Raw genomic sequence first — 56,933 nt, forward strand, 5'->3', positions numbered from 1 at the left:
TTACGTGAAGACCGGCGAGTACGTGCGGGATCCGAATGAATCCCTGCTGCAGACCCGGCCGGTGGCCAGCGACCTGAAGATCACCGAGCGCCAGGTGGTGCAGGGTGATACCGAGTACACCGAGCTGCAGGCCAGCTTCGCCATCACCGGCCCGGTGGGCGACACCGTGGTGCTTTCCGACCTGGACGGCAACGCGGCGCTCGAGGAAGTGGCCAGGACCGTGACCCGCACCGCGACGTGGCGGATTCCGGGCGCTGGCACCTACCCGGTCACCGTGCGTCCCTACAGCCCGGATGGCAATGCGGGTGTGGCTGCCTCGGTCATCTATACGACCCGGGGCGCCGACGCCCCGCCGGTGCTCGTGGACATCTTCGACGTGGAGCAGCTGAGCGGCGGCGTGCGCCGCTACACCTGGGGCTTCCTCGCTGACACCATCCAGTCCGCCAACTTCGCCGGCGTCGAGATCCGCTACATCGCTGGCACCGTGTCCGCCCCTGACTGGGATGCCATGACGCCGGTCGGCGACGACGGCTACCACGCTTCGGCCTTTGAAGCCGTGCTGCCTCCGGCAGGCGAGTGGACCTTTGCATGCCGGTCGCGCAACACCGCCGGCACGCTTTCCGCCGGCATGCGGGTGCTGGCCAAGACCCTGCAGGCCAACTTGGGCGAGGTGATCGGCGGGATCGAGGGCTCGCTCGAGGAGCAGATCCAGAGGCAGGTCGAGCAGCAGCAGCAGATCGACCGCGATCGCGCCGACAGCATTGCGCGCGACGCTGCCGAGGCTGCTGAGCGGGCGGCTGCCTTCGCCCAGGCGCAGGTCAACCTGGTCAACGAATCGGCCCTGCGCCTGGCGGACGTGCAAAGCGTCCGCGATCGCGTGGTCGCCGTGGCCGAGGCCGTGGAAGATGAGGAGGCTGCCCGGATCCAGGCGCTGCTCAATGCCAAGGTGGATTGGAGGGCAGATATCGCGGTGGAGACCACTGCGCGGCAGAGCGATGTCGAGTCGCTGGCGCGGCAGGTGTCGTCGGTCGCCGCCGGCAGCGGCACGCAGTTCGACAGCAAGCAGGTCTGGTACTTCGACACCACCGTGGAGGGCTGGACCGGCAACGGCACGCCCACCGTCGTGGACGGCTGGCTGCGGCCGGCCAACCAGGCCAGCAATCCGTACATCACCTCGCCGGCGGCGCTGGCGGTGGACGGCGCGGCGTACCGCTTCATCAAGTTGCGCCTGCAGCGCGTGGGCACCCCGACTTGGCGCGGCCTGGTCCAGTGGATCACCAACGCGGATACGACTTGGAACACCGCCAAGTCGGTGACCATCCCGGCGCCGAACTTCGACGCCAACGGCATGGCCACCTTCGACGTGGACAACGTGCCGTGGAATGGAGGCTCGCCCATCCGGCAGATCCGGCTGTCGCTGGCCAGCAACCAGACGGCGACCGCCTACCTGATGTTCGATTACATCGGCATCGGCCGCCCGACGCCTGGCGCCAGCGTTGCGCTGGTCCAGCAGGAGACCCTTGCGCGCCAGACCGCTGACGCGACCGAGGCGACCCAGCGCAACACCCTGGCGGTGCAGCTGCGCGGCGACTATGCCGGCAATGACGCCGCGGCCGCGCAGGGCATGATCGGGCAGGTCAACTCCGCCCGCATCGAGGGCGACCGGATCATCACCGAGCGCACCAGTCTGATCGAAGGGCGCATGCCGGCCGGCAATGGCCAGTTGGCCAGCCAGGCATCGGTCAGCGATGTTGAGCGGGCGAGCATCGAGCGCGACAACGTCAACGCCCAGTCAATCACCAACGTCAAGAGCGGCTTGGATGGGGTGCTGCGCAGCTTCAATGCCATCCCGGGCGGCACCTTTGATTCGGACGTCGCCGGCTGGGCCGCGTCGGGTGCAGGTAGTTCCTTCAGCTGGGATCCGGCCGAGAAAGCGCTGCGTTCGGGCGCGGGATCGATCCGGGTGGTCAACGCAACCCCGATTACCGTAAATCCGGGCGACAGCATCACCGTCACCTTCCGGACCAAGAGCAGCGATGACATCACCGGCACCGATTCGGTGACCGTCGGGTTCATTCCCAGCCTGGGGAACCCGACTGGGTGGGTGCAAAGCTGGTCGAACTGGATCAATGCGGTCGGCGGCGTGTGGGCATCTCGGTCCTACACCTGGATCGTGCCCAGCACCTTCAACCCGCAGCAGCTCTATCTGCGCTTTGCCGCCGGCAGCATCCGCCCGCTCACCAGCGCTTATGTGCTGATCGATGATGTGGTCGTGCAGACCCCGGGCAGCATCGGGGACCTGCAGAACCGGGTCGCGGCCAATGCCCAGTCCACCGCCGCGCTCACCACGGAGGTGACCAATGTAAAAGGCCAGGTGACGGCCCAGGGCGCGGCGCTGACCCAGACCCAGCAGGATGTGGCGGGCAAGGCGTCCAACGCGTCCCTGCAGAGCCTGACCGGGCGTGTGGACGTGCATGACGGCCTGATCAGCGTTCAGGGCGCGGCGATGACTGCCGTGCAGTCGCAGCTGGGCAACATCGGCGGTGACAACCTGCTGGGCAACAGCGGGTTTGAAACCAGCAGTCTGCAGGGGTGGAACACTGCAGGCAATGTGACCGGTGTGTCGCGCTCCTTTGTCGACTCGGCCTTGCCGAACAGCACAAAAGCGCTGCGCATCCAGATGGTCAACATGGCGACAGGCTATTCCGAGATCGTCAGTAACAGTTCGGTGCAGCAGCTCCGGCTGGAAGGGGGAAAGAAGCTCACCGTGTCGGCGTATGTGCGCGGCAACGGCGGCGTGCGCGTCTTCCTCCAGATGGCCTGGCGCGACGCCAACGGCGGGATCATCAGCTATTCCGGGACACCAGCCGGTGCGGCGTGGGCTGTTTCCGAATCGTGGGAGCGGAAGGTCTTCACCATGACCCCGCCTGCCGAGGCGACCAACGGCAACATGTACGTGCGGGTCTACGCGGCCAATCTGCCTGACCAGTGGTTCGAGACTGACAACATCCAAGTCCAGGTCGGTGAGCTGGCCACCGGCTATGTGCCGTCGGCAGGCGAGCTGAGCGCTGGCGTCGCAGCCAACGCGGTTGCCACCAGCGGGCTGCTGACGAAAGTAACCGGCCTGGAAGGCTCGGTGGCCACCCAGGGCACTGCTGTCACGAACGTCCAGGTGGATCTGGCGGCTGCGAAGGTCAGTCTTGACCGCGCCCAGCGCTCGGGCAGCAACATGGTGGTGGACGGCAGCTTCGAATTGCGCCCCGTGGGCACCGTGATTCACAGCTGGGCGACGACCGTTGCCGGTGGGCGCACGGGCGCCAACGCATTGCAGATCGAGTTTGCATCAAACGTCCGCAGCACCTCCTTGCAGAACTTCGAAGTTTCGCCCGATCGGGTCTACTACTGCGAAGCGTGGGCGAAGCGGACAGGCCCGGCAGCGGGCGCGGTGCAGCTTCGTTTCCAGCTCAGCGACAACGGTGCGGCCCAGAATTACCCGAACTTCCAGTCCCTGAACCTCAGTTCCATCTCTGAAACCGAGTGGACGAAGGTCAGCGGGTACGTGCGGGTGGCAGCCGGGAAGAACCGCGCGGTCCTGCAGCTCAACAGTGCCGCCGCCACCACGTCAGCCACGCAGCTGCTGTGGGATGACTTCGTGCTGATGGACGTGACCGAGGCCTACAACGCTCAGCAGACGGCTACGGCAGCGGCGCAGGCTACCAGCACGCTTGACGGCAGGGTCTCGCTGATCGACGGCGTCGTCACCGCGCAGGGCCAGGCCATCACCACGGTCAGCGCCGCTGCTGGCGCCGCCGACGCCAAGGCCGGAACGGCTCAGGCCGCTGCCCAGGCTGCAGCTGACGCTGCCGGGGCCAAGGGCAAGGTGCTGTATCAGTCGGCTGCGCCGGCTGCGGCGGATCGGCTGGCGCAGAACCTTTGGATCGACACCACCGGGAACGCCAACACGCCCAAGCGGTGGAACGGCTCTGCGTGGGTTGCGGTGACAGACAAGGCCGCTGCCGATGCGGCCGCTGCGGCTGCTGCTGCCCGCTCGGTCGCCGATGCTACTGCCAATGGCCTGTCGGCCACCAACGCGTGGGTACAGGCCGCTGACGGCGTGCTCAACGCGCACACGACGCAGATCAATCAGGCGCAGGCGGCTATCGCTGGCAAGGCTAACGCATCCGCCGTCATCGAACTGGACGCCAAGGTCAGCGCGAACATCACGGGCGGTGGCAACCTGCTGACCAACGCGTCATTCTCCGAAGCCGGACGCAAGCCGTGGGGATTCCTGTGGAACGACAACGGGTTTTATCAGGAAATCGAAAAGAACTATCTTGACCCCGGGTTCTGGCCCAAGGGAATGAACAGCTTGGGATTTCGTGGCCCGGGTTTCCCGCCCGCCGGGCAGAGCCGCTTCGGTCTGGTGGCGAACGAAAATGTGATTGCCGCACAACCGGGCAAGCGCTACATCGCATCGGTGTACTTGAATGGCCATCGCTGCGCTGCGTGCTGCTATCTCGCGTTCTATGACAATGCGGGCAACAACGTGGGCGAGTGGACCGACCCTGAGCGAGTCGGTTACTCACTGGGCGGCAGCCCGTCCTTGGCCGAAATGCCGCGCCAGTTCGTGTCACAGATCGCACCACCGACCACGCGCACCGTCCGCATGGGCTGGCGTGCCCGGGCTCATGCGGACTTCGGCGGCGATCCGTACTTGTGGGCTGTTCGCCCGATGTTGGAACAGGTTCCCGACAATCAGACCCAGCCGTCACCTTGGTCCGCTGGTGGTTCGGAGGACCACGCCAGCATCAACCTGATGACCGACGTGAACGGCAATATCAGCGGCGTGCAGATCAAGAACGACGGCACGTCCAGCGAGATCAACCTGCTGGCCAGCGTGCTGAACGTTCTGAGCCCGGGCGCGGTCGACGGTCTGGAGCTGCGCGACGGCTACCTCCGAGTCTGGCGGGGCAACGTTCAGCGCATCGTGGGCAACGGCTTCGGTCCAGACGGCTTGATGGACTACTTCGGTCCGAACGTGGGCGCCGGCAATGCCAGCAAGGGCATTGCCACGATGTGGATGGACGTCAACGGCAATGCCTACTGGGGCGGAGCCTTGGCGGCCGGTGTGCGTCGTAACGCCAACCAGTCCACCAGCATTCAGACCGTGGGCAACAACGTTCAGGTGGGGCCTTTCGACACCAACGGCGGCAACAAGAACGTGGTGGTCAGCTTCCAGCGCAACATCAGCCGGACGAAGTGGGCAGGTGGAAACACCGGGTTCGTCGCCGGTGGCGGCTCCAACTACGCCGTCATTCAGGTGTTCCGCCAGGTCGAAGGGCAGGGAGAAGGCTTGTGGGTCCAGTTCACGGTGGGCGGTGACGTGAACATCTTCAACCAGCTCGACGGCAGTGATAGCGCCGAGTCGTACTGGTCGGGGTCGTACACGCTCAACGACCAGAGCGACGGCACCGCTCGCCGTACATACCGGGCAATCGTCGCCGACTACGGCGAGCGAACCGTTACCCACCAGTCGGGCTCCTTCGATACGCAGAACGTCACCCAGAGCCTGTCGCTGGTCTCCATCGAGCAGTAACGCTGCAGGGCCGCCGGCGAATGCGCGGCCCATCCTTTCCAAGAGGTGGCACACATGAATTTCGATAGCGTTTTGAACCTCCGCACCGAGAGTGCCGGCCAGCGCGGCGTGGTCGTGCTGCAGTTCGTCCCGCAGCAGCCCATCGGCACGCAGCAGCTCACCCTCTCCACGGCACCCGCGACCGCCGCAGCCATGGAGGTCGGCGCCCGCTACAACTGGACAGCCGTGAAGGTTGAACCAGGTGATGGCGGCACCGGTGGCGCGTCGACCGCCATGAGCTTCGCGGCCACGTTGAACCAGCGCACCGAGTCCGCGAGTCAGCCTGGCGTGGCCACGCTGCAGTTCCTGCCGGAGGCCAGCATCGGCGCGCCCCAGCTCACCATGACGGTGCCGCTGGTCGTGTCTTCCCCGCTCGAGGTCGGCTGCACCTATCGCTTTGAGGCGGTAAAGGTCGAGGAGCCGACGGACCAGGCACAGGCGCTGGCTGATCCCGTCGAAGAGGCGGCGTAAGGGCGTAGCAAGGTTTAAACAACGGCCGCAAGCGAATCCGGCACGTTGTTCCATCGGCACCGATCAGCCAACTCGACTCGTGGGCACTGACGAGCGTGCGGAGAAGGAAGAGTAATCGGCTACGCCCGACCAGCAGCGCTGCTGCCGAGGCTGAGCAGTTCAGGAATCTATGCTAATTATCAGTGGGATAGTGGTAATTTATGCAACCGCTTGGCTCTCAGTCCACGCCCTAGGTGCGCATGGTGCGCATGGTGCTGCGGAAGAACCATAGGGACTAAGTATGTGCCGAGTTTCAGCGGATCAGCCGGGGTAGGTCCCCATTTTTTTTCTAAGTGTTTCGCACTCAGCATGCTCGGACGCTAGTGCAGGCGTGCATCGATTGGTAAGCAAATAGTGGCAGATTTGTGTAAAGATGACGAGATAGTTGATATCCAGATGGACGTCGGAATGGGCGCCGACTATCGACGATACTCGGCCAAACTTTGGCGGTTCGCGGACGGCAGTTGGTCACTTATCTCCGTTGAAGTGGAGGGGGGTAAGCGTCGCGTTTTGTCGTCGGTCGCCAAGGGAGCGTGCTTCGATGTTCTGTTTAGAGCCGAGCACATCGCACTCGACCTGATAGCTCAGGAAACCATTGATGGTTGAGGTTTTGCACTAGCTGAGGGTGCGGTTCCGGGAAGAAAGTCGACGATTCCGGTTTGTAGGAATGGGTAAGAATTGGCGACCTCCACTACGCCAGTGCCGCTGGCAAGCTCGGTGTCGCTGAAGGGTATGTTCAGTAGCCTGAAGATTCGCGATATGCAGGGCGGTTGATGGCATCACTTCAGATGGTGGCGTCGAATAACGCGAAAAACCGCTGCTTGGAGGGCGCGAAAAGAAACGTCGCCTGCACGCCTTGCCTGCCTATACTTGCGCAACGCTTTTTGGCCAAAGGGCTGAATCGTGACCGCGCTAATCGCGATCCTGACTGTCGCCGCCGCGTTTGCCCTGTTGCTATCTCTGGCGAGCCTTGTGGCGTGGCTGATTTCCCGAAGAAAGAAGCAGCGCCGGTAAGCAGGCCCGGCAGGGGAACCGAAGGCATCTCGAATCGTTCTCTAGATGGCTTGTGGGTCCAGGATAAGCATTTCATATGCGCGGCTGCGGCGCGGCGGTACGGGGTCTGGCATTAGGCCGGGCGAGTGGCGTGATCAACCCTCCGCGCGTTGCTAGGACACCCTTCGACGATCTATTCGTGAGGGGGCCAAGCCCGCATTCGGCAGCGCTTGTCTGTTGTCACACTGCTCGCACTGAATCACAAGCCCACCTGCGAGGTGATGTATGGCGCCATCAGTGATAGTCGTGACATGTCCGCACTGATGACAGCGCGCCGTGACTGAATGAACCAATTCGTCGTCAGCACCCGAGACCCCCACCATCTCGAATGACAGGATCTGGAACGAGCCCGTGTTCGTCATACGCAATCCCAACCGTGGTAACTCCGCAACCCTATGCCGGTGTCCGTGAAGTCCGCCGTCGCAAATCTGCATTTTTGGTCACCGCGCTGCCAGATGAAGGTGACGCGGCTTTCACGTCCGAGCCCTCTCGGGCCTCCGTCACATTAAGGCGTTCATGTTTGTAGTAGGGTGCGTAGTTAGCTTAGGAGCATGTATGCCAATTCGCGCCCTCGTCTATGCAAGCCAAGCGGTAGCTGCACTGCCGCGCGGCCAGCTCGACGCGCTTGTTAAGGATGCCGTGAGATTCAATACGATCGCGGGCGTTACCGGCCTGCTGCTGTTTGATGGAGTGCTGTTCCTTCAGTATCTGGAAGGTCCAGAAGATGGGCTGCGGGCGGCCTACGATAGGGTGCTCCACGCTTCAAGCCACATCGATGTGATGCAGCTGGCCGCAGGCCGGGTTGGAAACCGCGTGAGTCCTTACTGGCCGATGACGCTGATTGATTCCAACAAGGCAGAGCTACGCCGCCTTGCGGCAGCGGATTGGAACAGCTTCGTGCGCAGGGGCAGCGGGGCGCGCGCCACAGCTGTGGACTACTTGGACGAATTGATTACCCGCCACCAAGGGTTGGGCAGCCCCGTGGGCTGAATCCTAGCCGATGTGTCCGGTTCGACAGTGAGCCGGTGGCTTGGACGATCAGCCGCAAATGCGGCTGACGGCGCGCAGCTGCGGTTACGCCGATGAGCTATAGTCTGGCATCCGCGATTCCCAACGCCACACCAAATGCCAATTCAGGCACTCACATATACAAGTGACGCGGCCCCAGGCCTTGGTGCTGATCAGGTTGAATGGCTCGCGCGGAAAGCTGCGGTGTTCAATGTGCAGGCAGGCGTTACTGGCGTGCTGCTATTCGACGGTTCTCGATTCCTGCAGTATCTGGAAGGACCACAAGATGGCTTGGAAGTAGTGTTCAGCAGAATTCTGAATGCCAAACTGCATAGCAACGTGGTTGAGCTCGGTCGCGGCAGGAGCGGCCGACGTAACTTTCATTACTGGTCGATGCGCAGATTCTCAGTTGAGCGCGCCGAGCTGGATGGACTTGTTAGTCAGGACTGGGGCTCTTTCGTCCTTCGGCCACTTCTGGATGAAGGATCGCGACATCACGGAGTTGAAGCGCTTGCTTCCACCCTAGTCCCTCACATAGCAAGGTGACGCGGTGCGCCAAGACTGGAGACACACGGGTAGCACGCCACCGGCCATTTGCAGGCCCCCGGCCCCGCTTGGCGGCTGCTTACTCGGTTGACCGGCCTTGTCCCCTGAGGCCAGCGGAGAGTATCGGGCTGTGAGACTGGTCCGGCCTATGCTCCCGCCCCATGGACGCCGACACCCAGACCCTGACCTCAATGCCCGATGGCTTCTGCTGGAAGCCCCGGTGCCATCTGGACACGCTGCCGACAGGGTTATTCCTGCACGGAGTACAGGTGGCCTCGATGCAGCAGAGGGTTGACGGGTCTTGGCTGGCCAGGCTGAGTCCCGAGGATGGATTGCATGCCCCGCTGCTGCTCAGGCCGTGCAGCTCGTTCGATGCCGGTCGGCACGGGTGCGAGCTCTGGGCCTTGCGCCACGAGAAGGTGCTGCGCGGGAAGGTGGCGAAAAAGCTGCAGTGGATCCAGGACCACGCTGTGCTGCGCGGCCGGGGTACGCAGCTCGACCTGAGCAATGTGCTGGGCCAACCGCTTCCCAGCTAATGTGCGTTATGGCTGGGAAGAAATCTTGCGTGCGCCAGTGGCTGAGTTGAGCGGCATCCGATGCACTCGATCATAACGGAGCCCCCCGCCGGGACCCGATCTACCTGACGTTGACCACAGCTGTTGCAGAAGATGGATAGGCAGAGATTGCCCGTCGTCAGTGCTTCGGAGGTGTCGACGTATTCAACGCAGAAGAAGTGCATAGCCCACGGGCGTTGGCGGAATGACGCGACTGTTTACCACCAGAAGCGTGAAGCGAGTGCAGGCGGCGGCTTAGCTCTTCTCAGGAGCGCCAGGCTGCCGGTCTGCCGCGCTCTCTATGTGTTCGGTCAGGCCCGCCAGCGCCTGTTTGAAGGCGGCATCAAACAGGGGAGAGGGCGTCGCACCGCCGGCGTGCGCATCTGCTACCTCTGGCAGCAGGTGCGACCACAGCTCGGTCAAGGCCGCCGGGGCAGGGTGTGAGGCGATGACCGCATGCAAGCCGTACTCCAATGCCTTTATGTAGCCACGTGCGGCCTGGAGTTCGAACTCGCATGTCGCCAAGCGTTCGAGGATCTGGTCCGTGGGCTGGGTCATGGGGCTCTCGGAAGTGCTGGTGCGGTGATTCTACAGCCTCAGTCAGCTGCCGTTACTTCTGTATCGGCTCCCGCCCCGCCTGGTCTGCACCATGGCGGCCATGACGAAGTCGAGGATGGCCGGCGCTCTGTGGGGTAGGCGGAACATTGCAGCTGGCGGCAGCTCTGGCGGTCCCAGGCCAGATTGGGCTGGCCGAGCTGGTCAGCTTGAAGATGGGGGTCTGGACGAAACGGCCGCACATGCGCCGACCATAAGGCCCGCCGCGTGATGTCCGCGCGTGGGCTATGCTGCCGCGCGGGGGGATTCAAGGAAGGCAGTAGGGGCCACGGAAATGCCGATTCAAGCAATCGCTTACACGAGCGAGGCGGTGCCCGGGTTGGGCCTGGATGCAGTGGACGACCTGACCCGAAAGGCAGCCGAGTTCAACAAGCAAGCTGGCGTGACCGGGTTGCTGCTGTTCGACGGCGCTCGTTTCCTCCAGTATCTGGAAGGGCCGGAGGACGGCATCGCGGTGGTCTACAGCAGGGTGCAGAACTCCCGCAGCCACACAGGAATGGTGGAGCTGGGCCGGGCGCGGACCGGGCACCGGCACTTCCCCTACTGGGCAATGCGTATGCTGCCGTCAGAGCCCGCTGAGTTGCGCGGCGCGGTTGGCAAGGACTGGTCCAGGTTCGTTGTGCGCCAAGTGGCGCCCACTGGCGACGAGCTCTTCGGACTGGAGGATCTGACCCGGATTGCGGTCCCTCACCTTGGCCACGCGGCAACGGGCGACCCGCGCCCCTGATGAACGTCTCACCGATGTACCGACATCAGACGCCCGCGTGAATGCGCTGGGAAGCGTGGGCTTGGCGAAAGCGGCCGGGTGGAGTTAGGATCACTGGGCTAGCTCGGAGGCTGGCCAGCGAACCGGCGAAGGACGAACGCAATGCAACATGCGGTTTGGGGGCTTTGACGATGGAGGAGCTCCCGCTGATCATCACCGAGATCTCTGACAGGAGCAGTGACGGCCGCACGCGTCCTTTCAAGTGCAGGTGTGCAGACGACGATCTCTACTACGTCAAAGGGCATGCGGCCCTCCACCGCGGCCTGATTTGTGAATGGATGGCTGGTCATCTGGCTGCAGCGCTAGGTCTAAATCTTCCGCGCTGCGCGATCGCTTATGCGCCACCTGAACTGGTTAAGTGGCACCCGGAAGGCCGTGACCTGGGCGCAGGATGGGTGTTCGCGTCCCGGGCGGTGGAAAGACTGAACTGGATCAGCTTTGGTTCGGTTGCAACGCTTCCCAAGGCACTTCGACGCGATATTCTCGTTTTTGACTGGTGGGTAAGGAACGCGGATAGAACTCTGTCGGAAAAGGACGGTAATCCAAATTTGCTCTTCGATACTGATTCTGGGGAACTGGTTGTAATCGATCACAACCTGGCCTTTGATCCTGAATTCGATGAGAAGCTTTTTTTCGAGACACACATCTTCGGCGGCGAGTGGGCCGGGCTTTGCGAAGATCTCGTCGAGATGGCGAACTATCAGTCTCGCTTGAAAGAGACCTTAGATCGAGTATGGGTGGATGCATGGAAGCAAGTCCCAGCAGAGTGGCTTTTTTACGACGAAGAGCAGACGATTCCCACCGATTTTGACGATGCGGCGTGGCTGAAAATGTTGGAGCGTTGCACCCTTGAGACCTTTTGGAGGCTGGCATGAAAACTAAGTACGCCTGCCAATATGTCATCGTCAGGTTCGTGCCGTATGCGGAAACCGGAGAGTTCGCGAACGTAGGTATCGTGGTGTCCTGTCCCGGGACTGGATTCTTCGGTGCCCGATTCTCTCCGGTGAACAGGACTCAGCGGGTCACTGATTTCTTCCAAGGCTTGGGTCCTCGTATTTATCGAGAAGCACTCAAGTACGTAAAGGCTGAGATTGATCGCATGGCAGTAGAGGTCGGGCAAGGAAGGGTCGACGCCAGCTTCGCGTTCGATAGCGCCACTCGTCCGAGAGAGGCGTTGGTCACGTTCAGCACTGCACGAGTCATCTTGGGTGAAAGCCCGCGAGCTACGTTGGATGCTCTCTACAAGAGATTCATTGAGCGCGACTTTGCCACGAAGGAATATCACGAAAAAATTCTGACAAACGGAGTGGGTCACCTGCTGGTTGGCGCGAGGCTGAAGCCCTATTTCAGCGACGCAACGGTGGGTGACGATACATTCAACGTCAAGTTTCCATTTGTGTCGATAAATCCAGATGCTCCGAAAGTCGCGATCAAACCTCTGTTTCTTGGTCAAGACGAGCCAAATAAAATCTTTGAACACGGAGACCCGTGGGTCGCGAAAATTGCGCGTCTGGAGAAAAGGCGGCGCCTTCCGAGCCGGACCTTGTTCGCGGTTGGGTGGCCAGCCGACGGCGGTAACATTAACAAACGCCAGCAGGCCGCGAGAGATGTTGCTTCCGAGTTGATGGCTAGGGGCGTGCAGGTCGTCGATGTCTCCGACACTGGGGCGATCCTTGAGTTTGCCGAACAGGCCAAGCCGATCTACTAGCGCGGGTCGGCTGGGTGTCACCGCGATCGGAAGAGAGCGTCGCACCATCGTATCGGGCTGTGAGACTGCCCCGGCCTATGCTCCCGCTCCATGGACGCCGACACCCAGACCCTGACCTCAATGCCCGATGGCTTCTGCTGGAAGCCCCGCTGCCACCTGGACACGCTGCCGACGGGGTTGTTCCTGCGCGGCGTGCAGGTGGCCTCGATGCAGCAGAGGGTTGATGGTTCGTGGCTGGCCAGGCTGAGCCCCGAGGATGGACTGCATGCCCCGCTGCTGCTCCGGCCGTGCAGCTCGTTCGATGCCGGCCGGCGCGGGTGTGAGCTGTGGGCTCTACGCCACGAGCAGCTGCTGCGGCGGAAGGTGGCGAAGAAGCTGTAGTGGATCCAGGACCACGTCGTGCTGAGGGGCAGGGGCAAGCAGCTGGACCCGCAAGACGTGATCGGGCAGGGCTGAGGCAGTCAGCTGCCGTTGCCTGCGTATCGGCCCCTGCGACGCGTACAGGACACCATGGCAACCATGACGAAAGCCAACATCGGAAAGGCGCGCTGGGCGCGCACGAAGGCTGCCGGCCTATGGCAGCAGGCCACCGAGCTGGACCGTGATCGCACCGGCAGCTGGGAGGACAGGGCACGCCGCCGCCGCGGTGCCGACCGCCTCCGCACAGAGGCCGCCCGATTCGAATCGATCGCGCGCCGCCTCGATCCCTCCCTCGACGATCAAGCCGCCTGACCGGGCCGCAGCGGCACAATGTTGCCCATGCGCAGCCGGTCCAAGTAGTCCGCCCATTCCTGCATCATCCGGGTCCGCTCCACCAGGTGCGTGGTCCGGTTGTAGGCCCTGCCGTTGGGGTCCTTCACCGCGTGGGCCAACTGGTGCTCGATGATGTCCGGCCGGAAGCCCAATACTTCGTCCAGCAGCGTACGCGCGCTGGCGCGGAACCCATGGCCGGTGGCTGTGTCCTTATCGAATCCCATCACACGCAGCGCGGCCAGCACGGCCACCTCAGACATCGGCCGCTTGCTGCTGCGGGCGCCAGGGAAAACAAACGTGCCTCGGCCTGTCAGCCTGTGGAGGTCGCGCAGAACGTCAACGGCCTGACGTGCGAGCGGGACGACGTGCGCCTGGCGCATCTTCATCCGCCCCGCCGGGATGCTCCACAGTGCCGTATCAAGGTCGATCTCCGCCCATTCGGCCTGCCTCAGCTCACCCGGACGAACGAACACCATGGGCGCGAGCTTCAGGGCCGACTGAACTACGACGGTTCCCCGGTATGCGTACAGGGCCCGCAGCAAGCCACCCAGCTCCACCGGGTCCACAACGGCGGCGTGATTCCGCTCAGGCGCCGGCGCGAGCGCGCCGCGCAGGTCGGCCACGGGATTCCGCTCAGCCCGGCCCGTCGCGATGGCGTAGCGCATGATCTGGCCGCAGTTCTGCATGATCCGGTGGGCAGACTCAATGGCGCCCCGCGCCTCGATCCGCCGTGCTACCCGAAGGAAGTCAGGGGCCGTCAGCTCGCCGATGGGGCGGGAGCCAATCCAAGGATAGACGTCGTTGGCCATCCACGCCTCGACCTTGACGGAGTACTTCGGCACCCAGTCGCGCTTGGCCAACCATTCGCGCGCTGTGACCTCGAACGTATTCGATCCCAGCTCGGACTTTGCTTGGGAGACCGCCTTCCGGTGCTCGCTGGGGTCGATGCCGCGAGCGAGCAGCTGCCGGGCCTCTTCCCGCCGCTGGCGGGCCAGGGCCAACGGCACGTCCGGATAGACCCCGAGGGCGAGCCGCTTCTCCTTCCCGTCGAACCGGTACTTGAGGCGCCACCACCGCCCGTCCCGAGGGGATATCTCCAGGTAGAGGCCTCCGCCGTCGAACAGCTTCTGCGTACGGTCAGCGGGCTTCGCCCTGCGTAGGGCCAGATCGGTAAGTGGGGGCATCAGGTCGGGGGCAGGGGGCAGATGCCCCAGAATATGCCCCCACCGTCTCACCAACTGCAACGCACGGGGCCGAACGAGCCCGAAAACGAAAAAGCCCGGAAACCCTTGAAGTGCGGGGGTTTCCGGGCTCTCGCGGACCTTCTCGGTCCCTTCAATGGTGGAGGTGGGCGGAATTGAACCGCCGTCCGAAGGCACTCCATCCCCAGCTCTACATGCTTAGCTCACCGTTGAGTCTCGTCCCGGAACAGCACGGTGTGCGAAGCACATCCCGGAACAAGCCTGTTGCGTTCTAGTGCTGGACTGACAGGCAGCCGCCCAGCTCGATTCCATGATAATGACTCTACGCTGCGAGCATGGACACAAGCAGTTTCGAGGCTCCGCCTAAGTCGGCAGAAGGTCTAACTCAACAGCTTTTAGGCTGCGAGTGCGACCGGAGCGTAGTTGTCGTCGTTGGCAACTAGAGTTTTGCAGCTGGATTTACGAGGAAAGCTACCCCCTCGGCATGCGCCAAGCGACTTCACAACCCCCGTCGAAACCAATGCACCCCCGGTTTCAAACAAGTGCTTGCAAGTACTGGCCCGGTCCCGATGACTTGGAGCAGGGCTGCCCAACGCGGATGATGCTACGCCAATCCGGCTGAACAGTCACGCAAACGCGCGTTTTTCCGGTAGCAAGCGTGGATCTTGAACTGTTAACGTCTTCCCGACCTCTTTGCGACGCCCGCCGGGCGAGCATGGGGACTGGCTCTGCAGGCGAGGTTACAGGTGAATGTAAGCAACAAGCGCAGCCTTCGGCAGTTGGTCGGCCCGGTGGGAATGGGCTACCTGCGCAGGGCCGTGCCGCCGCCGTGGGTGTGGACGGCGCTGGTTGCCCTGGTAGCGGCCGGGTGCCTGATCGAATTGCCGGTGACGGCAGCTGCGGCCTTGGTGGCCAGTGCGGTGGTGGTGCACTGGCCACGCCGCAAGCGACCCTCGCTGGACTATTGGCGGCTGCTGGGCCTGCTGTTGCTGGCGGTGCTGGCGTGGGCCCCGGAGCCGGACATCCTGTCCCAATGGTTTGAGCATGGCTTGGCGATCGCCCTGCTGGCGTTGGCCATGGTGAGTGCACTGACCCACGTGCTGCAGGCGCGTCGGTTGTCGCGCCGTCTACAGCAGGCGGCCGATGCGATGGATGACTCGCGGCTGCTGGCGTTGCTGCCGGGCGAAGCGGCGACGCTGGCCAATCGCTGGCGCGCGGGTGATGACAGTCATGCTGACGAGCTGGCCGTGGTGATGCACCTGGCGGTGATGCACGCGGCGTTGTCGCCGCGCAAGCCGGGTGGCGCGGTGGACGTCTGAGGAGGGGAGGGCGTGATGACCAATGTCCGTCACCCACCGAAGCGACGCATTGACGGCCAGCGGCCGTCACTACCGGACTATCCGGGTGGTGGCGCCGAGCCATGCTCGGCGAGCGTGGCGGCACGGGCGACAGCAACAGCGTGACGACCTGCGGTCGTCACCCACGTTACGAAGGCCCCGGAAGTGCGCAACCGGTCAGGCGTCTCGGTTGCCGCGGCGCATGACCCGCGACTTTTCAATCGCCCATTCGCGGTCCTTGGCGGCGTCACGCTTGTCGTGGTCCTGCTTGCCCTTGGCCAGCGCCACTTCCAGCTTGATCTTGTTCTTGCTCCAGTACATCGCGGTGGGGACGATGGTGTAGCCATCGCGCTCCACCTTGCCGACCAGCTTGTCGATCTCGCTCCGATGCAGCAGCAGCTTGCGCTCGCGGCGGTCTTCGGCCACTACGTGGGTGGACGCCTGGATCAACGGGGTGATCTGCGCGCCGATCAGGAAGATCTCACCCTGTTTCACATAGGCATAGGCGTCCACGATGTTGCCGCGGCCTGCACGGATCGATTTCACTTCCCAGCCCTGCAGGGCGAGGCCCGCCTCGAAGCGCTCCTCGATGTGGTACTCGTGCCGGGCACGCTTGTTCAACGCGATGGTTTTGTTGGCCGTCGCGTTCTTTGCTTTATCCTTGCTGCTGTTCTTGCTCATTCCCGTATTGTCTCCGATTCGGGCCCGCCCGGTCGATCACCTGCAGCCGAATCTGAAATGCCTACCATCCGTCGAAGCGCCCTGGTTGAACACTCCGCGGCGCGCATGTTTGATCTGGTCAACGATATCGCCGCCTATCCGCGTCGTTTCCGTTGGTGTTCGGCCGCGCAGATCCTGGAAGAGGGCGACCAGCGCCTGGTCGCCCGCCTGGACCTTGGACTGGGCTCGTTCTCGACCTGGTTCATGACCGAGAACACCCTGGCACGCCCTGCATCCATCGACATGAAGCTGCGCGATGGTCCGTTCAAGCGCCTGCACGGGCGTTGGGACTTCCATTCGCTGGCCGAAGACGCCTGCAAGGTCAGCCTGGAACTGGAATTCGAACCGAAGTCACGGTTGCTGGCGCCGGCGCTGGCGCTGGGGTTCCAAGGGCTGGCCGACCGCATGGTCAACGATTTCGTGCGCGTGGCTGACGAGCAGGAATGAGCGCGTGATCCGGGTTCAGGTGGTGCTGGCCTGGCCGGAGCGGGTGCTTGATCGCACGCTGGAGCTGGCTGAAGGCGCTACGGTGGCCGAAGCCATCGCGGCTGCGGCGCTGGAAGGCGGCCACGCATGCCCGGCGGTGGCGGTTCACGGCGTCATGGCGCGTGCCGACCAGGTACTGCAGGACGGCGACCGGGTAGAGCTGCTCCGCCCGCTGCTGGCCGACCCGAAGGACAACCGTCGGCGGCGGGCGAAGGCGCAGCCCAGGTAAGTTGGGCGGTGAGGCTGTGACGACCAACGGTCGTCACCCACCAGGTTCAGCATCACCCACCAGGTTCAGCATCACCCACCAGGCTGGGCATCACCCACCAGGTTCAGGTTGGAGCGGTTTGACGGCCAGCGGCCGTCACTACCGGGTCAGCCGCCGCCTTTCTTCTTTTCCTTCGGCAGGTTGCGGCCGAACTGACGCACGGTCTGGGTGGCCAGCTTGGAATCCTGGGCCGGGAAGTAATCGCCTTCCCAGCGGGTGACCGCATCGTTTTCGAAGTACACGGTGAAGTTCTTCGTCTCGGTACGGCCAACGCGATCAATGCGCTGGCTGGCCATGTAGTCCCAGCGCTGGGCATGGAACGGGTCGGCCACCGAGGGGGTGCCCAGCAGGGCGTTGACCTGCTGCTTGCTCTGCCCGACCTGCAGCTTGGACACGGCATCTTCCCGGACCAGGTTGCCCTGATAGATGGGTTGCTTATAGATGATGCCGCAGCCCGTGGTGGACAGGGCAACGGCGGCGACCAGCAGGAGATTGCGCATCGGGAATCGCGTTTGGGGAAATCGATCCGATGATACACTCCCGGCGTGCCACCGCGACCCAATCCGAGGCAGCTGGCGCTAAATCGCCAATGAACGGAGACATATGGAAACCCACGACCTGCGCAAAGTCGGCCTGAAGGTGACCCATCCGCGGATGCGGATCCTGGCGTTGCTGGAACAGCGCAATGCCCAGAACCACCAGCACCACATGACCGCCGAAGACATCTACCGCCAGTTGCTGGAGCACGGTGATGAGATCGGCCTGGCCACGGTTTACCGTGTCCTGACCCAGTTCGAGGCCGCCGGCCTGGTGCTGAAGCACAATTTCGAAGGCGGCCAGGCCGTCTATGAGCTGGACCGCGGCGGCCACCACGACCACATGGTGGACGTGGATTCGGGCAACGTGATCGAGTTTGAAAGTGCTGAAATCGAAGAGCTGCAGCGCAAGATCGCAGCCGATCACGGGTATGAGCTGGAGGAGCACTCGCTGGTTCTCTACGTGCGCAAGAAGCGCCGCTGAGCCCTGGCATGAGCGTTGATGAAAAACCCCGGGCGCGCCCGGGGTTTTTCGTTCAGGCCCGGGGCGCCCGCAGCGGCGCGCGCAGGAGCGTGACGACCAACGGTCGTCACCCACCGAGACAAAACGCTGACGACCAACGGCCGTCACTACCCAAGGCGAATGGCGACGGCCAGCGGCCGCCATCCACCGAACGGTAGCGCCGACCCATGGTCGGCGAGCGCAGCGGGCCGTCGGGCGGCCCGCCCGCAGGTCAGCCCGCCAGCAGCTTCCTGGCCGCCGCGCGTGCTTCCTTGCTGACTTCCACCCCGCCCAGCATGCGCGCCAGTTCTTCTTCGCGCGCCTTGGTGTCCAGCTTTTCCACAGCGCTCTGCGTCATGCCCTCCACCGGCGCCTTGCTGACCCGATAATGCGCATGGCCCTTGGACGCGACCTGCGGCAGGTGGGTGACGCACAGCACCTGGCGCTTCTCTCCAAGCGCGCGCAGCTTCTGCCCGACGATGTCGGCCACCGCGCCGCCGATGCCCGAATCGACTTCGTCGAACACCATGGTCGGCACTGCATCCAGGTCCAGAGCGGCCACTTCGATGGCCAGGGAGATACGCGAAAGCTCGCCACCGGAGGCCACTTTGCGCAGGGGGCGCGGCGGCTGGCCGGCATTGGCGGCCACCAGGAACTCCACCCGTTCGGCGCCCTGCGGATCCGGCTTGGCCAGGTCCTGCGGTTCCAGCTGGATCAGGAACTGGCCGCCGCCCATGCCCAGTTCGGCGATCAGCCCGGTGGTGGTAGTGGACAGTTCGGCCGCTGCGCGCTGGCGCCCGGCGCTGAGCACCGCCGCCTGTTCGCGCCAAGCGATCGCGGCCTTTTCGATTTCGCCGGCCAGCTTCTGCAGGCGCACGTCAGCCCCCCGCAGCTGCTCGACTTCGGCCTGCATGCGGTCACGCTGGGCGGCCAGCTCTTCCATCGGCACGCGGTGCTTGCGGGCCAGGTCATGCAACCGGCCCAGTCGGCGCTCGTTGTCTTCGAACTGCTCCGGGTCGGTGTCCAGGTCATCGTGCACGCGGTCCAGCAGGCTCAGCGCTTCCTGCAGCTGGATGCTGGCGCTGTCGATCAGCGCATCCACCTCGCCCAGCCGGGCATCGTGCTCGATCATCCGTCCCAGGTCGCCGCGCACCTGCGCCAGCAGCCCCAGCGCGGAGGCGTCGTCATCCCCGTTGATCCGGGTGGTGGCGGTATCGCAGGTGGTCAGCAGGGCGCTGGCGTGGGCCTGGCGGCGATGGCTGGCGCCCAGCGCGATGATCGATTCAGGTTCCAGATCTTCGCGTTCCAGTTCGCGCAGCTGGTGTTCCAGGAAGCCGATGCGGTCGCTGACATCGCCCTGCTGGGACAGCGCGGCGGCTTCGTCGACCAGCGTCTGCCAGCCGGCCGCAGCCACGCGTACGGCGCGGCGCTGCTCGGCGTTGCTGGCATAGGCATCCAGCAGGGCCAGCTGCGAAGGCCGGGTCAGCAGCGCCTGCTGTTCGTGCTGGCCGTGGATTTCCACCAGCAGGCCGGCCAGTTCAGTGAGCTGGGAAATGGTCACCGGGCGGCCGTTGATCCAGGCCCGCGAGCCACCGTCGGCGCGGATCACCCGGCGCAGCTGGCATTGTTCGTCGTCGTCCAGTTCGTTGTCGGCCAGCCAGCGGCGGGCGCCGGCCAACTGTTCCAGGGCGAACTCGGCCGACAACTCGGCGCGCGGGGCGCCGTGGCGCACCACGCCGCTGTCGGCGCGCAGGCCGGACAGGAAGCCCAGCGCGTCCACCATCAGCGATTTGCCCGCGCCGGTTTCGCCCGATACCACGGTCATGCCGGGGCCGAACTCCAGTTCAGTGGCGCGGACAACGGCGAAATCCTTGATTGATAAGTGTCTGAGCATGGTCCAGTAGGTCTCTCAAGCCGCGCAACGCTAGCACGCACGGTGGCGTGCACCAATGACTTGCCAAGCGTCCTTCCCGGCATTATCTAGGAGGGGAGTCTCACAGGCTGATCCAATGCCGCCGTCTTTCGACCAACTTGCCCCACGTTCGCGGCACCTGCTGCGTACCCTGATCGCCCGCCACATCCAGGATGGCGAGCCGGTCGGGTCGGCAACGCTTGCGCGCACGGCAGGGCTGGATGTCAGCGCGGCCACCATCCGCAACATCCTGGGCGACCTGGAAGACCTGGGGTTGCTCAGTTCGCCACATACCTCGGCCGGGCGCATTCCCACCGCGCACGGCTACCGGGTGTTCGTGGACAGCCTGGTGCAGATGCATCCGCCGGGCGAGCAGGACCTGAGCCGCCTGCGCAGCGAGCTGGCCAGTGGCGCTGGCACCCAGGCGCTGCTCGGCAGTGCCTCCGAGCTGCTGTCGGCGATGAGCCATTTCGTCGGCGTGGTCAGTGCGCCCACGCGCGAGCAGTTCGCCTTCCGCCAGATCGATTTCGTGGCGCTGGACGCCCATCGCGTGCTGGCGATCGTGGTGTTCGCCGACAGTGAAGTGCAGAACCGGGTGATCGAGGCCCGCAGGCCCTGGGAGCCGGGCGAGCTGGAGCAGGTCGCCAACTACCTGAACAGTCATTTCGCCGGCCTGCCGGTGGCGCAGATCCGCCGCCGCCTGCTGCACGAGCTGCGCGATACCCGCAGCGAGATGGAACAACTGCTGGCGCACAGCATCGAGTTGGCCGAGCAGGCCCTGCAGCCGCCGGCCAACGACATGCTGGTGGCCGGCCAGACCCGCCTGATGGGCGTGCAGGACCTGTCCGACCTGGAACGGCTGCGCGAGCTGTTCGAGCTGTTTTCGAGCAAGCGCGAGATCCTGCAGCTGCTGGAGCGCACCATCCAGGCGCCGGGCGTGCGCATCTTCATCGGCGAAGAAACCGGGGTGGTGCCTTTGGAGGGCGTCTCGCTGGTCACAGCGCCGTATACCGCCGATGGGCAAGTACTGGGCGTGCTGGGGGTGATCGGGCCGAAGCGGATGGCCTACGACCGGATGATCCCGCTGGTACAGGCTACCGCCGAGGTGCTCGGGGCGGCCTTTTCGCCGGGATCGGGCAACGCGATGACCCGCGGCGCTTGAAACGCAGTTTCCCGCCCACACTAGGTGGGATGGAGGCGGGGAGTCACCGCCAGGGAAACGCACATGAACCAAGATCATCACGATATCGAATCCAACCCGGCCGCCGACGAGGCCGCCACGGCCCACCACGACCAGCTGGAGCAGCTGCGCGGTGAGCTGGAGCAGGTCAAGGCCGATGCGCTGCGTGAGCGCGCCGACCTGGACAACCAGCGCAAGCGCATGACCCGTGACGTGGAACAGGCCCGCCGTTTCGCCAACGAAAAGCTGCTCGGCGAGCTGTTGCCGGTGTTCGACAGCCTGGACGCCGGCCTGAAGGCCGCAGGCGAGGACGCCAGCCCGCTGCGCGACGGCCTTGAAATGACCTACAGGCAGCTGCTGAAGGTGGCCGCGGACAACGGACTGGCGCTGCTGGACCCGACTGGACAGCCCTTCAACCCGGAACACCACCAGGCGATCAGCCAGGTCGACGCCAACGGCGCCGCCCCGGGCAGCGTGGTGCAGGTGTTCCAGAAGGGTTACCTGCTCAACGACCGCCTGCTGCGCCCGGCGCTGGTGGTGGTCGCGCGCGACTGACCGCGGGTCGGGAAAGCCGGTGCCGCCGGGCATGGCCCGGCGCTGCCTGGATCCTGAATCGTGGAATACAGCGTCCCGGGATGGCTTGAATGTTCCACGAGCCTCCCCCACATCCCATTCATACACCGGCTGCGGCCGGATTAACCGAATAATCTTCAGGAGTCCCCCATGGGCAAGATCATTGGTATCGACCTCGGCACCACCAACTCGTGCGTGGCGATCATGGACGGCGGCAAGGCCCGCGTCATCGAAAACTCGGAAGGCGATCGCACCACCCCGTCGATCGTGGCCTACACCAAGGACGGCGAAGTCCTGGTGGGTGCCTCGGCCAAGCGCCAGGCGGTCACCAATCCGAAGAACACTTTCTACGCGGTGAAGCGCCTGATCGGCCGCAAGTTCACCGACGCCGAAGTGCAGAAGGACATCGCCCACGTGCCGTACGGCATCCTGGCCCACGACAATGGCGATGCCTGGGTGTCCACCAGCGATGCGCGCAAGATGGCGCCGCAGGAAATCTCCGCCAAGGTGCTGGAGAAGATGAAGAAGACCGCCGAGGATTATCTCGGTGAGAAGGTCACCGAAGCGGTCATCACCGTGCCGGCGTACTTCAACGACAGCCAGCGCCAGGCCACCAAGGACGCAGGTCGCATCGCCGGCCTGGACGTCAAGCGCATCATCAACGAGCCGACCGCGGCCGCGCTGGCCTATGGCCTGGACAAGGGTGACAACAAGGACCGCAAGATCGTGGTCTACGATCTGGGCGGCGGCACCTTCGACGTGTCGGTGATCGAGATCGCCAACGTCGACGGTGAGAAGCAGTTCGAAGTGCTGGCCACCAACGGTGACACCTTCCTGGGCGGCGAAGATTTCGACAACCGCGTCATCGAATACCTGGTCGAAGAGTTCAACAAGGATCAGGGCATCGACCTGCGCAAGGATCCGCTGGCCCTGCAGCGCCTGAAGGACGCTGCCGAGCGCGCCAAGATCGAGCTGTCCAGCGCCCAGCAGACCGAAGTCAACCTGCCGTATGTGACCGCCGATGCGTCCGGCCCGAAGCATCTGAACATCAAGCTGACCCGCGCCAAGCTGGAGTCGCTGGTGGACGAGCTGATCCGCAAGTCGATCGAGCCGTGCCGCGTTGCGTTGAATGACGCCGGCCTGCGTTCGAGCGACATCAGCGAGGTCATCCTGGTCGGTGGCCAGACCCGCATGCCGAAGGTGCAGCAGGCGGTGACCGAGTTCTTCGGCAAGGAACCGCGCAAGGACGTCAACCCGGACGAAGCCGTGGCACTGGGTGCGGCGATCCAGGGCGGCGTGCTCGGCGGCGACGTCAAGGACGTGCTGCTGCTGGACGTGACCCCGCTGTCGCTGGGTATCGAAACCATGGGCGGTGTGTTCACCAAGATCATCGAAAAGAACACCACCATCCCGACCAAGGCCTCGCAGGTGTTCTCCACCGCCGAGGACAACCAGTCGGCGGTGACGGTGCACGTGTTGCAGGGTGAGCGCGAGCAGGCCCGCTTCAACAAGTCGCTGGCCAAGTTCGACCTTTCCGGCATCGAGCCGGCACCGCGCGGCCTGCCGCAGGTGGAAGTGTCCTTCGACATCGACGCCAACGGCATCCTGCACGTGTCGGCCAAGGACAAGAAGACCAACAAGGAACAGAAGGTCGAGATCAAGGCCGGTTCGGGCCTGTCCGAGGACGAGATCGCGCGTATGGTGGCCGATGCCGAAGCCAACCGCGAAGAAGACAAGAAGTTCCAGGAACTGGTGCAGGCCCGCAACCAAGCCGATGCGCTGATCCACGGCACCCGTTCGGCGATCACCGAACACGGCAGCAAGGTCGGTGGCGATGTGATCGGCAAGGTCGAGGCAGCGCTGGCCGACCTGGAAACGGCGATGAAGGGTGACGACAAGGCGCAGATCGAGTCGCGCTCGAAGGCACTGGAAGAAGCCGGTCAGGCGCTGTTCGCCGCCGCTTCGGCCGGTGATCAGGGCGGCGCCCCGGGGGCCGACGCCGGCGCCGGTGCCAAGCACGACGACGTCGTCGATGCCGAGTTCACCGAAGTAAAGGACGACAAGAAGTCCTGATCCAGACCGACGCGGGACGTTGCCTTGCGCAGCGTCCCGTCGTCGCATCAGGGTCCTGGCCGCCGCAAGGCGAGTCGGGGCGCCCGACGCAGGAGCGGACCTTGTCCGCTTTTCTGCTTTGACGAATCCCGACGTACCGGAAAGCGATCCACTCCATGAGCAAGCGCGATTATTACGAAGTCCTGGGCGTTGCCCGCACTGCCACTGATGAAGAGCTGAAGAAGGCCTACCGCCGCTGTGCGATGAAGCACCATCCCGATCGCAACCCGGGTGATGCGGCCGCCGAAGCGGCGTTCAAGGAGTGCAAGGAAGCCTACGAAACCCTGTCCGACGGCAACAAGCGCCGGATGTACGACGCCCACGGGCATGCTGCGTTCGAACACGGCATGGGCGGTGGCGGCGGTGGTCCGGGTGGTCCGGACATGAATGACATTTTCGGCGACATCTTCGGAAATATTTTCGGAGGTGGCGCCGGTGGTCCACGCCAGGCACGTCGCGGGGCCGACATCGGTTACGTGATGGAGCTGGACCTGGAAGAAGCGGTGCGGGGCATCGAGCGCCGCATCGAGATCCCGACCCTGGCCGAGTGCGGCGACTGCGATGGCAGCGGTTCGGAAGACGGCAAGGTGGAAACCTGCAGCGTCTGCCACGGCCGCGGCCAGGTGCGCATCCAGCGTGGCATCTTCGCGATGCAGCAGGCGTGCCACCACTGCAACGGGCGCGGGCAGACCATCGCCCAGCCGTGCAAGACCTGCCACGGCAATGGCCGCGTCGAAGAAGACAAGGTGCTCTCGGTCAAGGTGCCTGCAGGCGTGGATACCGGCGACCGCATCCGCCTGGCCGGTGAAGGCGAAGCCGGTCCAGCCGGCACCCAGCCCGGCGATCTGTACGTGGAAGTGCGGGTGCGCGAGCACGCCATCTTCCAGCGCGATGGCGATGACCTGCACTGCGAAGTGCCGATCCGTATTTCGCAGGCCTCGCTGGGCGACACCATCCGCGTGGCCACGCTGGGCGGTGAGGCGGAAATCCGCATTCCGGCTGAAACCCAGACCGGCAAGCTGTTCCGCCTGCGCGGCAAGGGCGTGCGTTCGGTGCGCAGCCGCAGCGAAGGCGACCTTTACTGCCGCGTGGTGGTGGAAACCCCGGTCAACCTGACGCCGGACCAGCGCAAGCTGATGGAACAGTTCGAAGCCACTTTTGTCGGCGAAGACGCCCGCAAGCACTCGCCGAAGTCGGCGACGTTCATCGATGGCGTCAAGGGTTTCTGGGACCGGATGACGTCCTGACGCTTGGTAGTTGCTCTGGTGGGTGACGACCGCTGGTCGTCACGGGCGTAAAATGAAGGGATGAGCGAATCCCTCGAAAACCACCTGGTCCACGGCCGTCGCCAGCGCCCGGACGGCCCGTCGCCGGTCGATGTCATTTCGGTCCAGTCCCAGCTTGTCTACGGCCACGCCGGCAACAGCGCCGCAGCACCTCCGCTGCGCGCACTGGGCCTGCGCGTGGCAGAAGTGCCGACCACGCTGCTGAGCAACGCCCCGTTCTATGACACCACCCGCGGGCGCGTGCTGCCGGCGGACTGGTTTGCCGATCTGCTGCGCGGTGCCAGCGAGCGCGGCCTGCCGCAGCGGGCGCGGATGCTGGTGTCCGGCTATTTCGGCAGCGTCGACAACGGCGCGGCGTTCGCGGATTGGCTCGATCAGACCCTGCTGGCGTGCCCGCAACTGCGTTACTGCCTGGATCCGGTGATCGGCGATACCCACACCGGTCCCTACGTCGAACCCGGCCTGGAAAAAGTGTTTGCCGAGCGCCTGCTGCCGCACGCCTGGCTGGTCACGCCCAATGCGTTCGAACTGGGCCGCCTGACCGGCATGCCCGCGCTGGCGCAGGACGACGCCATTGCCGCCGCCCGCGTGCTGCTGGGCCGGGGGCCGACGTGGGTGTTGGCGCACAGCGTTTCCGGGGACGGGGGCGAACTGGTGACGCTGGCGGTGAGCGCGTCCGGAATCTGGCGCTGGACCTCGCCGCTGTTGCCGGTGGACGTGGCCGGCACCGGCGATGTGCTGATGGCCCTGATCGTGGCGTTCCTGCTGCGCGGCGAGGACATGCAGCAGGCGATAAGCCGCGCCGTGTCGGGCACGCATGCGGCACTGGAAGCGACGCTGGCCAACGGCCACGAAGAGTTCGACGTGCATGCCGCCGCACCCGCAGCGCTGGCGCAGCCGCACCGGTTCGCCGTGGAGCAGCTGGAATGAGCGCGTCGCCACAGGTGATCGGCATCGTCGGCAGCGCGGGCGCCTACGGCCGCTGGCTGACCCGGTTCTTCGAAGAACACATGCAGCTGCAGGTGATCGGCCATGATCCTGCCGACGCCGCCTCGCACACGCCAGGGCAGTTGCTGGAACAGGCCGACGTGCTGTTGTTCTCGGCGCCGATCCGGCATACGCCCGCGCTGATTGCCGAGTACGTGCAGGCATCGGCGGGTCGCGAAGCGGGTCGATTGTGGCTGGACGTCACCTCGGTGAAAGAGGCCCCGGTGCAGGCGATGCTGGCCTCGCAGGCGGACGTCGTGGGCCTGCATCCAATGACCGCGCCGCCCAAATCGCCGACGTTGAAGGGCAGGGTGATGGTGGTCTGCGAAGCCCGCGTGCGGCGCTGGCAGCCGTGGCTCAATGAACTGTGCGCGGCCCTGCAGGCCGAGTGCGTGCGTGCCACCCCGGCCCACCACGACAAGGTGATGGCGCTGGTGCAGGCGATGGTGCATGCGGGGCACCTGGCGCAGGCCGGCGTGCTGCGCGGCTATGCGGCCGAACTTGGCGATCTTTCCGCGCTGCTGCCGTATCGCTCCGCGTCCTTCGAGCTGGATACGGCGATCATCTCGCGGATACTGTCGTTGAACCCGGCGATCTACGAGGATATCCAGTTCGGCAATCCGCACGTGGCACCGATGCTGGAGCGCTTGATCGGCCAGCTGCAGCAGTTGCAGGTGCAGGTGCAGCAGGGCGACGACGCGGCACGCGCGGGGTTTCGCCAGCAGATGTTGCAGGCCAATCGTGATGCGTTCGGCGAACAGGTGCTTGCCGATGGCAACTACACCTTTGAGCGCGTGGGTTACCTGCTGGCCGACCTGACCGAACGCCAGTCGTTGTCGGTACACCTGCCCGAAGATCGTGCCGGATCGCTGCGCGCGTTGCTGCACGTGTTCGAGCAGCACCAGGTCAGCCTGGCCTCGATCCATTCTTCGCGCACGCCCGGTGGCGAAGTCCATTTCCGAATCGGTTTCGTGCCCGGCAGCAGCGATATGGCGATCGCCGCGGCGGCGGCCGAAGTGGACGACAGCGGGATCGGCCGGGTACTGGCACGCTGACGGTTTCATCCACAGGCGGTGTGGATGGTTGTCGCACAAACATGTGGATAACAGGCCGCAGCCCTTGCGGCCAAACGCTGTCAAGATGGGTGGCGAAAATTACGCCACCAGGTGTCGAGGTTTTCTGACAGGCGGGCATTGGTAGGGCCGACCCATGGTCGGCGGAATGTTCCCGCCAACGGCCCGCTGCGCTCGCCGACCATGGGTCGGCGCTACCGCTTTTCTTTTTTCATTGCGCGGCGAGCGGCCACCGGAACCTGTCGAAGGGCCGGGCGGTGGGGCTGGGCGGGGGCGTTGAGCGCCATGGATGGCGCGAAACGAGGCCCGCATGGACGCAGTTTTTGCCGTCCCCCGCTCAGCCCCACCGCCCGGCCCAAACCGGTAGCTCGATAACAGCCCGCCGCGAGGGGGGCGCACCCGTTCGACCGCTCAGATGCTCAACCGGACATCGCCGCTGGGCGTCACGAACTCGCGCCCGCTGCGCACCAGCACACGCCCATCCTCCAGTTCGTAACGTGGCTCGGCGCGCTGGTCCTTCGCGGATGCATCTTCCGGCTTGAACTCGATGATGATGCGGCTTTCGCCATTGGAATCGGTCGCGGGAAACTGACGGAACGACATCGTCTACCTCCTTCACTCCACGGGTCTGCGGGGCAAGCGTGCGCCGCTGCTTGTTATCCGCGCGTGGTCAGTCGATGAACTGCAGGCGAGCCAGTTCCGCGTACAGGCCGCCTTCGGCCAGCAGCTGTTCGTGGGTGCCCTGGGCGATGATCCGGCCGTGGTCCATCACCACGATGCGGTCGGCCTTGAGGATGGTCGCCAGGCGATGCGCGATCACCAGCGTGGTGCGGCCTGCCATCAGGCGTTCGAGCGCCTGCTGCACGGCCCGTTCGCTCTGCGCGTCCAGCGCGCTGGTCGCTTCGTCCAGCAACAGGATAGGGGCATCCTTCAACAGGGCGCGGGCGATGGCGATGCGCTGCTGCTGGCCACCGGACAGGCGTGCGCCACGCTCGCCCAGCTCGCTGTCATACCCTTCCGGCAGCGCACGCAGGAACTCGTCGGCTTCGGCGGCGCGGGCAGCGGCTTCCACCTCGGCATCGCTGGCGTCCAGCCGTCCATAGCGGATGTTGTCGCGCGCGCTGGCGGCGAACAGGGTGGGCTGCTGCGGCACCAGCGCCAGCTGCGCGCGCAGCGCCGCTGGATCCATCGCGCGCAGGTCGATGCCGTCCACGCTCAACGCACCGGAGCGCGGATCGTGGAAACGCAGCAGCAGCTGCAGCACGGTGCTCTTGCCGGCACCGGAAGGGCCCACCAGCGCGACCGTTTCGCCGTGCCGCACGTGCAGGCTGAAATGCTCCAGCGCGGCAGTGTCAGGGCGCTGCGGGTAGTGGAACACCACGTCGTCGAAACGGATCTCGCCGCGCATTGGAACCGGCAACACCGCCGGCGAGGCCGGCGCGCGGATCTCAATGTCTTCCTGCAGCAGTTCACTGATGCGCCCCATGCCGCCGGACGCGCGCTGCAGTTCGTTCCACACTTCGGCCAGCGCCCCCACCGAGCCGCCACCGATCAGCGCGTACAGCACGAACTGGCCGAGCGTACCGGCAGACAGTCGACCGGCGATCACGTCGTGCGCGCCCAGCCAGAGCACGCCGACGATGGCGCCGAACACCAGCAGGATGGCACTGGCGGTGACCAGCGACTGCGCGCGGATGCGTCGCCGGGCAGCACGGATCGCGTCTTTCAGCGCATGGTCGAAGCGGCCGCGTTCGTAGGGCTCGCGTGCGTGTGACTGTACGGTGCGGACTGCACCCAGGGTTTCAGCGGCCAGGCTGTTGGCGTCGGCGATGCGGTCCTGGCTGTCGCGCGAAATCCCGCGCAGGCGGCGCGCACCCAGCACGATCGGCAGTACCGCCAGCGGAATCCCGAGCAGTGCCCAGGCGGCCAGCCGCGGGCTGGTCACGAACAGCATCACCAGGCTGCCGACCACGGTGACGCTGCTGCGCAGGGCCACCGACATGGTGGAGCCGATCACGCTGCGCAGCAGTTCGCTGTCGGCGGTCAGGCGCGAGACCAGTTCACCACTGCGATTGCGGTCATGGAAGCCGGCGCCGAGCGTGATCAGGTGGCCGTACAGCTGCGCGCGCAGGTCGGCGACGACCTTTTCGCCGAGCAGCGAGACGAAAAAGAAACGCGCGGCGGTCGCCAGCGCCATCACCACCGCCACCACCATAAGCAAGGCGAAAGCGCGGTTGATCTGGCCGCCTCCGGTGAAGCCATGGTCGATCATCTGCTTGACCGCCGGTGGCAGGCTGAGCGTGGCCGCCGAGGACACCGCCAACGCCACCAGCCAGGCACTGAACAACCCCACGTGGCGGCGCACGAAAGGCCACAGCGTACCCAGGCTGCCAAGGCGCTTGAGGGCGGGGCGGGACGCGTCGGTGTCAGTCATGAGGGGGGGACTCGGAGGGAGAATGCAGGCGTACCCGGTTACGGGTGGCGTCGCGCAGGCGGGTTTTCAATGCATCGCACTGGTCGGCTGGCAGTTCGACCCGCATGCTGGCGCCATCGGCGGTGAAGGTCTCTTCCTGCTTGACTGCCAGGTGAGCGGCGAGGGCGGCGTGCAGTGCGCCCAGGTCCTCGAACGGCGCGTGGATCTGCAGGTGTGCCAGCGCCACCAGGGGCTCACGCGGCGCGGTCCGCAGGCACTCGGCGGCGGTACCGCCGTAGGCGCGCACCAGCCCGCCGGCGCCCAGCTTGATGCCGCCATACCAGCGGGTGACCACCACCATGACCCGGTCGAAACCCTGGCCGTCGATGGCCGCCAGGATCGGGCGGCCGGCGGTGCCTGATGGCTCGCCGTCATCGCTGGAACGGTACTCATTGCCATGCCGGTAGGCCCAGCAGTTGTGCGTGGCATCGGCCACGGCAACCTGCCCCAGGAACTCCAGGGCGTGGCCGGCATCACGGATCGGCGCGGCGTGGGCCAGGAAACGACTGTGCTTGATCTCCAGGCAGTGGTCGACGGCAGCGGCGAGGGTATCGAGCATCCCTGTGATCTTACCGTGCGCACGCCACGCACGTGCCGACCAGGGTACGGAGTCAATCGGCGAGCAGCGGCTGCAGGTCGCGCGGCAGCCGGGTTTCCGGATACTGGGCCAGATAGCGCTCCAGACTGGCCCGCGCCATATCCACATCACCGGCGTCGCGACGATGGCGGATCTTCTGCAGCCACTGCCGCCGCGTGAGCCGTGCATCGGCCTCCACTTCCTGCTGCACCGCCGCTGCACTCAGTGGTGCCGATGCCGTCGCAGCAGCTGCCTCGGCGGTGTCCTGCGCGGCAGTTTCCTGCGGCGTGCGTGCGGGCTTGGCGAACGCCTCCGCGGCAGGCGCCGGTGCGGCCATCACCGCCGCTGCAGGTGCGGCTGGCGGCGCCGGCCGCGATGGGGCCATGCGCGCCGATTCCGCTGCGCGTGCGCGGAACGCCTGCGGCACGGGCGCAGCGTCCACTTGGGTGGGCGCGGTTGCCTGCGCCGGCGCCTCCGGTGCCTGCGCCTGCACGGGCGGCCTCGGCGCTGGCTTCGGTTGCGCGCGCTGCGTGGCGGCACTGCCAGGCGTTGCAGGTGCTGTGTCTGCGATGGGTCGTGGCGCAGGTGGATCAGCTTCCGGGTGGGGAGCGGGCGTGGCCAGCTCCTGCAGCGATGGGGCCGGCGGCGGCTCCCGCTGCGGCTGCATCTGCCAGGCCAGGCCGACGGCGAAAACCACCGACGCGGCGATGCCCGCCACCGTCGGCCAACGCGCACGACGATGCTGCCGACGCTGGGCCTGCGCCGGTGCGTCGTCCGCGCCCACGGGCTCGGCATCCTGCCCGGCGGGCGCGGACTGCACCGATGCCCGCGCGGCGGCAAGCACGGCGGCATCCACGGCGGGCGGCGGTGCCTTGTCCAGCCGGCCACCCAGCAGCCGGGCCAGTTCGCGCTCTTCAGGGGTGAGGGGATCGCGGCTGTTCATGGGGCCAATCCTGCACGCAGTTTGTCCATCGCATAGCGCAGGCGCGACTTCACCGTTTCCCGGCCGACGCCGGTGACCTCGGCGATCTCCTCCAGGCTGAGTTCCTGCTCCAGCCGAAGCAGCAGCACCTCGCGTTGCTCCGCCGGCAGCGCATCCATCGCCTGCTGCACCCGGCGCCGTTGTTCGAAGCCGCTCAGTTCGGTTTCCGGGGTGTGGCCGTCGACCACCGCTTCCACCCGTGCTTCGGCGTCAGCCGGTGCGGGTGGCCGGTGGCGCGCCGCGCGCCAATGATCGTTCAGGCGGTTATGCGCGATGCGGAACAGCCAGGTGCTGAAGGCGGCGTCCGGTTGCCAGCCGGCGCGGGCGGCGATCACCCGCTGCCACACGTCCTGGAACATTTCCTCGGCCAGGCCGGGGTCGCGCAGTTGGCGCAGCAGGAACCCGTGCAGGCGCCTGCGGTGGCGCTCGTACAGCGCCTGGAAGGCGGGCAGGTCGCCGCCGGCCCAGGCCAGCATCAAGGCTTCATCGGTTGGCAGGGCGGCGGTATCCACGGGGGACAGGGTAAGGCCTGTCCGCGGCGGCGCATAGCCGCTCATCAGGGGGCGCAGGGAGGTGGCCGGGGGAGCAGGAATGGGCATGTCCGGAGCGTCAACGCGCGCAGGGGCGGAACGGGGTTGCGGCGCGACAAATTCAGGTCGCGGAAAGCGCTATGCTCCGCGCACAGGGGAGGTGTCGGGAGTTCCCGCGCCATGGGGTCGTCATGTTGTCCAGTCAGATCGTTGCACCCACGATGGAAACACCGGGCAATGCGGTGGTGACCAGCGGCTTGCTGGAGGCCCTGTGTGGCCTGTTGCCGGGCCACGCCTGTCTGTGGGTGGACTGGGACGATCCGCTGCTGGGGCAGGGGAGCCAATGCCATCGGCCGCAGGCGATGCCGTCATTGCGCGCGGCCGGGCCGCAGCAGGCGCAGCACGAGCAATGGCAGCACGACGGTGCGCGCATCGGGCTGCGTGTCGAAGGCGCAGCGGTGCCCGCGGGCTGGTGGTCGGTCGCCCGCGAAGCGCTTCAACTGGGGCTGCAGCAGGCCCGCCAGGCCGGCCAGATCCACGCCCTTGAAGATGCCAAGCGGCTGCAGCAGGCGCTGTATGAGATCGCCGATCTGTCCGGGGCCGAGCTGGAAATGGCCGAGATGCTGCGGCATGTCCATCGCGTCCTCAACACGCTGATGTACGCGCACAACTGTTTCATCGTCGAATATGACGATATCCGGCAGACCATCCGCTTCCTGTACTTCGCCGACCAGATCGATGATTTCATCGCCGATCCTTCGCGTGCTTATGCCGAAAGCGAGCTGCCCGGGAGCCTGACCTTCGCACTGTTGCAGCATGGGCACCCGCTCAGTGGCCCCTCGCGCCAGTTGCTGGCCAGCGTGGGCCAGGACGGGCAGCACTGGCGTGGGCCGGAAAGCCTGGATTGGCTGGGCGTGCCGATGCTGCGCGAAGGCCGCGTGTGCGGGGCGATCGTGGTGCAGAGCTACGACCAGCATGACCGCTATGGCGAGGCGGACCGCGCGCTGCTCGGCTTCGTCGCCCAGCACGTGCGCACGGCGATGGACCGGCGCCAGGCGCAGGTGCAGCTGGAGCGGCAGGTGGAACGACGCACGCTGGAGCTGCAGCGCGCCAACCGCAGCCTGCAGGATGAGGTCTTCGAACGTCGCCGTGCCGAAAAGCTGCAGGCCGCGCTGTATGGCATCGCCGAACTGGCGATGCAGGCCGAAAGCCTGTCGCAGTTCCATGCGCAGGTCCATGGCATCGTCGGCACCCTGCTGGATGCGCGCAACTTCTACATCGCCCTGGTCAACGAGGCGGGCGATGGGCTGGAATTCGTCTACTCGGTCGACGAATACACGGTCACGCGCGCGCCGCGCGCCTTCAGCCAGGGGCTGACCGAACACGTAGTGCGCGAGCGGCGACCGCTGCTGGCCGCACGCGCGGACATCGACGCGATGATCGAGGCCGGCAAGGTGCGCGAGTCGGGCGTGCGCTCGCAGTGCTGGCTTGGCGTGCCCCTGCTGCGCGATGACGAAGTGGTCGGGGTGATCGTGGTGCAGAGCTACAGCCCGGACGTGGCCTTCACCGCGCACGACCAGCGCCTGTTGACCTTCGTGGCGCAGAACATCGGCGCAGGACTGGCGCGGCAGCGCGACCAGGAGCGGCTGCGGCTGGCCCATGCCGGACTGGAACAACGCGTGGAGGAACGCACCCGCGAACTGGGCGAAGTGAATGAGAAGCTGCTGGGGCAGATCGCCGAACGGCTGCGCGCCGAGCAGCGGTTGACCCACCAGGCCATGCACGATGGCCTGACCGGCCTGCCCAACCGCATCCACCTGCTGGATCGCCTGGAAGATGCGCTGCTGCGCGCACGCAAGGGCGAGGGCGGGGAGTTCGCGGTGCTGTTCCTGGACCTGGACCGCTTCAAGCTGGTCAACGACAGCATCGGCCATGCCGCCGGTGACCAGATGCTGGTCGAGGTGGCCAAGCGCATCGTCTCGATGCTGGGTCCGGACAACGTGGTGGCACGGCTGGGCGGGGATGAGTTCGCCATCCTGCTGCAGTGCCCGCACGGCTTGGCGCAGGCGTTGGAGTTCTCCCAGCGCATGCTGCTGGCGCTGCAGGAGTCGATGTGGGTGGCCGGGCGCGAGCTGTTCCCTTCGGGCAGCCTGGGCATCGCGCTGTGGAATACGCGTTACCAGCGCGGCGAAGAGCTGCTGCGGGATGCCGATGCGGCGATGTACCGCGCCAAGGCGCAGGGCCACGACCGCTGCGCGATCTTCGACGAGGACATGCGCGAGCAGGCGATGCGCAGCCTGGACCTGGAATCGGACCTGCGCCGGGCGATCATCAACCAGGACTTCCTGCCGTACTACCAGCCCATCGTGCGGCTCACCGATGGCGTGGTGGTAGGCCATGAGGCGCTGTTGCGCTGGCAGCACGAGACCCGCGGGATGCTGTTGCCGGGCGCGTTCCTGGACCTCGGCGAGGGCAGTGGCCTGATCGAGCAGGTGGACTGGCTGATCTACGAGCAGGTAATCGCCGGCCTGTCGCGCGGCGGCACCGGCTATGTATCGGTCAACGTATCACCGCGGCATTTCCGCTCGGCCGAGTTCAGCAATCGGTTGTTCGGTTTGATCGAAGCCTTCGACGCCGACCCGCACCGGCTGCGCCTGGAGATCACCGAAGTGGCCCTGCTCGATGAGGGTCCACGCACCCTGCGCGTGCTGCAGGCGCTGCGCGAACGCGGCATCCTGGTGCAGCTGGATGATTTCGGCACGGGCTTCTCGGCGCTGTCCTACCTGCACCGATTCCCGATTTCCACGTTGAAGATCGATCAGAGCTTCATCGCCGGACTCAACGGCCCGGAAGCGCAGAGCACGCTGGCGCTGGTGGAAGGCGTGGTGTCACTGGCGCGCACGCTCGGCATCAACACCATCGCCGAGGGCATAGAAACCGAAAGCCAGCGCCAGATCCTGCTGGACCTGGGCTGCGACTACGGCCAGGGCTACCTGCTGGGCCGCCCGGCACCGCGTTAGACCAGGGCGTTGCGGCGCTTCTCGTCGATCCACTTGGAGGCCTGCGCGGGCTCGTAGCTGCGCATCCAGTCCAGCATCGCCCCGATGTCCGAACCGTACCAGAGGTCGGCGCGCTGGGCTGGATGCAGGAAGCGCTCTTCGACCATGCGGTCGATCATCCCGATCAGCGGGGCGTAGAAACCGTCCACGTCCAGGAAGGCGCACGGCTTGTTGCCGATGCCGAGCTGGCGCCAGGTCAGCATCTCGAAGATTTCTTCCATGGTGCCGAAGCCACCGGGCAGTGCGACGAAAGCGTCGGAGAGCTCGAACATGCGCGACTTGCGTTCGTGCATGGAACCGACCACTTCCAGCGTGGTCAGGCCGCGGTGCGCGACTTCCCAGTCCGCCAGCTGCTGCGGGATGACGCCGGTGACTTCGCCGCCTGCTTCCAGCGCGGCATTGGCCACCGTGCCCATCAGGCCGACGTTGCCGCCGCCGTAGACCAGGCGCAGGCCGTCACGGGCGATGCGGTCACCCAGCGCGATCGCGCGTTCGGTATAGATCGGCTTGCTGCCTGCGTTGGAGCCGCAGTAAACACAGAGGGACTTCATCGGGATTCCTTGAAACGAAAGCGCCCCGCCGGGGGCGGGGTGCGGGTTGGGGGTTCGTGCGCATTTTACCTGCTGGTACCGGATGCTGCCCGGTGCCAGCGGAGGCGGGGTTCAGGCGGCCTGGGCCTGCTCGCGGCGCGGGCCTTCGCGCAGGGCACGGCCGACCATGCCGACCAGCAGTTCCAGCTCGCTGCTGTCCATGCCGAAGTGCGGGGTGAAGCGCAGCGAGCGCTCACCGCCGTGGATCACATTGACGCCCTGGCGGCGCAGCCATTCTTCGGTGGAACCGGCGCCGTAGCACTTGAACTGCGGAGCCAGTTCGCAGGAGAACAGCAGGCCGGTGCCCTGCACCTTGGTGATCAGTCCGCCCAGTTCGTCCTTGAGCTTTTCCAGTCGGCGCAGTGCCTCTCGGCCACGCTCGGCGATGTTGCCGCGCACTTCCGGGGTGAGCTGGGCCAGCGTGGCGCAGGCAACGTCCAGCGCACGCGGATTGCTGGTCATGGTGTTGCCGTAGATGCCCTTGCGATACAGCTGCGCGGTGCGTTCGTTCACTGCCAGCACTGACAGCGGGTACTGGGCGGCATTCAGCGCCTTTGAGTACGTTTCCATGTCCGGCGCATCCAGGCCTTCGAAGCCGGGGTAATCCACCACCGACAGCACACCGTGGGCGCGCAGGCCGGCCTGGATGGAGTCGATCAGCAGCAGGCTGCCGTGGGCGCGGGTCAGTTCGCGGGCCAGCGCATAGAACGCCGGCGGTACCGAGCGGCCTGGATCGCCTTCGCCCATCACCGGCTCCAGGAACACCGCTTCGATGAACCAGTTGCTGCGCGCTGCCTCGTCGAACACCGCGCGCAGGGCGGCTTCGTCATACGGGGCGATGGCGATCACCGAGTCTTCGTTGCGATAGCTGGCCAGGTGCTGCTGGTAGGTGCGCCGGCTGGAATCGGAGTACAGGGCAGGGCGGTCGGTGCGGCCGTGGAAGCTGCCCTTGATCACCACCCGCTTGACCGCGGCACCGGCATGCGGGGCGCCCGGATCGGTCTGCAGTTTGCTGTTCACATCGGCGATGCGCGCGGCCAGGCCGACCGCTTCCGAACCGGAATTGAGGCACATGAAACGGGTGAACGGACAACCGCCACGGCGATGGCCGATCTCCGCACGCAGCGCCTTGACGAAGCGCTGCTGGGACAGGCTCGGGGTCATGATGTTGGCCATCACCTGCGGCTGCGACATCGCCTCCAGCACCGCATCGGGGGTGTGGCCGAAGCCGAGCATGCCGTAGCCGCCGGCGTCGTACAGCACCGCGCCCTTGAGCGTGACCACCCACGGGCCGCGTGCGGTCAAGGCGACATACGGCGTCACCGCATCGTCGGCATAGAAGTTGATGAAGCCGTCCTGCATGGCGTCGATCTGGGCCTGTTCATCCAGCGCCAGCACCTCGCCCAGCTCACCCTGGAGGCGGGAAAATTCGGCTGCGGCGGCATCCGCCGCTGCCACCAGCGCGGGGTGGGAGGCGGCAAGACGCTCCAGCGTGGCGTCATCCAGGCCGGTGGTCAGGCGGGTGCCGGGCTGGGCGCGGAGGGGGGCGAGGCGTTCGATGAAGCTCATTGCAGATCTCCTGAAACGATAGGTCGCACGGCCCCGTAAAAGCACAACGCGCGGCAAGCGCGCGCGTCGGGTCATGGCTCGTGCATTCGGACTTCCGTTTCGATGCTAGCACGCGGTTTTTTGCGCGATAACCCCGTCCGTTCGCTGCTGCATGGCAGCATTTTCGCCGGCGTTTGCCGCCAGCTACGTTGTCCATCGGTGGCCGGTCGTACAATGCGCGCCATTGCCGACCTGTTGCTGCGTGTTCCCTTGAAGAAGTCCGATTTCCATTACGACCTTCCCGCTGAACTGATTGCCCAGGCGCCGCTGCCGGAGCGCTCGGCCAGCCGCCTGCTGCTGGTGCCGCCGGCGCCAGGCGCACTGCAGGATGCGCATGTGCGCGACCTGTCCGCGCTGCTGCGCGAAGGTGATCTGCTGGTGTTCAACGATACCCGGGTGATCCCCGCGCGGCTGTTCGGCCAGAAAGCGACCGGCGGCCGGGTGGAGATCCTGATCGAACGCCTGCTGGGCGCGCAGCAGGCAAGGGCGCAGGTGGGGGCCAGCAAGACCCCCAAGCCGGGCAGCAGGATCGCCCTGGACGCCGGTGGCGAAGTAGAAGTGCTGGGTCGCGATGGCGAGTTCTACGTGCTGCAGTTCCATGTGCCCGAAGCGCTGGAGCAGTGGTTGCTGCATGCCGGGCGGCTGCCGTTGCCGCCGTATATCCAGCGCGAGCCCGGGCTGGACGATCGCGAGCGCTACCAGACCGTGTTTGCCCGCGAGATCGGTGCGGTGGCCGCGCCGACCGCCGGCCTGCATTTCGATGATGCGCTGCTGGCCGCGCTGCAGGCCAAGGGCGTGGGCTTTGGCCATGTCACCCTGCATGTGGGCGCAGGCACCTTCCAGCCGGTCCGCGCGGACGATCTGAAAGACCATGTGATGCACCGCGAATGGCTGAACGTCGGCGCCGAGCTGGTGCAGCAGGTGCGGCGCACGCGCGAGGCCGGTGGCCGGGTGATCGGGGTGGGGACCACGGTGGTGCGGGCGCTGGAAAGCGCGATGCGCGATGGCGAGCTGCTGCCGTTCGCCGGGGAGACCCAGATCTTCATCACCCCCGGCTACCGGATCCGCAGCGTGGATGCGATGGTGACCAATTTCCATCTGCCGGAGAGCACGCTGTTGATGATGATTTCCGCGTTCGCGGGCAAGGAGCGGGTGTTCGAAGCGTACCGGCATGCGATCGAGCAGCGCTACCGCTTCTTCAGCTACGGCGATGCGATGTTGTTGTTCCCGCAGGGCTGAGCGGTTTTCTGCTCGTCTGCGCGACTCCCTGATCCGGGCCGAGCCAGCGGATGGGGGCAGGCAGGACACGCCGTGAACCCATCCATGGGGGCTGCTTTCCGCCCATCCGGGGCTCCAAGCGTCCTGCCTGCCCCCATCCGCTGGCTCCTGACACGTTCATGCGCGCGGCCGGCAAGGAGCGCCCGTGCGGTGGGTGGGGGATGAAAAGCGGCCGGCCTGCGGCCGGCCACCGCGGCGGGCGCGGAATGCGGAAGGCGTGGGTGGGGCAGGTTGCATGGGACCCTGTGAGGCAGGAGCCGAACGGGAGCCCCCATGGACGGGTTCACGGCGTGTCCCGTGCAGCCTGCCCCGCCCGCGCCCCTCGCAGACATCCAGGGCGCCACGCCTTTCGCGGTAAACCGAAAAGTGCGAGACAATACAAAGCTATCTGTCCCGAACAACCGCACCATGTCCCGACTGCAGTTCCAGCTCCAGACCACTGATGGCCGTGCCCGCCGTGGCCGCCTGACCTTCCCGCGCGGAACCGTGGAAACCCCCGCGTTCATGCCGGTTGGTACCTATGGCTCGGTCAAGGGCATCTTCCCCGACCAGGTGCGCGCCCTGGGCGCGGAAATCATCCTGGGCAATACCTTCCACCTGTACCTGCGCCCGGGCCTGGATGTCATCGCCGACCACGGCGGCCTGCACGGCTTCGCGCGCTGGGATGGCCCGATCCTGACCGACTCCGGCGGATTCCAGGTGTTCTCGCTGGCACATCGCCGCAAGATCACCGAACAGGGCGTGACCTTCGCCTCGCCCACCGACGGCGCCCGGGTTTTCCTCGGCCCGGAGGAAAGCATGAAGATCCAGAAGGTGCTGGATTCGGACGTGGTGATGATCTTCGACGAATGCACGCCGTACCCGGCCACCGAAGACGTCGCGCGCCGCTCGATGGAGCTCAGCCTGCGCTGGGCCCAGCGTTCGCGCGAGGCCCACGATGGCCTGGGCAACGATGCCGCGCTGTTCGGCATCGTCCAAGGCGGAGTGCATACCGACCTGCGCAGCCGCTCTGCCGAGGCCCTGCAGCAGATCGGTTTCGATGGCTACGCCATCGGCGGGCTGGCCGTGGGCGAACCCGAGCATGAACGCAACGCCATGCTGGACCACCTGGATCCGGTGCTGCCGGCAGACCGCCCGCGCTACCTGATGGGCGTGGGCCGGCCGGAAGACCTGGTGGAAGGCGTGGCCCGCGGCGTGGACATGTTCGACTGCGTGATGCCCACGCGCAACGCGCGCAACGGCCACTATTTCACCTCTTTCGGCACCGTCCGCATCCGCAACGCCCGCTACGAGCGCGACATGGACCCGATCGAACCGGGCTGCGGCTGCTTCGCCTGCAGCGGCGGTTATACCCGCTCCTACCTGCGCCACCTGGACCGCTGCAATGAAATGCTGGCGCCGATGCTGGGTACCCTCCACAACCTGTTCTATTACGAGAAGCTGATGGCCGACATGCGCGCCGCCATCGCCGCGGGAACCTTCGAGGCCTTCCGTGGGTCTTTCTACGCAGCCCGGGGGGCTGCCGTCCCGCCGCTTTGAGCGGCCGCCCCCTGCCGAAGTGCCCAAGGACGAATCCCTGGGCCCGTGGCATACTTCACGGCTGACACCGATCTGCGGTCGCGCCCGGCCACTCGTGGCACCGGAGCGCCGCCCAACCAAAGGACTCCACGATGAACCTGCTTGCTTTCCTGATTCCCGCCGCCCACGCCCAGGCTGCCGGCGGCCAACCGCAGGGCTTCACCATGACCACCCTGCTGTTCCCGGTCATCCTGATCGCCATCATGTACTTCCTGATGATCCGCCCGCAGATGAAGCGGCAGAAGGAACACAAGGCCATGCTGGAGAAGATCAAGCGCGGCGACGAAGTGCTGACCAACGGTGGCATCGCCGGCGTGGTCACCGACATCGGCGACAACTTCGTCACCTTGGAAGTGGCTGACCACGTGCGCATCCGCGTGCAGAAGGGCGCTGTCGGCAACGTGCTGCCGGCCGGTACCCTGAAGTCGGCTGTCTGATCCACTCCCTTTTCTGAAGCACAACCGCGGCGCCGGGGATGGCGCCGCGCGGGAACCTCGCAATGCTCGAATTTCCACGCTGGAAGTACTTCGTCATCCTGATCGTCCTTGCGATCAGTACGTTGTATGCGCTGCCCAACATCTACCAGAAGGATCCGGCCATCCAGATCACCGCCAACCGCGGCGGCCTGGTGGATTCAGCGCTGCGTGACCGCGTGCTGGCCGACCTCAAGCAGGCCGGTGTCACCCCGATGGCGGCCGAGGTGGAAGGCGACAGCCTGATCGTCCGCCTGTCCGACATCCAGGCGCAGACCGCCGCCAACGACGTGCTCAAGCAGAGCGTCGGCGAGGATTACGTGGTGGCGCTGAACCTGGCCTCCACCGTGCCGGACTGGCTGTCGAACCTGGGCGCGCGGCCGATGACGCTGGGCCTGGATCTGCAGGGCGGCGTGCATTTCGTGCTGCAGGTGGACCAGAAGGCCGCGCTGGACAAGCGCCTGGACAGCTACACCGAAGACGTGCGTACCACCCTGCGGGATGCGCGTATTCCGTACCAGTCGGTCGAGCGCCGCGCGGACAACACCATCGTCGCCAACCTGAGCCCGAGCGCAGGCGAGGGCGCTGGACTGCGTGCCCGTGATGCGCTGTTCAAGTCGCAGCCGACGCTGGGCTTTGAAGTCACCGGCAACCGGGTGATCGTCAGCCTGCCCGACGCCGAACTGGCCGCCATCGCCAACGGTGCCATCGAGCAGAACGTCAATACGCTGCGCAACCGCGTCAACCAGCTCGGCGTGGCCGAGCCGATCATCCAGCGCCAGGGTGCCGACCGCGTTGTCGTGCAGCTGCCTGGCGTGCAGGACACCGCCGAAGCCAAGCGCATGATCGGTGCCACCGCCACCCTGGAATACCGCGCGGTCATCGAAGGCAACGCGCAGGACGCCGTCGCCACCGGCCGCATTCCGCCCGAAGCCAAGGTCTACCAGCTGCGCGACAACCGCGGCCCGGTGTTGCTGGCCAAGCGCGTGATCGTCACCGGTGACCAGATGGTCGCAGCCCAGGCCACTACCGACCAGAACGGTTCGGCGGCGGTCAGCGTGACGCTGAACAATGTCGGCGGACAGCGCATGTTCGACTTCACCAGCGCCAACGTGAACAAGCCGATGGCGGTGGTCTACACCGAGCGCATCCCCAGCGTTGAAACCGTGGATGGCAAGGAAGTGCGCAGCTTCCGGGTCAAGGAAGAGGTCATTTCGGTGGCCAACATCAACGGCGTGTTCGGCAAGAACTTCCAGACCACCGGCCTGGAGAAGCGTGAGTCCGAAGACCTGGCCAAGCTGCTCAAATCCGGCTCGCTCGCCGCGCCGATGGACTTCGTGGAAGAAAAGATCGTCGGCCCCAGCCTGGGTGCGGAGAACGTGGAGCGCGGTGTCACCGCGGTGGGGTTCGCCTTCCTGTTCACACTGGTGTTCTTCACCGTCTACTACCGCATGTTCGGTGTCATCACCTCGGTGGCGATGCTGTTCAACCTGCTGATCGTGGTCGCGGTGATGTCGCTGTTCGGTGCCACCATGACCCTGCCGGGCTTTGCCGGCCTGGCGTTGTCGATCGGCCTGTCGGTGGATGCGAACGTGCTGATCAACGAGCGTATCCGCGAAGAGCTGCGTGCGGGCATGCCCGCCAAGGCCGCCATCGTGGCCGGTTACGAAAAAGCATCGGGCACCATCCTCGACGCGAACCTGACCGGCATGCTGGCCGGCGTGGCGCTGTATGCGTTCGGTACCGGTCCGTTGAAGGGTTTCGCCGTGACCATGATCGTCGGCATCCTCGCCTCGATGTTCACCGCCATCACCGTTTCCCGCGCCCTTGCGGTGCTGTTGTACGGCAGCCGCAAGAAGCTCAAGACCCTGGCCATCTGACGGGAAAAGGATCGATACCATGAAATTGTTTCCGCTCCACCTGATCCCGAACGACACCAAGTTCGACTTCATGCGCACCCGATGGATCGCCATCGGCATCGCCGCGCTGGTGTTCATCGCCGCGCTGGGCAGCATCATCGGCAAGGGCTTCAACTACGCATTGGATTTCACCGGCGGGACCGTGGTGGAAGTGCGCTTTGACCGCCCGGCCGATGTAGACGCGGTGCGCGGGCACCTGGAGACCGCCGGATATGGTGGCGCCCAGGTGCAGAGCTTCGGCAGCGGCAGCGACCTGCTGATCCGCCTGCAGCCACAGGCCCAGGCCGAAGGCGAGAGCGTCGGCGATGCCAACAACCGCACGGCCGAGGCGGTGCGCTCGGCGGTATCGCTGGAAGGCAATGCAGCGACCGTGCTGTCTTCGGAGTTTGTCGGTCCGCAGGTCGGCAAGGAGCTGGCCCTGAACGGCCTGTACGCCGCGCTGTTCGTGCTGGTCGGCTTCCTGATCTACATCGGTTTCCGCTTCGAGTGGAAGTTCGCGGTAGTGGCCATCATCACCACCCTGTTCGACGTGCTGGTGGTGGCCGGCTACTTCTCCTTCAGCGGCCGCGAGTTCGACCTGACCGTGCTGGCCGGCCTGCTGTCGGTGATGGGCTTCTCCATCAACGACACCATCGTGGTGTTCGACCGAGTCCGCGAGAACTTCCGCAGCCTGCGCGTCGAGCCACTGGAAGTGATGAACCGTTCGATCAACCAGACCCTGTCGCGCACCATCATCACCTCGCTGGTGTTCTTCCTGTCGGTGCTGGCGCTGTACATCTACGGTGGCGGTTCGCTGGAAGGGCTGGCCCTGAGCCAGATGATCGGCGCGGTGATCGGCACCCTGTCCTCGATCTTCATCGCTTGCCCACTGCTGACCATGGGCGTGCTGGCGGTGACCAAGCAGGACCTGCTGCCCAAGGCCAAGGACGAAGAAGCCCTGGCCCGCCGCCCATAAAAAAGGCAGCCGGAAAGACCGAAAAAGCCGCACGAAAGTGCGGCTTTTTCTTTGCTTTTTTCCTCCCCGCACACGCCACGCGGCACGAGGAATCTGTCAGGAGAGGGAGCTGCCGGGGCGGGGTGGGACGCTGAGCCGCATGGATGCGGCGACGCCGCCTACAAGGACGTACTTGCGGCGTGTCCCATCCCGGCCCGGCGGCTCCCTCGGAACCATGCGCTGCATACGCCCCCGTCGGTTGTGCATATTCCCCCCGCACACTACGATTCCAGCGTTTCGTGCACGCGCGCCAGCGCGACCGCACCTGTCCCACACCGAGGTATCCATGGTCATCAAACCGCGCGTCCGCGGCTTCATCTGCGTCACCACCCATCCCACCGGCTGCGATGCGGCGGTCAAGCAGCAGATCGACTACATCAGCGCCCGGCCGAAGATCGTCAACGGTCCCAAGCGCGTGCTGGTGATCGGCGCCTCCACCGGCTACGGCCTGGCTGCGCGCATCACCGCCGCTTTCGGCAGCGACGCCGCCACCCTGGGCGTGTTCTTCGAAAAGCCCGGCAGCGAGACCAAGCCCGGCAGCGCCGGCTGGTACAACTCGGCCGCGTTCCACAAGTACGCCGGCCAGGCCGGACTGTATGCCAAGAGCGTGAACGGCGATGCGTTCTCCGATGAAGTGAAGGACCAGGTCATCGCGCTGATCAAGGCCGACCTCGGCCAGGTCGACCAGGTGGTCTACAGCCTGGCGTCACCGCGCCGCAAGCATCCGAAGACCGGCGAAGTGATCAACTCCACGCTCAAGCCGATCGGCGCGCCGATCACCCTGCGCGGCCTGGACACCGACAAGGTCAAGCTGACCGAAACCCACCTGGAGCCGGCCACCGACGAAGAGATCGCCGGCACCGTGGCGGTGATGGGTGGGGAAGACTGGCAGATGTGGATCGACGCGCTGGCTGCAGCCGGCGTGCTGGCCGACGGCTGCACCACCACCGCCTTCACCTACGTCGGTGAAGAGATCACCCAGGCGATCTACTGGAACGGCAGCATCGGTGCGGCCAAGAAGGACCTGGACCAGAAGGTGCTGGGCCTGCGCGAAAAGCTGGCCGCGATCGGCGGCGATGCCCGCGTGTCGGTACTGAAGGCAGTGGTCACCCAGGCCAGTTCTGCGATCCCGACCATGCCGCTGTACCTGTCGCTGCTGTTCAAGGTGATGAAGGAAAAGGGCACCCACGAGGGCTGCATCGAGCAGCTCGACGTGCTGTACGACATCCTCTACGGCGGCAAGGCCGAGGGCAAGGCGGCGGAGCGCTTGCGCCATGACCTGACCGATGCCGAGGGCCGCCACGTGGAGCTGATCGACGATGCCGGCCGCCTGCGCGCGGACTACAAGGAAATGGCGCCGGGCGTGCAGGCCGAAGTGCTTGCATTGTGGCCGCAGGTGACCGATGAGAACCTGTATGAGATCAGCGATCTGGAAGGCTACAAGGCCGATTTCCTGCGCCTGTTCGGCTTCGGCGTGGAGGGCGTGGACTATGACGCCGACGTGGATCCGGACGTGAAGATCGACAACCTGGTCGACATGACCTGAAGTCGGGCAGGTGACGACTTTTGGTCGTCACCCACCTGAAGCCAACGGTCGTCACCCAGCTGAAGCCACCGGTCACCCACCCGGGGCCGGATGCCTCAGCCGAAATCGAAGTCCATCCGCGGCGTAGCCTCGCCGACGAACTCACCCTGCACGTAATCCACCCCTGCGCTGAACAGCAGGGTCATCGAGTTGGCATCGGTGACGAACTCGGCGACGGTGGCGATGTTGGCTGCCTGTGCGCGTTCGGTGATTTCCTTGATCTTGTCGAAGTTCTCGCGCGTGCTCGCCGCGTCGCGGGTGAAGCCGCGATCCAGCTTCAGGAACTGCGGCTGGAAATGCGCCAGCAGCTGGAACGAATCCAGCCCCGAACCAAACTGCTCCAGCCCGATCCGGCAGCCCAGCGGGGCGACCGCCTGCAGGAACTGCTGGGCGTTGCGCAGGTGGGTGAAGACCTTGGATTCCGGGGCATGCAGCCACAGCCGGTCACCGGGCACGCCATGCGCCTGCAGTTCCTGCTTCAGCGTGCTGATCAGCAACGGATCGGCGAAGGATTCCGGGGTGATCTTCACCAGCATGTGGGTGGCATGGCCGGCACGCTGGCGTTCGCCAAGGATGGCGATGGCGCGTCGCACCACCCAGCGGTTGATGTCGGCCAGCAGGCCGTGTTCCTCGGCGATGGCAAGGAAGGCGACCGGGCTCATCAGCTCGCCGTTGTGGTCCAGCCGCAGGTAGGCCTCGTACAGTTCGCGTGATTCCCCCTGCAGGTTCAGCACCGGCTGGTAATGCAGCTGGAAGCCATCGCCTTCCACGGCTTCGCGGATGCGCGCGACCCAGCGTGCGATCCGCTCTTCCTCCACCCGGTCGGTGGCGGCCGGGTCGAAGATGCGCACGCTGTTGCCCAGCTCGGCCGCGGCCTGCAGGCACGTTGTGGCGCGCGCCAGCACTTGGCCGATGCTGGCGATCTTCTCGCCGACCTGTACGCCGCCGATGCTGACGGTGACGGTGGCCGAGCGCTCACCGATGCTGAACACATGCGCGGCGTAGGCGCTGCGGATGCGTTCGGCCAAGGCTGCGGTATCGGCAAAGGCACCGTCGAGCAGCACCGCGAAGCTGTGCTCGCCGAAGCGGGCCAGCTGCGCCTGGCTGCCGACCGTATCGTTGAGCAACGCGGCCATGGAGGCGATCAGCGCATCGGCTGAATCCAGCCCGATGTCCGGCAGCAGGCGGGCGTAATGGTCCGGCTCGACCAGCAGCAGGCCGGAACGGCCTTCGCCGCGGCTGGCCTGGGCCACAGCGTTTTCCACCTGCACCATGAAGGTGGGACGGTTGAGCAGGCCGGTGACCTGGTCGCGCTGGCGCAGCTCCTCTACTTCGCGGGCCAGCTCCGGGTCCAGTTCCAGCCGGCGGCGGAACACCACCTGCAGGCACGATTCGCCTTCGTAGCTCGCACTGGTGAACTCCATGGTCGCTGCGAACGCATTGCCATCCTGGTGGCGGGCATCGATCTGGTACTGCGGCGGCGGCGCCTCGCCCTTGCTCAGGCCCTTCAGCAGCTGCTTGAAGCCTTCCACGTGCTGGGCGGCCACCATGTCCAGCAGCGAAATGCCTTCCACGTCGTCGAAGCTTTCAAACCCGAACATCTCCAGGTAGGCATCGTTGGCGCGGATGTGCATGCCCTCGTGGATATAGGCGATGGGGTCGCGCGAAGAAGCGATCAGCGCGTCACAGCGGCGTTCGGTCTCGCGCATCTGCGCCTCGATCCGGCGCAGGCCGCGACGTGCCTGCAGGTCGATCCACTGGTCGCGCACCACCGCCAGCAGGTGTTCCGGCCGCGGCCGCAGCGCGAGTGCGCGCAGGCCGTGCGCGCTGGCTTCGACCAGCGCGTCCTCTTCGATGTGGTCCACCAGCAGGATCAGCGGCACGTCCTTGCCGCTGGCGGCTATCTGCAGGGAGACCTGCGGCAGGCTGATCGACTGCTGCGGCGCGGCCAGCACCAGGTCGATCGGCTGCGTCGCCAGCACCTGCCCCAGTTCGCCCACGTCCTGCGGCCGCGAAGGCCGCACCGCGATGCCACTGTTGCGCAGCGCGCTGACGATCGCTTCAGCGTTCTCGCCGCTGTCATCCACGATCACCAGGCGCAGCGTGATGTCATTCGAGTTCTGCATTCAAAGGCTCCCCAAGCTGCCCATTAGATACACGATGCGCGCCCGCAGGTCCATGCGCAGGCCCCTACGCCACGCTGCCGGCGGCATGGCCGCTGGCCCACGCCCATTGGAAGTTGTAGCCGCCCAGCCAACCGCTGACGTCGAGTACCTCGCCGATGAAATACAGGCCGGCCACCTTGCGCGATTCGAAGCTGGAGGAGGACACCTGCGCGGTGTCCACCCCGCCCAGGGTGACTTCGGCGGTGCGGTAGCCCTCGGTGCCACTGGCCACCAGCGGGAAGCCGGCGAGCAGGGCGGCGGCCTGGCGCAGCTGTGGCTCATCGATCTGCTTGACCGGACGGTCCGGCAGCCAGTGCTCGCACAGGCGCTGCGCCAGGCGCTTGGGCAGCACCTCGGCCAGCACGGTGCGCAGGGCCGCGTCCGGGCGCTCGCGTTTCATCGCGCGCAGCCACTGCTCGGCGTCCTGGCCCGGCAGCAGGTCCAGTTCCAGCGCATCACCAGGTTGCCAGAAAGAAGAAATCTGCAGGATCGCCGGGCCGCTGATGCCGCGGTGGGTGATCAGCAGCGAGTTGCGGAAGGCCATGCCGTTGCTGCGCGCTTCCACCGGCAGCGCCACGCCGGACAGGTCCGCCAGGCGCTGCTGGTGGGTGCCGCTGAGGGTCAGCGGCACCAGTCCGGCGCGCGTCGGCAGTACGTCGTGGCCAAACTGCCTGGCGATCTCATAGCCGAAGCCGGTGGCGCCCAGGCTGGGGATGGACAGCCCGCCGGTGGCCACCACCAGCGAGGCGGCGAAGAACGTCCCGTGGGTGGTCTGCACGTGGAAGCCGTCGCTGCCGCGTTCGATCCGCTGCACCGCGCAGTCGGTGCGGACCTGCACGCCGGCCTCCACGCATTCATCCACCAGCATCTTGACGATCTGCTTGGACGACACGTCGCAGAACAGCTGGCCGAGTTCCTTCTCGTGGTAGGCGATGCGGTGCCGCTCGACCATCTCGATGAAATCCGCAGGCGTGTAGCGGGCCAAGGCGGATTTGCAGAAATGCGGGTTGGCCGACACGAAGTTGGCCGCGGTGGTGCCGGTATTGGTGAAGTTGCAGCGGCCGCCGCCGGACATCAGGATCTTCTTGCCGACCTTGTTGGCATGGTCGATCACCTGCACCACGCGGCCGCGCTGTCCGGCGGTGAGCGCACACATCAGCCCGGCCGCGCCCGCGCCGATCACCAGCACATCGCACCGCGTTGCCGCCACGCCACTCACTCCTTGGCGCGCTTGCGCCAGACCGGGATGACATCCAGCTGCATCTGGTCGTTGATCAGTTGTACTTCGGCATCCTGGATCAGCACGCTCCAGCGCATGGCACGCTGGATCTGCTGGCTCCACTGCTCCACGAAGGCGCCGGGCAGGTCGAGCACGGACAGGTTGCTGAAGCGCTCCAGCGCCTTGCCCTGTTTCTGCCACCACACATCCGAGGCATGCCCGGCGTAGGTCACCACCTGCACCTGGCGGCTGCGGTTGCAGGCCTTGCGCACGCGCGATTCGTCCGGGTGGCCCAGGTCGATCCAGCGCAGGATGTCACCGGTGTAGTCCTGTTCCCAAAGATCCGGTTCGTCATCGGTGCTCAGCCCGCGGCCGAACTCCAGCCGGTCCTCGGCATTGAGCGCGAAAGCCAGCAGACGCACCATCAAGCGCTCGTCGGTCTCCGACGGGTGCTGGGCGAGGGTGAGGTTGTGGGTCGCGTAATAGCCGCGATCCATGTCGCTGATCTGCAACTCGGCCTTGCGGATGGTGGCGGTGAGGGCCATGAGGCTTCCGTGGACAAAGAGCACCATGATAATGGGTGCGCCATGACCCCGTCCGATCCGATCCTTCCCGTCGTTGCCGCCAGTCGTCTCCAACTGCCCCCGGGCAACTGGAAGAGCCTGCTGGACGGGCTGTGCGCCCGCTTTGCGCGGATCAGCCGCGCCCAGTGGCAGGATCGTTTCGCGCGCGGGCGGGTGCAGGATGCGCAGGGCAGGGCACTGCTCCCGGGCCAACCGTGGCAGGTGGGGCTGGAAATCCGCTACTTCCGTGAAGTCGAAGATGAACCGGTCATCCCCTTCGCCGAGCGCATCGTGCACCACGACGCCCACCTGCTGGTGGCGGACAAGCCGCATTTCCTGCCGGTTGTGCCGGCCGGCGGCCACGTCCAGCAGACCCTGTTGGCGCGGTTGATGGCCGCCACCGGCAATACCGACCTGGTGCCGCTGCACCGGCTGGACCGCCTGACCGCCGGGCTGGTGCTGTTCTCCACCCGCCCTGAAAGCCGGGATGCCTACCAGCGGCTGTTCCGGGAGCGGCGGATCGCCAAGGTCTACGAGGCGCTGGCTCCTGCGCTGCCCGGGCGGTGCTTCCCGCTGCAGCGCCGCAGCCGGCTGCAGAAGGGCGAGCCGTTCCATTGCATGCGCGAAGAGGAGGGCGAGCCCAACAGCGAGACCCTCATCGACGTGCTTGACCGCACGGGGCCGGCCTGGCGCTATCGGCTGCAGCCGGTGACCGGGCGCAAGCACCAGCTGCGCGTGCACATGGCGGCCCTGGGGGCGCCGATCCTTGGCGATGACCTGTATCCGGCCTACGCGCCTCAGCCGCCGGGTGACTATTGCCGTCCCCTGCAACTGCTGGCCTGCGGTCTGTCGTTCAGCGATCCCATCGACGGGGAACCGCGCCGCTTCACCAGCAGCTTTACGCTGCGTGGACCGGGCATGGAGTAGGCGGAAAGCTGAATTGGGAGCTTCGCCGGACCCCGATCCGGCCTCGCGCCTTGGCACAGCTGCGCCGGGGTGGTAGACCATGAACGCACTGCCTATCGCTTTTTGGAGCAAACACGCGTATCGTCCGTCTCACTGTGTTTGCTAGGGTCACCGTAAATCGTGGCCTGGTGCAGTTGATCTCACGATCTGCTCCATCGATCCGCTTTGCCAACGCCTGCAACTCAGTCTCGGCCCCGATATCCGGTGGCTGCGATTTATTTCACATTGTTTCAGGAGTTTCAAAGATGTCTGATCGTCAGAGCGGTACCGTCAAGTGGTTCAACGATGCCAAGGGCTTCGGCTTCATCACCCCGGAAAGCGGCCCGGACCTGTTCGTGCACTTCCGTGCCATCCAGGGCAACGGCTTCAAGTCGCTGCAGGAAGGCCAGAAGGTGACCTTCGTCGCCGTGCAGGGCCAGAAGGGCATGCAGGCTGACCAGGTGCAGGCGGTCTGATCCGCTTGCTGCCGTAAGGTAGCCAAAGACGCCGGAAGCGAAAGCTTCCGGCGTTTTTTTTTGCCCGCGTTGCGGTCGCGTTGATCGCGGTGGGTGACGACCGTTGGTCGTCACGCTTTCCCCAATCCCCCCTCTCTACCCTGTACCTACCTGACTACACGGATCGCCCGCATGCTCACCGTCCACCACCTCGACAACTCCCGCTCGCTGCGCGTGCTGTGGATGCTGGAAGAACTCGGGCTGGCCTACGAGCTGAAGCAGTACGCGCGCGATCCGAAGACCATGCTGGCGCCGCCTGAACTGCGGCAGGTGCACGGGCTGGGCAAGGCCCCGGTGCTGCAGGACGGCACGCGGGTGCTGGCCGAATCCGGTGCCATCCTGGATTACCTGGCCGACAGCTACGACAGTGAGCGTGTGTTGTCGCCTGCGCCGCTGCCGGCCGGTTCGGACGAGCGCATGGCCTACCGTTACTGGCTGCATTACGCCGAAGGCTCGGCCATGCCGCCGATGCTGCTGACCCTGGTGATGTCGAGGATCCGCAACGCGCCGATGCCGTTCTTCGCAAAACCCATCGCGCGCGCGATCGCCGACAAGGCCGAGAAAGGCTTCGTCGGGCCGCAGCGCCGCCTGCACCTGGACTGGATGGAACAGCGCCTGGTGGAAACCCCGTGGTTTGCCGGCAAGCGCTTCACCGCCGCCGATATCCAGATGAGCTTCCCGATCCAGGCCGCCGCCAGCCGCGGCGACGGGCTGGCCGACAAGCCGGCACTGCGCGGCTTCCTGCAGCGTATAGAACAGCGCCCGGGCTACCAGCGCGCGGTGGCCCGCGGTGGCAGCCTGCAGGCGCTCAGCGGGCGCTGAGTGCGTCTTGCCGCTGCGTCCGGCCGCCCCCATGTCGGGGGCATGGATACTGCTGACACCCTTCGTTTCGACAACCGCCTGATCCTGCGCCTGCCCGGCGATCCGGACCCGTCCAACCAACGCCGCGAAGTGCGCGGTGCGGCCTGGTCGGCGGTCATGCCGACCCCTGTCGCGGCGCCTTCCACCCTGGCGGTATGGCCTGAAGTGGCCAACCTGCTGGGACTGCCGGCCGCGTTTGTCGGCAGCACTGACTTCGCCGAGGTGTTCGCCGGCAACGCGCTGCTGGAAGGCATGCAGCCCTGGGCCGCCAACTATGGCGGACATCAGTTCGGCCGCTGGGCCGGCCAACTGGGCGATGGACGGGCGATCTCGCTGGGCGAACTGGTCACTGCCGACGGTCGCCACTGGGAGCTGCAGCTGAAGGGCGCCGGACCGACGCCCTATTCGCGTGGCGCCGATGGGCGTGCGGTGCTGCGTTCGTCGATCCGTGAATTCCTGTGCAGCGAGGCGATGCACCATCTGGGCGTGCCGACCACGCGCGCGCTGTCGCTGGTCGGCAGCGGCGAGGGCGTGCTGCGCGACATGTTCTACGACGGTCATCCTGAGATCGAACCCGGTGCCATCGTGTGCCGCGTGGCGCCGTCGTTCCTGCGCTTCGGCAGCTTCGAGCTGCCCGCGTCACGCGGCGAGCAGGCGCTGCTGCAACAGATGGCGGAAACCTGCATCGCGCGGGACTTCCCCGAGCTGCAGGGCAGTGGCGAATCGCTGCTGGGCGACTGGTTCGCCCAGATCGCCGTGCGCAGTGCGGAAATGGTGGCGCACTGGATGCGCGTGGGCTTCGTCCACGGCGTGATGAACACCGACAACATGTCCGTGCTCGGTCTCACCATCGACTACGGCCCGTACGGCTGGATGGAAGATTACGATCCGGAGTGGACGCCCAACACCACCGACGCGCAGGGACGCCGTTACCGCTTCGGCACCCAGCCACAGGTGGTGTTCTGGAACCTCACCCGGCTGGCGCAGGCGCTGGCACCGCTGTTCGCCGACGTGCAGCCGCTGCAGACCGGACTGGAGGCCTTCCAGACCACGCTGGCCGCCTGCACCCGCCGCGACGTGGCTGCCAAGCTGGGCCTGTCGGCAGCCGATGAGGCCGACCTGCAGCTGCACCAACGCTGGCAGCAGCTGATGCAGGACGGGGCGATGGACATGACCTTGGCCTACCGCGCGCTGATCCGGCTGGACGTGGCTGCGCCGGATGCGGGGGTGCTCGATGGCGTGTTCTATGACCCCGCACGCCAGGCGGCCGTGCGCGAGCCGCTGCTGCAATGGCTGCGTGACTACGCTGCGCGCCTGCATGCCGATCCTCTCGAGGCATCCGGACGCATTGCGCGGATGACGCGCGCCAACCCGCTGTACGTGCTGCGCAACTGGCTGGCCCAGGAGGCAATCGAACGCGCCAGCCAAGGCGACATGGGGGGCGTGCAGGCGCTGCAGGAGGTGTTGCGTGATCCGTATACCGAACGTGCCGGGCTGGAGCACTACGCCGGCAAGCGTCCGGCGTGGGCCGATCACAAGGCAGGTTGTTCGATGCTGTCCTGCAGTTCCTGAGCCGCCGGCCATCGGGTCCACCGACAGCAGCCTGCCGACCGGCCTGTTACCCTATGCCGCCCTACAACGCTGGCCTTGCAATGACCGACGCACACGTCGAACCGCAGTGGGCATCGCGCCTGCGCGACATCGCTGATTTCCCCAAGCCGGGCATCCTGTTCAAGGACATCATGCCGCTGCTCGCCGATGGCGATGATTTCCGTGCGGCGATCCAGGCCATGAGCGCGCGCTGGCGAGACCTGCGGCTGGATGCCGTGGTCGGCATCGAGTCGCGTGGCTTCATCCTGGGCGCGGCGATGGCGCTGGAGCTCGGTGTGGGCTTCGTACCGGTGCGCAAGCCGGGCAAGCTGCCGGGCAAGGTGCTGCGCGAGGAATACACGCTGGAATACCGCAGCGACTGCATCGAAGTGCATGCCGACGCCTTGCCGGCCGGTGCCCGCGTGGCGATCATCGATGACGTGCTGGCGACCGGCGGCACGCTGGTGGCGGCGCTGTCGCTGGTGCGTCGACTGGGCGTGGACGTGGTCGGCGCCGGCGTGCTGGTGGAACTGGTCGGACTGGGCGGCCGTGGCCGCTGGGAAGCCGGCCTGCCGTTGCATACCGAACTGGTTTATTGAGGTCCACGGCCGCCGAGCATGGCTCGGCGCTACCGCCGCGGCTCCGGTAGTGACGACCGCTGGTCGTCACCGCTGCCGGCTTACATCACGCGGGTACGGAACCTGCGGCCCTTGATCTTGCCTTCTTCCAGCTTGGCCACGGCCCGGTTGGCGTGCTCGCGGGCGATGGCCACGTACGAACGCGTGGGGTAGATCGCGATCTTGCCGATGTGCTTGCCGGCCAGGCCGGCATCGCCGGTCAGCGCGCCCAAGATGTCACCGGGACGCAGCTTGTCGGTCTTGCCGCCATCGATGCGCAGGGTGCGCATGGCGGCCTGCGGAAGTTCGGCCGGGCGCGAGGTCGCCAGCGGCGTCTTCTGCCAGTCCAGCGGCTTGCCACGCTGCGCCTCCAGCGCCTCGGCGCGGGACTTCTCACGGCCGGCCACCAGGCTGATCGCCATGCCACTGGCGCCGGCACGACCGGTACGGCCAACGCGGTGCTGATAGGTTTCGATATCGGTCGGCAGTTCGTAGTTGATCACCATCGCCAGGTCTTCCACGTCCAGCCCGCGCGCGGCCACGTCGCTGGCCACCAGCACGTTGCAGCTGCGGTTGGCAAAGCGCACCAGCACTTCTTCGCGGTCGCGCTGTTCCATGTCGCCGTGCAGGGCGAGCGAGGAGAAGCCGAACTGCTGCAGCGAATTGGCGACTTCGTCCACATCCTTGCGGGTGTTGCAGAACACCACCGCCGATTCCGGCGTGTACTTCAGCAGCAACCCGGCCAGCGCCTTCTGCCGGTGCGCCGGCTCCACTTCGCAGAACAGGTGGCGGATGGAGGGAGCATCGTCGGCGCCGTCCACGGTCACTTCCACCGGATCGCGCAGCACGTCGCGGCCGATCGCGCGGATCGCATCGGGGAAGGTGGCCGAGAACAGCAGCGTCTGGCGGTCCTTGTGGGTGCGCCCGGCGATTTCGCGGATAGGCTCTTCAAAGCCCATGTCCAGCATGCGGTCGCCTTCGTCCAGCACCAGCGTGCGCACCGCGCCGAGGTTCAGCGCGCGCTTGCGCGCCAGTTCCTGCACGCGGCCGGGGGTGCCGACCACCACGTGCGGGTGGTGGGCTTCCAGCGAGGCCAGCTGCGGCGCCAGCGGCGAACCGCCGGTCAGTACCAGCAGCTTCATGTTCGGGATGCCGGTGGCCAGCTTGCGGATCTGCTTGCCGACCTGGTCGGCCAGCTCGCGGGTGGGGCACAGCACCAGCGCCTGCACCCGCTGGGTGGCCGGATCCAGTGCCTGCAGCAGGCCCAGCCCGAAGGCGGCGGTCTTGCCGCTGCCGGTGGGGGCCTGGGCGATCACATCGCGGCGGTCGAGGATGGCCGGCAGGCTGCGCGCCTGGATGGCGGTGAGGGTCGTGTAGCCGAGCGCTTCCAGGCCAGGCTGAAGGGCCGGGCTCAGCGGCAGGGTCGAGAATTCATTCATGGCGCATTGTACGGGGTTAACCCCTTACAATACCCGCATGCCTCTGATTACCTTGCAGAACGTCGACTTCAGCGTCGGCGGCCCGTTGTTGCTGGAAAAAGCCGAACTGTCGATCGAGCCGGGCGAGCGTATCGCCCTGATCGGCCGCAACGGCGCCGGCAAATCCACTTTGCTCAAGCTGCTGTCCGGCGACCACAAGCCCGATGATGGCGAAGTCCGCGTGCAGCAGGGCGTCCGCGTGACCCGGCTGGAACAGGAGGTGCCGCACGGCGCCGCCGGCAGCGTGTTCGACGTGGTCGCCGAAGGCCTGGGCGAACTGGGCCAGTGGCTGGCCGAGTTCCACCACCTGAGCGTCGCCGAAGAGTTCGACGGCGATGCGCTGGGCGCGGTGCAGGCCAAGATCGATGCCGCCAACGGCTGGGGCCTGGACCAGCGCGTCAGCGAAACCCTGACCAAGCTGGACCTGGATGGCGATGCCGAATTCGCACGCCTGTCCGGCGGCATGAAGCGGCGCGTGCTGCTGGGCCGCGCGCTGGTGTCCAGCCCGGACCTGTTGCTGCTGGACGAACCGACCAACCACCTGGACATCGAAGCCATCGATTGGCTGGAAATGTTCCTGAAGAACTGGAACGGCAGCGTGGTGTTCGTCACCCATGACCGTCGCTTCCTGCGCGCGCTGGCCACCCGCATCGTGGAAATCGATCGTGGCCAGGTCACCAGCTGGCCGGGCGACTGGGCCAACTACGAGCGCCGCCGCGAAGAACGGCTCAACGCACAGGCCCAGGAAAACGCCCGTTTCGACAAGATGCTGGCGCAGGAAGAAGTGTGGATCCGCCAGGGCATCAAGGCCCGCAGGACCCGCGATGAAGGCCGCGTGCGCCGCCTTGAAGCGATGCGCAACGAGCGCTCGTCGCGCCGCGAAATCAGCGGCAACGTCAGGATGGAAGCGGCCCAGGCTGCCAATTCCGGCAAGAAGGTCATCGACATCAAGGACGTGTCGTTCTCCTTCGGCGAGCGCTGCATGGTGCGCGATTTCTCCGCCACCATCCTGCGTGGCGACCGCATCGGCCTGATCGGTCCCAACGGCAGCGGCAAGACCACGCTGCTGAAGCTGCTGCTGGGCGATCTGGCACCGGACCGCGGTGAAGTGCGCGCCGGTACCAACCTGGAAATCGCCTATTTCGACCAGTACCGGTCGGTGCTGCGCGAAGACTGGACCGCCATCGAGAACGTGGCCGAAGGCCGCGATTTCATCGAATTCAACGGCAAGCGCAAGCACGTGCACGCCTATCTGCAGGACTTCCTGTTCACCCCCGAACGTGCGCGCGCGCCGATCACCCGCCTGTCCGGCGGTGAGCGCAACCGCCTGTTGCTGGCCAAGCTGTTCGCGCAGCCGTCCAACCTGCTGGTGATGGACGAACCGACCAACGACCTGGACGTGGAAACGCTGGAGCTACTGGAAGAGCTGCTCGGTGATTACACCGGCACGTTGCTGCTGGTCAGCCATGACCGTGACTTCCTCGACAACGTGGTGACCTCCACGCTGGTGATGGAAGGCGAAGGCGTGGTCGGCGACTACGTGGGCGGCTACAGCGACTGGCAGCGCCATGCGGCCTTCGTGGCCGCGCAGCAGGCCAACGCGCCGGTGGTGGCGAGCCGCCCGGCCGCTGCTGCCGCACCGGTGGCCGCCGCCGAACCGACGCCGGCCAAGCGCAAGCTCAGTTACAAGGACGCGCGCGAGCTGGAACAGCTGCCGCTTAAGATTGAAGCGCTGGAAAAGGACGTCGAAGGGCTGACTGCTGCGATGAACGATCCGGCGTTCTACCAGCGCAGCGCGCCGGACATGGCCGCGCACAATCAGAAGCTGGCCAAGGTGCAGGCCGAGCTGGATGCCGCCTACGCGCGCTGGCAGGAACTGGACGCCTGAACCGGCGCCACGCGCGCGCAGGGTAGTGACGGCCGCTGGCCGTCAGTGCTTTGCCTGGGGGGGGTGACGAGCGTTGGCCGTCAACGGCCCTGCCGCTGCGCTCGCCGACCATGGGTCGGCGCTA

At 65.9% G+C, this 56,933-nt stretch carries 50 protein-coding genes and 1 other RNA gene; 34 read left to right on the forward strand and 17 right to left on the reverse strand.

Translation table 11 applies throughout. The features are described from left to right. The first annotated feature begins 22 nt into the window (after positions 1-22). The 6 genes from CXG43_RS19125 (at position 23) to CXG43_RS09315 (ending at position 9,288) form a co-directional block, all read left to right on the forward strand. Positions 23-5,596 carry a carbohydrate binding domain-containing protein gene (locus CXG43_RS19125; protein ID WP_232767707.1) on the forward strand — a complete coding sequence of 1,858 codons (5,574 nt, stop codon included), beginning with the start codon at positions 23-25 and terminating at the stop codon, positions 5,594-5,596. Positions 5,597-5,650: 54 nt separating this feature from the next. Beyond that, positions 5,651-6,106: a hypothetical protein gene (locus CXG43_RS09295; RefSeq protein ID WP_101099712.1), complete on the forward strand. Its 456-nt coding sequence runs from the start codon at positions 5,651-5,653 to the stop codon at positions 6,104-6,106. A gap of 447 nt (positions 6,107-6,553) precedes the next feature. After that, positions 6,554-6,751, forward strand: coding sequence for a hypothetical protein (locus CXG43_RS09300; RefSeq protein ID WP_157825288.1), 198 nt, complete (start codon positions 6,554-6,556; stop codon positions 6,749-6,751). A gap of 1,002 nt (positions 6,752-7,753) precedes the next feature. Next, positions 7,754-8,188, forward strand: coding sequence for a BLUF domain-containing protein (locus tag CXG43_RS09305; RefSeq protein ID WP_101099714.1), 435 nt, complete (start codon positions 7,754-7,756; stop codon positions 8,186-8,188). Between the two features lie 135 nt (positions 8,189-8,323). Next, positions 8,324-8,752, forward strand: a complete 429-nt coding sequence (locus CXG43_RS09310; protein ID WP_101099715.1) for a BLUF domain-containing protein — start codon at positions 8,324-8,326, stop codon at positions 8,750-8,752. A 161-nt stretch (positions 8,753-8,913) separates the two neighbouring features. Continuing rightward, positions 8,914-9,288 (forward strand): hypothetical protein, encoded by a 375-nt coding sequence (locus CXG43_RS09315; RefSeq protein WP_101099716.1) that lies wholly within the window; start codon positions 8,914-8,916, stop codon positions 9,286-9,288. A gap of 273 nt (positions 9,289-9,561) precedes the next feature. Here CXG43_RS09315 and CXG43_RS09320 read toward each other — a convergent pair whose 3' ends face one another. Beyond that, a complete protein-coding gene (locus CXG43_RS09320) occupies positions 9,562-9,864 on the reverse strand; it encodes a hypothetical protein (protein ID WP_101099717.1) in 303 nt (100 codons plus the stop codon). 331 nt (positions 9,865-10,195) lie between these two features. Here CXG43_RS09320 and CXG43_RS09325 point away from each other — a divergent pair, with 331 nt between their 5' ends. From CXG43_RS09325 to CXG43_RS09345, 5 genes are all read left to right on the forward strand, one after another. Further along, positions 10,196-10,648 (forward strand): BLUF domain-containing protein, encoded by a 453-nt coding sequence (locus CXG43_RS09325; protein WP_101099718.1) that lies wholly within the window; start codon positions 10,196-10,198, stop codon positions 10,646-10,648. Positions 10,649-10,818: 170 nt separating this feature from the next. Continuing rightward, the gene (locus tag CXG43_RS09330; protein ID WP_101099719.1) at positions 10,819-11,562 is read left to right on the forward strand and encodes a HipA family kinase; all 744 of its coding nucleotides are present in this window, start codon (positions 10,819-10,821) and stop codon (positions 11,560-11,562) included. Then, positions 11,559-12,395: a DUF3037 domain-containing protein gene (locus CXG43_RS09335; protein WP_101099720.1), complete on the forward strand. Its 837-nt coding sequence runs from the start codon at positions 11,559-11,561 to the stop codon at positions 12,393-12,395. The genes CXG43_RS09330 and CXG43_RS09335 overlap by 4 nt, the downstream gene beginning before the upstream one ends. A gap of 90 nt (positions 12,396-12,485) precedes the next feature. After that, the gene (locus tag CXG43_RS09340) at positions 12,486-12,776 is read left to right on the forward strand and encodes a hypothetical protein (protein WP_101099721.1); all 291 of its coding nucleotides are present in this window, start codon (positions 12,486-12,488) and stop codon (positions 12,774-12,776) included. A 129-nt stretch (positions 12,777-12,905) separates the two neighbouring features. After that, complete coding sequence (locus tag CXG43_RS09345; protein WP_101099722.1) at positions 12,906-13,127, forward strand: hypothetical protein; 222 nt, start codon at positions 12,906-12,908, stop codon at positions 13,125-13,127. On the opposite strand, the gene CXG43_RS09350 is transcribed toward CXG43_RS09345, so the two are convergent. Both CXG43_RS09350 and ssrA read right to left on the reverse strand, forming a co-directional pair. Continuing rightward, positions 13,115-14,332 (reverse strand): integrase arm-type DNA-binding domain-containing protein, encoded by a 1,218-nt coding sequence (locus CXG43_RS09350; protein ID WP_198551442.1) that lies wholly within the window; start codon positions 14,330-14,332, stop codon positions 13,115-13,117. The two genes, CXG43_RS09345 and CXG43_RS09350, sit on opposite strands and share 13 nt — an antisense overlap. Positions 14,333-14,487: 155 nt before the next feature. Continuing rightward, positions 14,488-14,880, reverse strand: a transfer-messenger RNA (tmRNA) gene (gene ssrA, locus CXG43_RS09355). Positions 14,881-15,147: 267 nt separating this feature from the next. Between ssrA and CXG43_RS09360 the strand changes: the two genes are divergently transcribed. Then, a complete protein-coding gene (locus tag CXG43_RS09360) occupies positions 15,148-15,669 on the forward strand; it encodes a hypothetical protein (protein ID WP_101099723.1) in 522 nt (173 codons plus the stop codon). A gap of 195 nt (positions 15,670-15,864) precedes the next feature. On the opposite strand, the gene smpB is transcribed toward CXG43_RS09360, so the two are convergent. Further along, positions 15,865-16,368 carry an SsrA-binding protein SmpB gene (gene smpB, locus CXG43_RS09365; RefSeq protein WP_042612310.1) on the reverse strand — a complete coding sequence of 168 codons (504 nt, stop codon included), beginning with the start codon at positions 16,366-16,368 and terminating at the stop codon, positions 15,865-15,867. Positions 16,369-16,425: 57 nt separating this feature from the next. On the opposite strand from smpB, the gene CXG43_RS09370 reads away from it, so the two are divergent. Beyond that, a complete protein-coding gene (locus CXG43_RS09370) occupies positions 16,426-16,854 on the forward strand; it encodes a type II toxin-antitoxin system RatA family toxin (protein WP_101099724.1) in 429 nt (142 codons plus the stop codon). Between the two features lie 4 nt (positions 16,855-16,858). Beyond that, positions 16,859-17,122 (forward strand): RnfH family protein, encoded by a 264-nt coding sequence (locus CXG43_RS09375; protein ID WP_101099725.1) that lies wholly within the window; start codon positions 16,859-16,861, stop codon positions 17,120-17,122. A gap of 146 nt (positions 17,123-17,268) precedes the next feature. On the opposite strand, the gene bamE is transcribed toward CXG43_RS09375, so the two are convergent. Then, positions 17,269-17,661 carry an outer membrane protein assembly factor BamE gene (gene bamE, locus CXG43_RS09380; RefSeq protein WP_101099726.1) on the reverse strand — a complete coding sequence of 131 codons (393 nt, stop codon included), beginning with the start codon at positions 17,659-17,661 and terminating at the stop codon, positions 17,269-17,271. A 103-nt stretch (positions 17,662-17,764) separates the two neighbouring features. Between bamE and fur the strand changes: the two genes are divergently transcribed. Next, on the forward strand, positions 17,765-18,181 hold the full coding sequence (gene fur, locus CXG43_RS09385; RefSeq protein WP_042612306.1) for a ferric iron uptake transcriptional regulator: 417 nt from the start codon (positions 17,765-17,767) through the stop codon (positions 18,179-18,181). Positions 18,182-18,431: 250 nt separating this feature from the next. Here the strand turns inward: fur and recN are convergent, their stop codons facing one another. Then, a complete protein-coding gene (recN, locus tag CXG43_RS09390; RefSeq protein ID WP_101099727.1) occupies positions 18,432-20,093 on the reverse strand; it encodes a DNA repair protein RecN in 1,662 nt (553 codons plus the stop codon). Between the two features lie 115 nt (positions 20,094-20,208). Between recN and hrcA the strand changes: the two genes are divergently transcribed. The 6 genes from hrcA to CXG43_RS09420 all read left to right on the forward strand — a co-directional run bounded on the left by hrcA (position 20,209) and on the right by CXG43_RS09420 (position 27,304). Beyond that, positions 20,209-21,273, forward strand: coding sequence for a heat-inducible transcriptional repressor HrcA (gene hrcA / locus CXG43_RS09395; RefSeq protein ID WP_101099728.1), 1,065 nt, complete (start codon positions 20,209-20,211; stop codon positions 21,271-21,273). Positions 21,274-21,336: 63 nt separating this feature from the next. Continuing rightward, positions 21,337-21,846, forward strand: a complete 510-nt coding sequence (gene grpE, locus CXG43_RS09400; protein WP_101099729.1) for a nucleotide exchange factor GrpE — start codon at positions 21,337-21,339, stop codon at positions 21,844-21,846. A gap of 168 nt (positions 21,847-22,014) precedes the next feature. After that, positions 22,015-23,937, forward strand: a complete 1,923-nt coding sequence (gene dnaK / locus CXG43_RS09405; RefSeq protein WP_042612302.1) for a molecular chaperone DnaK — start codon at positions 22,015-22,017, stop codon at positions 23,935-23,937. Positions 23,938-24,092: 155 nt separating this feature from the next. After that, complete coding sequence (gene dnaJ, locus CXG43_RS09410) at positions 24,093-25,223, forward strand: molecular chaperone DnaJ (protein WP_101099730.1); 1,131 nt, start codon at positions 24,093-24,095, stop codon at positions 25,221-25,223. Between the two features lie 60 nt (positions 25,224-25,283). After that, positions 25,284-26,192 carry a pyridoxal kinase gene (gene pdxY, locus CXG43_RS09415; RefSeq protein ID WP_101099731.1) on the forward strand — a complete coding sequence of 303 codons (909 nt, stop codon included), beginning with the start codon at positions 25,284-25,286 and terminating at the stop codon, positions 26,190-26,192. After that, a complete protein-coding gene (locus tag CXG43_RS09420; protein WP_101099732.1) occupies positions 26,189-27,304 on the forward strand; it encodes a prephenate dehydrogenase in 1,116 nt (371 codons plus the stop codon). Before pdxY ends, CXG43_RS09420 begins: the two co-directional genes overlap by 4 nt. A 429-nt stretch (positions 27,305-27,733) precedes the next feature. Here CXG43_RS09420 and CXG43_RS09425 read toward each other — a convergent pair whose 3' ends face one another. The 5 genes from CXG43_RS09425 to CXG43_RS09445 all read right to left on the reverse strand — a co-directional run bounded on the left by CXG43_RS09425 (position 27,734) and on the right by CXG43_RS09445 (position 31,911). Further along, the gene (locus tag CXG43_RS09425; protein ID WP_101099733.1) at positions 27,734-27,925 is read right to left on the reverse strand and encodes a hypothetical protein; all 192 of its coding nucleotides are present in this window, start codon (positions 27,923-27,925) and stop codon (positions 27,734-27,736) included. A 67-nt stretch (positions 27,926-27,992) separates the two neighbouring features. Continuing rightward, positions 27,993-29,756 carry an ABC transporter transmembrane domain-containing protein gene (locus CXG43_RS09430; protein WP_101099734.1) on the reverse strand — a complete coding sequence of 588 codons (1,764 nt, stop codon included), beginning with the start codon at positions 29,754-29,756 and terminating at the stop codon, positions 27,993-27,995. Further along, positions 29,749-30,354 carry a YigZ family protein gene (locus CXG43_RS09435; protein ID WP_101099735.1) on the reverse strand — a complete coding sequence of 202 codons (606 nt, stop codon included), beginning with the start codon at positions 30,352-30,354 and terminating at the stop codon, positions 29,749-29,751. Before CXG43_RS09435 ends, CXG43_RS09430 begins: the two co-directional genes overlap by 8 nt. Before the next feature lie 52 nt (positions 30,355-30,406). Next, on the reverse strand, positions 30,407-31,315 hold the full coding sequence (locus CXG43_RS09440; protein WP_101099736.1) for a hypothetical protein: 909 nt from the start codon (positions 31,313-31,315) through the stop codon (positions 30,407-30,409). Further along, complete coding sequence (locus tag CXG43_RS09445; RefSeq protein WP_101099737.1) at positions 31,312-31,911, reverse strand: RNA polymerase sigma factor; 600 nt, start codon at positions 31,909-31,911, stop codon at positions 31,312-31,314. The genes CXG43_RS09440 and CXG43_RS09445 overlap by 4 nt, the downstream gene beginning before the upstream one ends. Before the next feature lie 164 nt (positions 31,912-32,075). Between CXG43_RS09445 and CXG43_RS09450 the strand changes: the two genes are divergently transcribed. Continuing rightward, positions 32,076-34,904: an EAL domain-containing protein gene (locus CXG43_RS09450; RefSeq protein WP_232767708.1), complete on the forward strand. Its 2,829-nt coding sequence runs from the start codon at positions 32,076-32,078 to the stop codon at positions 34,902-34,904. On the opposite strand, the gene CXG43_RS09455 is transcribed toward CXG43_RS09450, so the two are convergent. Both CXG43_RS09455 and CXG43_RS09460 read right to left on the reverse strand, forming a co-directional pair. Further along, on the reverse strand, positions 34,901-35,494 hold the full coding sequence (locus CXG43_RS09455) for a TIGR00730 family Rossman fold protein (protein ID WP_101099739.1): 594 nt from the start codon (positions 35,492-35,494) through the stop codon (positions 34,901-34,903). The two genes, CXG43_RS09450 and CXG43_RS09455, sit on opposite strands and share 4 nt — an antisense overlap. A gap of 111 nt (positions 35,495-35,605) precedes the next feature. Continuing rightward, complete coding sequence (locus CXG43_RS09460; protein ID WP_101099740.1) at positions 35,606-37,102, reverse strand: aminotransferase class III-fold pyridoxal phosphate-dependent enzyme; 1,497 nt, start codon at positions 37,100-37,102, stop codon at positions 35,606-35,608. Positions 37,103-37,315: 213 nt separating this feature from the next. On the opposite strand from CXG43_RS09460, the gene queA reads away from it, so the two are divergent. The 6 genes from queA to fabV all read left to right on the forward strand — a co-directional run bounded on the left by queA (position 37,316) and on the right by fabV (position 44,929). Then, complete coding sequence (queA, locus tag CXG43_RS09465) at positions 37,316-38,380, forward strand: tRNA preQ1(34) S-adenosylmethionine ribosyltransferase-isomerase QueA (RefSeq protein ID WP_101099741.1); 1,065 nt, start codon at positions 37,316-37,318, stop codon at positions 38,378-38,380. 447 nt (positions 38,381-38,827) lie between these two features. After that, positions 38,828-39,958, forward strand: a complete 1,131-nt coding sequence (gene tgt / locus CXG43_RS09470) for a tRNA guanosine(34) transglycosylase Tgt (RefSeq protein ID WP_101099742.1) — start codon at positions 38,828-38,830, stop codon at positions 39,956-39,958. A 131-nt stretch (positions 39,959-40,089) separates the two neighbouring features. Continuing rightward, positions 40,090-40,434 (forward strand): preprotein translocase subunit YajC, encoded by a 345-nt coding sequence (yajC, locus tag CXG43_RS09475; RefSeq protein ID WP_101099743.1) that lies wholly within the window; start codon positions 40,090-40,092, stop codon positions 40,432-40,434. A gap of 62 nt (positions 40,435-40,496) precedes the next feature. After that, positions 40,497-42,350, forward strand: coding sequence for a protein translocase subunit SecD (gene secD / locus CXG43_RS09480; RefSeq protein WP_182655621.1), 1,854 nt, complete (start codon positions 40,497-40,499; stop codon positions 42,348-42,350). 19 nt (positions 42,351-42,369) lie between these two features. Next, positions 42,370-43,344, forward strand: a complete 975-nt coding sequence (gene secF / locus CXG43_RS09485) for a protein translocase subunit SecF (protein WP_101099745.1) — start codon at positions 42,370-42,372, stop codon at positions 43,342-43,344. A gap of 325 nt (positions 43,345-43,669) precedes the next feature. Further along, positions 43,670-44,929 carry an enoyl-ACP reductase FabV gene (gene fabV / locus CXG43_RS09490; RefSeq protein ID WP_101099746.1) on the forward strand — a complete coding sequence of 420 codons (1,260 nt, stop codon included), beginning with the start codon at positions 43,670-43,672 and terminating at the stop codon, positions 44,927-44,929. A gap of 95 nt (positions 44,930-45,024) precedes the next feature. Here the strand turns inward: fabV and CXG43_RS09495 are convergent, their stop codons facing one another. The 3 genes from CXG43_RS09495 to CXG43_RS09505 all read right to left on the reverse strand — a co-directional run bounded on the left by CXG43_RS09495 (position 45,025) and on the right by CXG43_RS09505 (position 48,897). After that, positions 45,025-47,094 carry an EAL domain-containing protein gene (locus CXG43_RS09495; protein ID WP_101099747.1) on the reverse strand — a complete coding sequence of 690 codons (2,070 nt, stop codon included), beginning with the start codon at positions 47,092-47,094 and terminating at the stop codon, positions 45,025-45,027. A 64-nt stretch (positions 47,095-47,158) separates the two neighbouring features. After that, on the reverse strand, positions 47,159-48,343 hold the full coding sequence (locus tag CXG43_RS09500) for an NAD(P)/FAD-dependent oxidoreductase (RefSeq protein WP_101099761.1): 1,185 nt from the start codon (positions 48,341-48,343) through the stop codon (positions 47,159-47,161). A gap of 5 nt (positions 48,344-48,348) precedes the next feature. Beyond that, complete coding sequence (locus CXG43_RS09505; protein ID WP_042615066.1) at positions 48,349-48,897, reverse strand: YaeQ family protein; 549 nt, start codon at positions 48,895-48,897, stop codon at positions 48,349-48,351. A gap of 42 nt (positions 48,898-48,939) precedes the next feature. Here CXG43_RS09505 and CXG43_RS09510 point away from each other — a divergent pair, with 42 nt between their 5' ends. From CXG43_RS09510 to CXG43_RS09530, 5 genes are all read left to right on the forward strand, one after another. After that, on the forward strand, positions 48,940-49,842 hold the full coding sequence (locus CXG43_RS09510) for a pseudouridine synthase (protein ID WP_101099748.1): 903 nt from the start codon (positions 48,940-48,942) through the stop codon (positions 49,840-49,842). A 284-nt stretch (positions 49,843-50,126) separates the two neighbouring features. Further along, positions 50,127-50,336: a cold-shock protein gene (locus CXG43_RS09515; protein ID WP_042615064.1), complete on the forward strand. Its 210-nt coding sequence runs from the start codon at positions 50,127-50,129 to the stop codon at positions 50,334-50,336. Positions 50,337-50,507: 171 nt separating this feature from the next. Next, entirely contained in the window at positions 50,508-51,197 is a 690-nt protein-coding gene (locus tag CXG43_RS09520; protein ID WP_101099749.1) for a glutathione S-transferase, read from the forward strand. A 42-nt stretch (positions 51,198-51,239) separates the two neighbouring features. Next, positions 51,240-52,808: a YdiU family protein gene (locus CXG43_RS09525; protein ID WP_101099750.1), complete on the forward strand. Its 1,569-nt coding sequence runs from the start codon at positions 51,240-51,242 to the stop codon at positions 52,806-52,808. 80 nt (positions 52,809-52,888) lie between these two features. After that, positions 52,889-53,425 (forward strand): adenine phosphoribosyltransferase, encoded by a 537-nt coding sequence (locus CXG43_RS09530; RefSeq protein WP_101099751.1) that lies wholly within the window; start codon positions 52,889-52,891, stop codon positions 53,423-53,425. 80 nt (positions 53,426-53,505) lie between these two features. Here CXG43_RS09530 and dbpA read toward each other — a convergent pair whose 3' ends face one another. Continuing rightward, positions 53,506-54,882 carry an ATP-dependent RNA helicase DbpA gene (dbpA, locus tag CXG43_RS09535; protein WP_042614920.1) on the reverse strand — a complete coding sequence of 459 codons (1,377 nt, stop codon included), beginning with the start codon at positions 54,880-54,882 and terminating at the stop codon, positions 53,506-53,508. A 37-nt stretch (positions 54,883-54,919) separates the two neighbouring features. Between dbpA and CXG43_RS09540 the strand changes: the two genes are divergently transcribed. Then, positions 54,920-56,809, forward strand: coding sequence for an ATP-binding cassette domain-containing protein (locus CXG43_RS09540; RefSeq protein WP_101099752.1), 1,890 nt, complete (start codon positions 54,920-54,922; stop codon positions 56,807-56,809). The last annotated feature ends 124 nt before the right edge of the window (positions 56,810-56,933 follow it).

This window comes from Stenotrophomonas sp. Bg11-02, from assembly GCF_002836635.1.
Taxonomy (GTDB): Bacteria; Pseudomonadota; Gammaproteobacteria; order Xanthomonadales; family Xanthomonadaceae; genus Stenotrophomonas; species Stenotrophomonas lacuserhaii.

Coding starts and splice junctions, on each gene's coding strand:
- CXG43_RS09295 (WP_101099712.1), top strand. CDS start 5,651: ATGAATTTCGATAGCGTTTTGAACCTCCGCACCGAGAGTGCCGGCCAG.
- CXG43_RS09300 (WP_157825288.1), top strand. CDS start 6,554: ATGGGCGCCGACTATCGACGATACTCGGCCAAACTTTGGCGGTTCGCG.
- CXG43_RS09305 (WP_101099714.1), top strand. CDS start 7,754: ATGCCAATTCGCGCCCTCGTCTATGCAAGCCAAGCGGTAGCTGCACTG.
- CXG43_RS09310 (WP_101099715.1), top strand. CDS start 8,324: ATGCCAATTCAGGCACTCACATATACAAGTGACGCGGCCCCAGGCCTT.
- CXG43_RS09315 (WP_101099716.1), top strand. CDS start 8,914: ATGGACGCCGACACCCAGACCCTGACCTCAATGCCCGATGGCTTCTGC.
- CXG43_RS09320 (WP_101099717.1), bottom strand. CDS start 9,864: ATGACCCAGCCCACGGACCAGATCCTCGAACGCTTGGCGACATGCGAG.
- CXG43_RS09325 (WP_101099718.1), top strand. CDS start 10,196: ATGCCGATTCAAGCAATCGCTTACACGAGCGAGGCGGTGCCCGGGTTG.
- CXG43_RS09330 (WP_101099719.1), top strand. CDS start 10,819: ATGGAGGAGCTCCCGCTGATCATCACCGAGATCTCTGACAGGAGCAGT.
- CXG43_RS09335 (WP_101099720.1), top strand. CDS start 11,559: ATGAAAACTAAGTACGCCTGCCAATATGTCATCGTCAGGTTCGTGCCG.
- CXG43_RS09340 (WP_101099721.1), top strand. CDS start 12,486: ATGGACGCCGACACCCAGACCCTGACCTCAATGCCCGATGGCTTCTGC.
- CXG43_RS09345 (WP_101099722.1), top strand. CDS start 12,906: ATGGCAACCATGACGAAAGCCAACATCGGAAAGGCGCGCTGGGCGCGC.
- CXG43_RS09350 (WP_198551442.1), bottom strand. CDS start 14,332: ATGCCCCCACTTACCGATCTGGCCCTACGCAGGGCGAAGCCCGCTGAC.
- CXG43_RS09360 (WP_101099723.1), top strand. CDS start 15,148: ATGGGCTACCTGCGCAGGGCCGTGCCGCCGCCGTGGGTGTGGACGGCG.
- smpB (WP_042612310.1), bottom strand. CDS start 16,368: ATGAGCAAGAACAGCAGCAAGGATAAAGCAAAGAACGCGACGGCCAAC.
- CXG43_RS09370 (WP_101099724.1), top strand. CDS start 16,426: ATGCCTACCATCCGTCGAAGCGCCCTGGTTGAACACTCCGCGGCGCGC.
- bamE (WP_101099726.1), bottom strand. CDS start 17,661: ATGCGCAATCTCCTGCTGGTCGCCGCCGTTGCCCTGTCCACCACGGGC.
- fur (WP_042612306.1), top strand. CDS start 17,765: ATGGAAACCCACGACCTGCGCAAAGTCGGCCTGAAGGTGACCCATCCG.
- recN (WP_101099727.1), bottom strand. CDS start 20,093: ATGCTCAGACACTTATCAATCAAGGATTTCGCCGTTGTCCGCGCCACT.
- hrcA (WP_101099728.1), top strand. CDS start 20,209: ATGCCGCCGTCTTTCGACCAACTTGCCCCACGTTCGCGGCACCTGCTG.
- grpE (WP_101099729.1), top strand. CDS start 21,337: ATGAACCAAGATCATCACGATATCGAATCCAACCCGGCCGCCGACGAG.
- dnaK (WP_042612302.1), top strand. CDS start 22,015: ATGGGCAAGATCATTGGTATCGACCTCGGCACCACCAACTCGTGCGTG.
- dnaJ (WP_101099730.1), top strand. CDS start 24,093: ATGAGCAAGCGCGATTATTACGAAGTCCTGGGCGTTGCCCGCACTGCC.
- pdxY (WP_101099731.1), top strand. CDS start 25,284: ATGAGCGAATCCCTCGAAAACCACCTGGTCCACGGCCGTCGCCAGCGC.
- CXG43_RS09420 (WP_101099732.1), top strand. CDS start 26,189: ATGAGCGCGTCGCCACAGGTGATCGGCATCGTCGGCAGCGCGGGCGCC.
- CXG43_RS09425 (WP_101099733.1), bottom strand. CDS start 27,925: ATGTCGTTCCGTCAGTTTCCCGCGACCGATTCCAATGGCGAAAGCCGC.
- CXG43_RS09430 (WP_101099734.1), bottom strand. CDS start 29,756: ATGACTGACACCGACGCGTCCCGCCCCGCCCTCAAGCGCCTTGGCAGC.
- CXG43_RS09435 (WP_101099735.1), bottom strand. CDS start 30,354: ATGCTCGATACCCTCGCCGCTGCCGTCGACCACTGCCTGGAGATCAAG.
- CXG43_RS09440 (WP_101099736.1), bottom strand. CDS start 31,315: ATGAACAGCCGCGATCCCCTCACCCCTGAAGAGCGCGAACTGGCCCGG.
- CXG43_RS09445 (WP_101099737.1), bottom strand. CDS start 31,911: ATGAGCGGCTATGCGCCGCCGCGGACAGGCCTTACCCTGTCCCCCGTG.
- CXG43_RS09450 (WP_232767708.1), top strand. CDS start 32,076: ATGTTGTCCAGTCAGATCGTTGCACCCACGATGGAAACACCGGGCAAT.
- CXG43_RS09455 (WP_101099739.1), bottom strand. CDS start 35,494: ATGAAGTCCCTCTGTGTTTACTGCGGCTCCAACGCAGGCAGCAAGCCG.
- CXG43_RS09460 (WP_101099740.1), bottom strand. CDS start 37,102: ATGAGCTTCATCGAACGCCTCGCCCCCCTCCGCGCCCAGCCCGGCACC.
- queA (WP_101099741.1), top strand. CDS start 37,316: ATGCGCGCCATTGCCGACCTGTTGCTGCGTGTTCCCTTGAAGAAGTCC.
- tgt (WP_101099742.1), top strand. CDS start 38,828: ATGTCCCGACTGCAGTTCCAGCTCCAGACCACTGATGGCCGTGCCCGC.
- yajC (WP_101099743.1), top strand. CDS start 40,090: ATGAACCTGCTTGCTTTCCTGATTCCCGCCGCCCACGCCCAGGCTGCC.
- secD (WP_182655621.1), top strand. CDS start 40,497: ATGCTCGAATTTCCACGCTGGAAGTACTTCGTCATCCTGATCGTCCTT.
- secF (WP_101099745.1), top strand. CDS start 42,370: ATGAAATTGTTTCCGCTCCACCTGATCCCGAACGACACCAAGTTCGAC.
- fabV (WP_101099746.1), top strand. CDS start 43,670: ATGGTCATCAAACCGCGCGTCCGCGGCTTCATCTGCGTCACCACCCAT.
- CXG43_RS09495 (WP_101099747.1), bottom strand. CDS start 47,094: ATGCAGAACTCGAATGACATCACGCTGCGCCTGGTGATCGTGGATGAC.
- CXG43_RS09505 (WP_042615066.1), bottom strand. CDS start 48,897: ATGGCCCTCACCGCCACCATCCGCAAGGCCGAGTTGCAGATCAGCGAC.
- CXG43_RS09510 (WP_101099748.1), top strand. CDS start 48,940: ATGACCCCGTCCGATCCGATCCTTCCCGTCGTTGCCGCCAGTCGTCTC.
- CXG43_RS09515 (WP_042615064.1), top strand. CDS start 50,127: ATGTCTGATCGTCAGAGCGGTACCGTCAAGTGGTTCAACGATGCCAAG.
- CXG43_RS09520 (WP_101099749.1), top strand. CDS start 50,508: ATGCTCACCGTCCACCACCTCGACAACTCCCGCTCGCTGCGCGTGCTG.
- CXG43_RS09525 (WP_101099750.1), top strand. CDS start 51,240: ATGGATACTGCTGACACCCTTCGTTTCGACAACCGCCTGATCCTGCGC.
- CXG43_RS09530 (WP_101099751.1), top strand. CDS start 52,889: ATGACCGACGCACACGTCGAACCGCAGTGGGCATCGCGCCTGCGCGAC.
- dbpA (WP_042614920.1), bottom strand. CDS start 54,882: ATGAATGAATTCTCGACCCTGCCGCTGAGCCCGGCCCTTCAGCCTGGC.
- CXG43_RS09540 (WP_101099752.1), top strand. CDS start 54,920: ATGCCTCTGATTACCTTGCAGAACGTCGACTTCAGCGTCGGCGGCCCG.